General features: G+C 62.6%; 60 protein-coding genes (1 of these 60 running past the window's edge). 16 read left to right on the top strand and 44 right to left on the bottom strand.

The annotated features are described in order from the left end of the window. Positions 1–327, top strand: the 3' portion of a protein-coding gene (locus tag NCS58_RS16910) for a hypothetical protein (RefSeq protein ID WP_061115920.1). It extends 6 nt beyond the left edge of the window; only the last 327 of its 333 coding nucleotides appear in the window; its start codon lies off the left edge, out of view; its stop codon occupies positions 325–327. Between the two features lie 36 nt (positions 328–363). On the opposite strand, the gene NCS58_RS16905 is transcribed toward NCS58_RS16910, so the two are convergent. Further along, the gene (locus NCS58_RS16905) at positions 364–1,221 is read right to left on the bottom strand and encodes a formate/nitrite transporter family protein (RefSeq protein ID WP_061115921.1); all 858 of its coding nucleotides are present in this window, start codon (positions 1,219–1,221) and stop codon (positions 364–366) included. Positions 1,222–1,304: 83 nt separating this feature from the next. Next, a complete protein-coding gene (locus tag NCS58_RS16900; RefSeq protein ID WP_061116102.1) occupies positions 1,305–2,372 on the bottom strand; it encodes a HoxN/HupN/NixA family nickel/cobalt transporter in 1,068 nt (355 codons plus the stop codon). Between the two features lie 177 nt (positions 2,373–2,549). On the opposite strand from NCS58_RS16900, the gene NCS58_RS16895 reads away from it, so the two are divergent. The 8 genes from NCS58_RS16895 (at position 2,550) to NCS58_RS16860 (ending at position 8,300) form a co-directional block, all read left to right on the top strand. After that, complete coding sequence (locus NCS58_RS16895) at positions 2,550–3,557, top strand: fatty acid desaturase (RefSeq protein ID WP_061115922.1); 1,008 nt, start codon at positions 2,550–2,552, stop codon at positions 3,555–3,557. Between the two features lie 47 nt (positions 3,558–3,604). Further along, a complete protein-coding gene (locus NCS58_RS16890; RefSeq protein ID WP_061115923.1) occupies positions 3,605–4,417 on the top strand; it encodes a phosphate/phosphite/phosphonate ABC transporter substrate-binding protein in 813 nt (270 codons plus the stop codon). A 122-nt stretch (positions 4,418–4,539) separates the two neighbouring features. After that, positions 4,540–5,535, top strand: a complete 996-nt coding sequence (locus NCS58_RS16885) for an LLM class flavin-dependent oxidoreductase (RefSeq protein WP_061116103.1) — start codon at positions 4,540–4,542, stop codon at positions 5,533–5,535. A 240-nt stretch (positions 5,536–5,775) separates the two neighbouring features. Continuing rightward, positions 5,776–6,021, top strand: a complete 246-nt coding sequence (locus NCS58_RS16880; RefSeq protein ID WP_008353523.1) for a hypothetical protein — start codon at positions 5,776–5,778, stop codon at positions 6,019–6,021. A 365-nt stretch (positions 6,022–6,386) separates the two neighbouring features. Continuing rightward, complete coding sequence (locus NCS58_RS16875; protein ID WP_061115924.1) at positions 6,387–6,716, top strand: H-NS family nucleoid-associated regulatory protein; 330 nt, start codon at positions 6,387–6,389, stop codon at positions 6,714–6,716. A gap of 107 nt (positions 6,717–6,823) precedes the next feature. Beyond that, positions 6,824–6,997: a hypothetical protein gene (locus tag NCS58_RS16870; protein ID WP_250477400.1), complete on the top strand. Its 174-nt coding sequence runs from the start codon at positions 6,824–6,826 to the stop codon at positions 6,995–6,997. Positions 6,998–7,235: 238 nt separating this feature from the next. After that, a complete protein-coding gene (locus tag NCS58_RS16865) occupies positions 7,236–7,640 on the top strand; it encodes a helix-turn-helix domain-containing protein (RefSeq protein WP_061116104.1) in 405 nt (134 codons plus the stop codon). Positions 7,641–7,694: 54 nt separating this feature from the next. Then, entirely contained in the window at positions 7,695–8,300 is a 606-nt protein-coding gene (locus NCS58_RS16860) for a copper-binding protein (protein WP_061115925.1), read from the top strand. A 241-nt stretch (positions 8,301–8,541) separates the two neighbouring features. Here NCS58_RS16860 and rhaS read toward each other — a convergent pair whose 3' ends face one another. The 6 genes from rhaS to rhaM all read right to left on the bottom strand — a co-directional run bounded on the left by rhaS (position 8,542) and on the right by rhaM (position 14,422). Then, positions 8,542–9,555 carry a rhamnose ABC transporter substrate-binding protein gene (rhaS, locus tag NCS58_RS16855; RefSeq protein ID WP_061115926.1) on the bottom strand — a complete coding sequence of 338 codons (1,014 nt, stop codon included), beginning with the start codon at positions 9,553–9,555 and terminating at the stop codon, positions 8,542–8,544. A gap of 73 nt (positions 9,556–9,628) precedes the next feature. Continuing rightward, positions 9,629–10,633, bottom strand: a complete 1,005-nt coding sequence (locus NCS58_RS16850) for an ABC transporter permease (RefSeq protein WP_061115927.1) — start codon at positions 10,631–10,633, stop codon at positions 9,629–9,631. Continuing rightward, complete coding sequence (locus NCS58_RS16845) at positions 10,626–11,666, bottom strand: ABC transporter permease (protein WP_061116105.1); 1,041 nt, start codon at positions 11,664–11,666, stop codon at positions 10,626–10,628. The genes NCS58_RS16850 and NCS58_RS16845 overlap by 8 nt, the downstream gene beginning before the upstream one ends. Further along, complete coding sequence (locus NCS58_RS16840) at positions 11,666–13,174, bottom strand: sugar ABC transporter ATP-binding protein (RefSeq protein ID WP_061116106.1); 1,509 nt, start codon at positions 13,172–13,174, stop codon at positions 11,666–11,668. Before NCS58_RS16840 ends, NCS58_RS16845 begins: the two co-directional genes overlap by 1 nt. Before the next feature lie 17 nt (positions 13,175–13,191). Continuing rightward, positions 13,192–14,076, bottom strand: a complete 885-nt coding sequence (locus NCS58_RS16835) for an amidohydrolase (RefSeq protein WP_061115928.1) — start codon at positions 14,074–14,076, stop codon at positions 13,192–13,194. Positions 14,077–14,107: 31 nt separating this feature from the next. Next, positions 14,108–14,422, bottom strand: a complete 315-nt coding sequence (gene rhaM, locus NCS58_RS16830; RefSeq protein ID WP_061115929.1) for an L-rhamnose mutarotase — start codon at positions 14,420–14,422, stop codon at positions 14,108–14,110. A 163-nt stretch (positions 14,423–14,585) separates the two neighbouring features. On the opposite strand from rhaM, the gene NCS58_RS16825 reads away from it, so the two are divergent. Next, a complete protein-coding gene (locus NCS58_RS16825) occupies positions 14,586–15,542 on the top strand; it encodes a LysR family transcriptional regulator (protein WP_284502306.1) in 957 nt (318 codons plus the stop codon). On the opposite strand, the gene NCS58_RS16820 is transcribed toward NCS58_RS16825, so the two are convergent. The 5 genes from NCS58_RS16820 to NCS58_RS16800 form a co-directional block, all read right to left on the bottom strand. Continuing rightward, positions 15,536–16,318: an SDR family NAD(P)-dependent oxidoreductase gene (locus NCS58_RS16820; protein ID WP_061115930.1), complete on the bottom strand. Its 783-nt coding sequence runs from the start codon at positions 16,316–16,318 to the stop codon at positions 15,536–15,538. The genes NCS58_RS16825 and NCS58_RS16820 overlap by 7 nt on opposite strands. A 21-nt stretch (positions 16,319–16,339) precedes the next feature. Then, a complete protein-coding gene (gene rhmD / locus NCS58_RS16815) occupies positions 16,340–17,518 on the bottom strand; it encodes an L-rhamnonate dehydratase (protein ID WP_250477398.1) in 1,179 nt (392 codons plus the stop codon). Positions 17,519–17,548: 30 nt separating this feature from the next. Then, positions 17,549–18,871, bottom strand: coding sequence for an MFS transporter (locus NCS58_RS16810; RefSeq protein ID WP_061115932.1), 1,323 nt, complete (start codon positions 18,869–18,871; stop codon positions 17,549–17,551). A 22-nt stretch (positions 18,872–18,893) separates the two neighbouring features. Next, positions 18,894–19,655, bottom strand: a complete 762-nt coding sequence (locus NCS58_RS16805) for an SDR family NAD(P)-dependent oxidoreductase (protein ID WP_061115933.1) — start codon at positions 19,653–19,655, stop codon at positions 18,894–18,896. A gap of 116 nt (positions 19,656–19,771) precedes the next feature. Further along, positions 19,772–19,957, bottom strand: a complete 186-nt coding sequence (locus NCS58_RS16800) for a hypothetical protein (RefSeq protein WP_061115934.1) — start codon at positions 19,955–19,957, stop codon at positions 19,772–19,774. Positions 19,958–20,156: 199 nt separating this feature from the next. Between NCS58_RS16800 and NCS58_RS16795 the strand changes: the two genes are divergently transcribed. Continuing rightward, positions 20,157–20,426 carry a hypothetical protein gene (locus NCS58_RS16795; protein WP_061115935.1) on the top strand — a complete coding sequence of 90 codons (270 nt, stop codon included), beginning with the start codon at positions 20,157–20,159 and terminating at the stop codon, positions 20,424–20,426. Positions 20,427–20,598: 172 nt separating this feature from the next. Beyond that, positions 20,599–21,453 carry a helix-turn-helix domain-containing protein gene (locus NCS58_RS16790; protein ID WP_061115936.1) on the top strand — a complete coding sequence of 285 codons (855 nt, stop codon included), beginning with the start codon at positions 20,599–20,601 and terminating at the stop codon, positions 21,451–21,453. Between the two features lie 9 nt (positions 21,454–21,462). On the opposite strand, the gene NCS58_RS16785 is transcribed toward NCS58_RS16790, so the two are convergent. The 3 genes from NCS58_RS16785 to NCS58_RS16775 all read right to left on the bottom strand — a co-directional run bounded on the left by NCS58_RS16785 (position 21,463) and on the right by NCS58_RS16775 (position 25,692). Beyond that, complete coding sequence (locus NCS58_RS16785) at positions 21,463–23,301, bottom strand: ATP-binding protein (RefSeq protein ID WP_061115937.1); 1,839 nt, start codon at positions 23,299–23,301, stop codon at positions 21,463–21,465. Between the two features lie 3 nt (positions 23,302–23,304). After that, positions 23,305–24,942, bottom strand: coding sequence for an ATP-binding domain-containing protein (locus tag NCS58_RS16780; protein WP_061115938.1), 1,638 nt, complete (start codon positions 24,940–24,942; stop codon positions 23,305–23,307). Positions 24,943–25,020: 78 nt separating this feature from the next. Next, positions 25,021–25,692 (bottom strand): glutathione S-transferase family protein, encoded by a 672-nt coding sequence (locus NCS58_RS16775; protein WP_250538745.1) that lies wholly within the window; start codon positions 25,690–25,692, stop codon positions 25,021–25,023. 826 nt (positions 25,693–26,518) lie between these two features. On the opposite strand from NCS58_RS16775, the gene NCS58_RS16770 reads away from it, so the two are divergent. The 3 genes from NCS58_RS16770 (at position 26,519) to NCS58_RS16760 (ending at position 30,744) form a co-directional block, all read left to right on the top strand. After that, on the top strand, positions 26,519–28,495 hold the full coding sequence (locus NCS58_RS16770) for a glycosyltransferase family 4 protein (RefSeq protein ID WP_250538738.1): 1,977 nt from the start codon (positions 26,519–26,521) through the stop codon (positions 28,493–28,495). Continuing rightward, complete coding sequence (locus NCS58_RS16765) at positions 28,492–29,310, top strand: glycosyltransferase family A protein (protein WP_250538735.1); 819 nt, start codon at positions 28,492–28,494, stop codon at positions 29,308–29,310. The genes NCS58_RS16770 and NCS58_RS16765 overlap by 4 nt, the downstream gene beginning before the upstream one ends. A gap of 306 nt (positions 29,311–29,616) precedes the next feature. Further along, positions 29,617–30,744 carry an acyltransferase gene (locus NCS58_RS16760; protein WP_250538732.1) on the top strand — a complete coding sequence of 376 codons (1,128 nt, stop codon included), beginning with the start codon at positions 29,617–29,619 and terminating at the stop codon, positions 30,742–30,744. A 69-nt stretch (positions 30,745–30,813) separates the two neighbouring features. Here NCS58_RS16760 and NCS58_RS16755 read toward each other — a convergent pair whose 3' ends face one another. The 5 genes from NCS58_RS16755 to NCS58_RS16735 form a co-directional block, all read right to left on the bottom strand. Beyond that, positions 30,814–31,392, bottom strand: coding sequence for a lysis system i-spanin subunit Rz (locus NCS58_RS16755; protein ID WP_250538728.1), 579 nt, complete (start codon positions 31,390–31,392; stop codon positions 30,814–30,816). 1 nt (position 31,393) lies between these two features. Beyond that, positions 31,394–31,915 (bottom strand): glycoside hydrolase family protein, encoded by a 522-nt coding sequence (locus NCS58_RS16750; RefSeq protein WP_250538724.1) that lies wholly within the window; start codon positions 31,913–31,915, stop codon positions 31,394–31,396. Then, on the bottom strand, positions 31,887–32,174 hold the full coding sequence (locus tag NCS58_RS16745) for a hypothetical protein (RefSeq protein ID WP_250538723.1): 288 nt from the start codon (positions 32,172–32,174) through the stop codon (positions 31,887–31,889). The genes NCS58_RS16750 and NCS58_RS16745 overlap by 29 nt, the downstream gene beginning before the upstream one ends. 62 nt (positions 32,175–32,236) lie before the next feature. Beyond that, positions 32,237–32,794, bottom strand: a complete 558-nt coding sequence (locus NCS58_RS16740; RefSeq protein ID WP_250538721.1) for a hypothetical protein — start codon at positions 32,792–32,794, stop codon at positions 32,237–32,239. Beyond that, the gene (locus NCS58_RS16735; RefSeq protein ID WP_250538718.1) at positions 32,778–33,197 is read right to left on the bottom strand and encodes a hypothetical protein; all 420 of its coding nucleotides are present in this window, start codon (positions 33,195–33,197) and stop codon (positions 32,778–32,780) included. Before NCS58_RS16735 ends, NCS58_RS16740 begins: the two co-directional genes overlap by 17 nt. A 214-nt stretch (positions 33,198–33,411) precedes the next feature. On the opposite strand from NCS58_RS16735, the gene NCS58_RS16730 reads away from it, so the two are divergent. After that, positions 33,412–34,539 carry an acyltransferase gene (locus NCS58_RS16730; protein WP_250538712.1) on the top strand — a complete coding sequence of 376 codons (1,128 nt, stop codon included), beginning with the start codon at positions 33,412–33,414 and terminating at the stop codon, positions 34,537–34,539. Here the strand turns inward: NCS58_RS16730 and NCS58_RS16725 are convergent. From NCS58_RS16725 to NCS58_RS16615, 23 genes are all read right to left on the bottom strand, one after another. Next, positions 34,523–35,011, bottom strand: coding sequence for a tail fiber assembly protein (locus NCS58_RS16725; protein WP_250538708.1), 489 nt, complete (start codon positions 35,009–35,011; stop codon positions 34,523–34,525). The two genes, NCS58_RS16730 and NCS58_RS16725, sit on opposite strands and share 17 nt — an antisense overlap. A gap of 890 nt (positions 35,012–35,901) precedes the next feature. Continuing rightward, positions 35,902–36,498, bottom strand: a complete 597-nt coding sequence (locus NCS58_RS16720; protein ID WP_250538705.1) for a YmfQ family protein — start codon at positions 36,496–36,498, stop codon at positions 35,902–35,904. 7 nt (positions 36,499–36,505) lie between these two features. Beyond that, entirely contained in the window at positions 36,506–37,639 is a 1,134-nt protein-coding gene (locus tag NCS58_RS16715) for a baseplate J/gp47 family protein (RefSeq protein ID WP_250538704.1), read from the bottom strand. 31 nt (positions 37,640–37,670) lie between these two features. Beyond that, entirely contained in the window at positions 37,671–38,966 is a 1,296-nt protein-coding gene (locus tag NCS58_RS16710; protein WP_250538703.1) for a phage GP46 family protein, read from the bottom strand. A gap of 3 nt (positions 38,967–38,969) precedes the next feature. Beyond that, on the bottom strand, positions 38,970–39,533 hold the full coding sequence (locus NCS58_RS16705; protein ID WP_250538702.1) for a phage baseplate assembly protein V: 564 nt from the start codon (positions 39,531–39,533) through the stop codon (positions 38,970–38,972). 8 nt (positions 39,534–39,541) lie between these two features. Beyond that, a complete protein-coding gene (locus tag NCS58_RS16700) occupies positions 39,542–40,621 on the bottom strand; it encodes a phage baseplate assembly protein (protein ID WP_250538701.1) in 1,080 nt (359 codons plus the stop codon). Beyond that, entirely contained in the window at positions 40,621–42,228 is a 1,608-nt protein-coding gene (locus NCS58_RS16695) for a phage tail tip lysozyme (protein WP_250538700.1), read from the bottom strand. The genes NCS58_RS16700 and NCS58_RS16695 overlap by 1 nt, the downstream gene beginning before the upstream one ends. Before the next feature lie 3 nt (positions 42,229–42,231). Then, positions 42,232–43,632, bottom strand: a complete 1,401-nt coding sequence (locus NCS58_RS16690) for a DNA circularization N-terminal domain-containing protein (protein ID WP_250538699.1) — start codon at positions 43,630–43,632, stop codon at positions 42,232–42,234. 190 nt (positions 43,633–43,822) lie between these two features. Continuing rightward, on the bottom strand, positions 43,823–44,383 hold the full coding sequence (locus NCS58_RS16685; protein WP_250538698.1) for a phage tail assembly protein: 561 nt from the start codon (positions 44,381–44,383) through the stop codon (positions 43,823–43,825). A gap of 3 nt (positions 44,384–44,386) precedes the next feature. Next, positions 44,387–44,761, bottom strand: a complete 375-nt coding sequence (locus NCS58_RS16680) for a phage tail tube protein (protein ID WP_250489982.1) — start codon at positions 44,759–44,761, stop codon at positions 44,387–44,389. Positions 44,762–44,826: 65 nt separating this feature from the next. After that, positions 44,827–46,320: a phage tail sheath subtilisin-like domain-containing protein gene (locus tag NCS58_RS16675; protein ID WP_250538697.1), complete on the bottom strand. Its 1,494-nt coding sequence runs from the start codon at positions 46,318–46,320 to the stop codon at positions 44,827–44,829. Next, a complete protein-coding gene (locus NCS58_RS16670) occupies positions 46,317–46,505 on the bottom strand; it encodes a DUF2635 domain-containing protein (protein ID WP_061117460.1) in 189 nt (62 codons plus the stop codon). The genes NCS58_RS16675 and NCS58_RS16670 overlap by 4 nt, the downstream gene beginning before the upstream one ends. Positions 46,506–46,514: 9 nt before the next feature. Further along, positions 46,515–47,120 (bottom strand): hypothetical protein, encoded by a 606-nt coding sequence (locus NCS58_RS16665; protein WP_250538696.1) that lies wholly within the window; start codon positions 47,118–47,120, stop codon positions 46,515–46,517. Continuing rightward, complete coding sequence (locus NCS58_RS16660; RefSeq protein ID WP_250538695.1) at positions 47,113–47,451, bottom strand: hypothetical protein; 339 nt, start codon at positions 47,449–47,451, stop codon at positions 47,113–47,115. Before NCS58_RS16660 ends, NCS58_RS16665 begins: the two co-directional genes overlap by 8 nt. Positions 47,452–47,454: 3 nt before the next feature. Further along, positions 47,455–47,694: a hypothetical protein gene (locus NCS58_RS16655; protein WP_061163933.1), complete on the bottom strand. Its 240-nt coding sequence runs from the start codon at positions 47,692–47,694 to the stop codon at positions 47,455–47,457. 8 nt (positions 47,695–47,702) lie between these two features. Beyond that, on the bottom strand, positions 47,703–48,749 hold the full coding sequence (locus tag NCS58_RS16650) for a major capsid protein (RefSeq protein ID WP_250538694.1): 1,047 nt from the start codon (positions 48,747–48,749) through the stop codon (positions 47,703–47,705). A gap of 77 nt (positions 48,750–48,826) precedes the next feature. Then, positions 48,827–49,240, bottom strand: coding sequence for a head decoration protein (locus NCS58_RS16645; RefSeq protein ID WP_061163931.1), 414 nt, complete (start codon positions 49,238–49,240; stop codon positions 48,827–48,829). 27 nt (positions 49,241–49,267) lie between these two features. Beyond that, complete coding sequence (locus NCS58_RS16640) at positions 49,268–49,858, bottom strand: hypothetical protein (protein WP_250538693.1); 591 nt, start codon at positions 49,856–49,858, stop codon at positions 49,268–49,270. Positions 49,859–49,908: 50 nt separating this feature from the next. Further along, entirely contained in the window at positions 49,909–50,793 is an 885-nt protein-coding gene (locus NCS58_RS16635; RefSeq protein ID WP_250538692.1) for a S49 family peptidase, read from the bottom strand. After that, complete coding sequence (locus NCS58_RS16630; protein ID WP_250538855.1) at positions 50,790–52,307, bottom strand: phage portal protein; 1,518 nt, start codon at positions 52,305–52,307, stop codon at positions 50,790–50,792. Before NCS58_RS16630 ends, NCS58_RS16635 begins: the two co-directional genes overlap by 4 nt. A gap of 144 nt (positions 52,308–52,451) precedes the next feature. After that, complete coding sequence (locus NCS58_RS16625) at positions 52,452–52,700, bottom strand: gpW family protein (RefSeq protein WP_244807975.1); 249 nt, start codon at positions 52,698–52,700, stop codon at positions 52,452–52,454. A gap of 44 nt (positions 52,701–52,744) precedes the next feature. After that, positions 52,745–54,766, bottom strand: a complete 2,022-nt coding sequence (locus tag NCS58_RS16620; RefSeq protein ID WP_250538691.1) for a phage terminase large subunit family protein — start codon at positions 54,764–54,766, stop codon at positions 52,745–52,747. Next, positions 54,744–55,322: a hypothetical protein gene (locus NCS58_RS16615; protein ID WP_250538690.1), complete on the bottom strand. Its 579-nt coding sequence runs from the start codon at positions 55,320–55,322 to the stop codon at positions 54,744–54,746. Before NCS58_RS16615 ends, NCS58_RS16620 begins: the two co-directional genes overlap by 23 nt. Positions 55,323–55,420: the final 98 nt, after the last annotated feature.

Genomic DNA, 55,420 nt, shown 5'->3' with positions numbered 1-55,420 from the left:
ACAGTTCGTCACGACCACGCGCGCGCCTCGCGCCGGCCCGGTCCGCTGCTCGCGAATGCCGTCCTCGCCAGTCTCATGGCAGCGTTCAGCACGTACGGGGTCGCGCAGATCACGAACGGCGGCGGCGCCGGCAATCAGGACAATCGTCAGTCCGATTCGACATCGAGCGCCGCTCCGTCGGGCACCGCCATGCATGAATCGCAGAAACCGCAGTCGAAGGATGCCGCCAAGGGCCGCGCCGCGACCGCGGGCAAGGATCGCAAGTCCGAGGGCAGCGGCGGCTTCAATAACGGCCTGTACGGCACGGGCGCGGGCAGCAACAAGTAAGGGCGATCGTCTTCGATCGCGGCGTGCTCGCGGCACTCAGATTTCCGGCGCGATCGCCGCATGATTGATGATCGCGACGAGCGACACGCCGCCGATCACGTTGCCGATGAACGTCGGCACGAGAAACACGAAAAAGTAGTCGGGGATGCTGGCCGCGCCGATCATCACCGCGTACGCCGCTTCGACCGATCCCGCGATGACGTGCGTGAGCTTGCTCACCGCGACCGTGTACGTCACGAGCAGGATGGTCAGGAGACGCCCCGAGCGCGCGCTCGGCAGGAGCCAAACCATGAGCGCGATCAGCCAGCCGGAGAACACGCCGCGCACGACGGTCACGCCGAACTCGGCGGAAAGCGGCGTCATCGCGACCTTGGCGAGCGCATCGATCACTTCTGGCGCGAATACGCCGCGAATCTGCAGGATGGCGGCGAAGATCGCCGTGCCGACGAGGTTGAAGAAGAGCACGATCGCCCAGAGACGCAGCGTCTTGAACAAGGTCACGAGATCGCGCCGCGTGAGCACGGGCAGCACCGCCGTGAGCGTGCTTTCGGTAAAGAGCTGCTGACGTCCGAGGATGACGAAGACGAAGCCGATCGTATAGCCGAAGCTCGAGATGAGGCCGCGCCATGCCGTGTCCGGCAGCGCGCCTTCGAGGATCGACTGGACGAGAAAGGAGAAGCCCATCGAGAGGCCGGCGGCGAGCGCCGACCACATCAGCGCGGCGAACGTGCGCTCCATCGCGACTTCGCCTTCCTCGCGCACGATCTCATGGATGACGAGCGGATGCGGCGCCGAGTGTTCGGCGGCCTGTTCCTGTTCGGCGCTATCGAGGTGCGGCGAGTCCGCTCCAGCGGAATTCCCCTTGGCGGAGTCGCCGGCTTGCGGCTCGTTCATGTTCGTTCTCCCTGAACGCCGCTCGATACGGAGAGTGGATGAGCGGCTGAGGCATTGACGAAGCACGAACGATGCCCATGACGCTAGCGGGCGATGGTGCGGTCGATCGAGTCATAGCCGCGCCACTTGTAAATGAGCGCGGAAACCAGCCAGCACGCGGCGAAGATCGCAACGATTCCATAGCCGAGCATCCCGAAGTGCTCGGACAGCGACGCGCCCATGTCCCACAGTCCGCCCTTCAGTTGCAGCCGGTCCGCGATCAGCCCGAGCGCCTCGATGCCGCCGACGAGCAACGCGATCAGCACCGACACGAGCGTGACGGTGAGGTTGTAGTAGAGCTTGCGGATCGGTTTCGTGAACGCCCAGCCGTAGGCGCCCGTCATCAGGAGGCTGTCCGCGGTATCGATGAGCGACATGCCGGCCGTGAAGAGCACCGGAAACACGAGAATCGACCAGACCGGCATGCCGCGCGCGGCTTCGGCGGCCGCGATGCCCATTAGACCAATTTCGGTGGCCGTGTCGAAGCCGAGCCCGAACAGAAAGCCGAGCGGATACATGTGCCAGCTCTTGCCGATCAGCCTGAAGAGCGGCCGCGCGATGCGCGCGAGCGGTCCGCCGCCGACCGCGAGCATGTCGATGTCTTCGTCGCGGCAGGACTCGCCGCGCCGCACGCGTCTGAATGCGCGCCACACGCCGCGCAGCACGAAGAGGTTCATCGCAGCGATGGCGAACAGGAATAGCGACGACACCGACGTGCCGATGATCCCGCCGATCTCGCGAAACTCGGTGAAGCGGCCCTGCACGGCCATCGCGGTCGCGGCGATCAGCGCGGTGGCCGCGACGACGATCGTCGAATGTCCGAGCGAAAAAAAGAATCCGGCGAAGAGCGGCCGCTTGCCTTCCTGCATCAGCTTGCGGGTGACGTTGTCGATCGCGGCGATATGGTCGGCGTCGACCGCATGACGCAGCCCGAGCGAATACGCGAGCAGCGATGTGCCGAGCAACAGCGGATAGTGGCGGAACGCGGCGAGCGCCCAGAGCCACGCGAACACGTTGAAGGCGATCAGGCCGGCGATGAGACGCGCGGATTTGCGCGGCGATTTTCGATGCGTCGGATGCGACGCGGAAGCGGGCTCGAACGATTCGGTCATAGGCGCGCGCATGCGGTATTGAAGTAATCAAGGATACCGTGGGCGAATGCGTGGCCAAAAATCGGCCGCATCGACGAATGCTTATTGCGCCGATCGCGCAATCCTTAGCCGAATTCCTTGGTTGGGACGGGCAAGCGGCGCCGCTAGCATGGCCCTTCGTCTTTATCGAAGTCCGCCATGCCCCGCTATCTCGACGACGCCCAGCGCCAGGAACTCCAGAACCAACGCGAAAGCTGGCGCTGGCGCAGCGAATGGCCGACGTGGGCGGTGATCGTCGCGATCTACGGCGGCTGGTTCGGCGTCGCGCTCAACGCCCGCACGATCGGCCTCGTGCCGTCCATCGCGCTGCTCGCGGCGCTGTCGTGCTGGTATATGTCGCTGCAGCACGAGCTGATGCACGGGCATCCAACGCGCTGGCCGCTTCTCAACATGCTCTTCGGCATCGCCCCGCTCGCGGTGTGGTTTCCCTACGAGGTCTACCGGGAATCGCATCTGCGTCATCACGACGACGCGCATCTGACCGAACCCGGCCGCGACCCCGAAAGCTTTTACGTGACGCCGGCGCAATGGGCGAGCGCCGGCCCCGTCTTGCGCGCCGCCCTCGCCGCGCGCAACACCTTCGCGGGCCGCATGCTGATCGGACCGTGGTTCTCGATCGCGGCATCGTGGCGCGAGGCGGCGCAGGCCGTCGTCGAGCGGCGCTGGCGGATCGTCGCGAGCTGGGCGGCGCATCTCGCGTCGCTCGTGCTGCTCGCGAGCTGGCTCGAAACGCGATGCGGCATTCCGTGGCGCGCATTCGTGTTCGGCGTCGGCTATGCGTCGCTCGCGCTCGCTTCGGTGCGCTCGTTTCAGGAGCATCGTGCGGCGGAGAAGGAAAGCGAACGTACGGTCGTGAACGAAGCCGCGTGGCCGTGGCGTCTGCTCTTTCTCAACAACAACTATCACGCCGTCCATCACGACCTGCCCGGCGTGCCGTGGTTCGCGCTCGGCCAGGTGTATGCCCGCCGGCGCGACGGCTATCGCGCGAGCAACGGCGGGTTCGTCGTGCGGGGATACGGCGAATGGGCGATTCGCCATGCGTTCGCGCAGGCGGCCGAACCGGTGCATCCGTTCGCCGTTGCCGAGTCGCCGAGCGGCCGACGCCCGAGCGCGCGCAGCGGCGATACGGCCAGCCTCGCGAGCTGACGCGCCGCGCTGTACGATCCGTCATCGTCATTCGTTACCCGTTCCCGATGCACTGGCTCGCCGCCCTGCCGATGTACAACGTGACGCCCGCGCTCGCCGCGGACTGGCGCACGCTGCTCGCGCATGTGCGTGAGCATCTCGCGGACTGGCTGAGCGCGCGCGGCGATACGCTCGACATTGTCGATCCCGATAGGGATCTCACCGCCTTCTGGCTGCGCGGCGATGTGCTGTTCTCGCAGACCTGCGGCTATCCGCTCGTGCATGCGTTAGCCGATCGCGTGCGGCTCATCGGCGCGCCCGATTTCGATGTGCCCGGCTGCGAAAGCGGCACCTATCGCAGCGTGCTCGTCGCCGGCGGGCATGTCGGCGCGCAGACGATCGAACGTTGCCGCGGCCTGCGCGCCGCCTATAACGACGATGATTCCAACAGCGGCATGAATCTCTTCCGCCACGCAGTCGCCCCTTTCGCGCACGACGGACGGTTCTTCGCCTCGGTGACGAAGACCGGCGCGCATCTCGCCTCGCTGCGTGCGCTCGCCGAGGGGCGCGCGGATGTCGCCGCGATCGACTGCGTCACGTTCGCGTTCGCGCAGGCGCACCTGCCGGAACTGACGGACGGCGTGCGCGCGCTCGGCATGACGGCGAGCGCGGCCGCGCTGCCTTTCATCGCGTCGATGCGCGTGCCGCAGGACGCAATCGACACAATTTTGCAGGCACTCGCCGGCGCGCTCGATCACGATCCCGCGCTCGCCGCCCGGCTGAGGCTCAGAGGCGTCGTACGGCGCACACAGGCCGACTACGCGCCGATTCTCGACTACGAACGCGACGCCATCGGCCGCGGCTATCCGCGACTCGCCTGACCGAGCCGCGCCCGCCCGATCCGGCAGGATTCTCCCAGTTTCGGCACAATCAATTCTTTCAGCGCGTGGCATGCGCCGCGGTGCGGTCGCATCGCGATCCGCCGCGCTTTCGGAACGCCGCAATGATCCCCTTCTCGCTACTCGACCTTTCTCCGGTTCCGCTCGGCTCGACGCCGGCCGACGCCTTCGCCCATTCGCTGGATCTCGCCCGGCACGCCGAGCGCTGGGGCTATCTGCGCTACTGGCTCGCGGAGCACCACAACATGACGGGCATCGCCAGCGCGGCGACTGCTGTCGTGATCGGCCATATCGCGGCGGGCACGACGACGATTCGCGTCGGCTCGGGCGGCATCATGCTGCCGAATCACGCGCCGCTCGTGATTGCCGAGCAGTTCGGCACGCTCGCGTCGCTGTTTCCGGGGCGCATCGACCTCGGGCTCGGGCGCGCGCCCGGCACCGACCAGACCACCGCGCGTGCGCTGCGCCGCGATCTGCACGGCAGCGCCGAGTCGTTCCCGGATGATGTCGTCGAGTTGCAACGCTATTTCGCCGATCCGGTCGAAGGCCAGCGCGTGCGCGCCGTGCCCGGCGCCGGGCTGCATGTGCCGATCTGGCTGCTCGGCTCATCCCTCTTTTCGGCGCAGCTCGCGGCCGCGCTGGGGCTGCCGTTTGCGTTCGCGTCACATTTCGCACCGGATTATCTGCTGACCGCGCTGGAGGTTTATCGCAAGCAGTTCCGCCCGTCCGCGTCCCTGCAAAAGCCCTATGTGATGGTCGGCGTCAACGTCTTCGCCGCCGATACCGCCGAGGAAGCGCGCTTCCACTTCACGTCGCTGCAACAGCAATTCATCAATCTGCGTCGCGGCACGCCCGGCCAGTTGCCGCCACCGGTCGAATCGATCGCATGGAGCGACGCCGAGCGCGCGGGCGTCGAACACTCGCTGGCGTGCTCGGTAGTGGGCGCTCCGGCCGATGTGGAAGCCGGCCTGCGCTCGGTGATCGACCAGACGCAGGCGGACGAGCTGATCATCACCGCGCAGATTTTCGATCAACAGGCACGCCTGCGTTCCTTCGAGCTCGCGAGCCAGGCGCGGGACGCGATCGGCCAGGGCGCGTGAGCCCAAACGACGCCGCACAAAAAAAAGGGCCACAAGTTTCCCGCGCGCCTCACGCTGGACGCGCGCACTTTTGACAGGCAATAATGAGATACCGGAGGGTGGCGCTGGCCGCGCCGCCTTTCGCGTCCGCCTCATTCGCCAATCTGAATCCCAATGCAGCGCGCCCGAATTTCGTGCACGCCGGTGGATGGCGCGGTGAAACAACAACAATGACGTCGCAAGACGGGAGGAAGAATGTCAATGCCGAGAAGCGCCGCCACCGGCGCCATGACGCTCCTGACGGAATACGACGATGCCAGCGGACAGGAAGTGCGTTCGCTGCGCCTCGAACCCGCCGCGGACGGCAAAGCCGTACTGCTGATTGAAATCGACGAGCGCAAACCCGGCATTCACCGCGAAGTGCGTTATGAAATAACACCCGCGGAACTGATTGCCGCCATTCGCGCGCATGGTGCCGAATTACCGGGGGAACAACACAGTCGTTAAAACGTTTTAATAGTTGCCACAAGCAGCATACAATAGGGTTAAGCGAGGTTCGAACGCCATGCTTCATGGCGGTGCGGGCCTCGCCATCGGTTCGTGGCTCCCCGACGTGACTTTCCGCGCGCATATGTTTCGCGCGTCCGTCACGGCGATGCGCGGGGCGGGCCAACGTTCGCATTCGGGCAATGCCCGTATTAAAGGCCAGGTCACCGGGCGAATTAATAGACGTGCGGTAAATACACTAATTGACGCGAGCCAGGCACTGCGTCACGCTTCATAAAACACTTATATTCGAGTCATCGAGCCGCCCCGGTCCGCGCGGGGTTTCGGCTCGTCTTCTGAAAATCAAAAGCTGAATCAGGAAAGCCGTGGACGAAAGAAAGCGAGACAGCATCATTGCGTATTTGCGCAGCCGAATGGCTGAGTTCGGCATTACCGAGACCGCGTTGGCTGAAGCACTGGCCGAAGCGCCGGTGGTAACACCACCGCCCTCCTTCACCAAGACCAACGGGGCTCATGGCGCGTCCAAGGCAAAACGGCCGATGCCGCAATTGCCTTTGTTTCCGCACTCCGGGGATGGCGCCGCACCGATATTCCGAAACGCAAATGGCGATACGTGGGACGGCCTCGGCGATATGCCCGAGTGGCTCAAGCGCGCGGTTCACGCCGGCCAGGACATCGAGTTCTATCGCGTTTGACACGTCGTCGATCACCTGGATACGTCCGTTCCACGGCGCACGGCGCATGACGCACGTGCGGCGTATGAATGGCATGTCGTTCGTCTGAATGCCACCGAACACACGCGTTGAAACGGACGCGCGCGGCATTGCACGCCGCGTCGCGCCTTGCGTCGCCGATCGCGCATCCGCTGCTCATCGGCAGCGTTCATAGGCAATTCGCCGAAATTTATCAAGCCGAAAAAATTTTCGCCGATGGTTGCCCGTCGAGCCTGAAAACGTTTATTGGTACTTCTCTGTAAGTCGGCCCGGCTATGCGAGCCGCACATCGGCCGACGTCAAGCACGCCCGATCAAGTCCCGCCGTCTCCATTCGACAAGGGGGCAAGCATGAACGCATACGGACGCCGCAACGTTGCATCCATCGCTCGCGCGCATCGACGGGCACAAGGACGAGCATCAGGGCCGGCTCCGCTTCTCGCGGCCGTGCCTGACGTCACGAACGATCGCACGTAATCCGAACGATCGAGCGGCGCACGCCATGCTCTCCCGTCCCGACACACTGCCGAGCGTCGTGCGACGCATGACGGCGGGACGCATGCTGCTCGATGGCGCGTCGGTCGAGGCGGTGGCCGAGCAACTGCATCTTTCCGTGCAGACAGTGCGGCGCTACAAGGCCATCGTCACCGAGGGCGGTCTCGACGCGCTCGCGAAGATGGGCGTCGGCGGGCGCGCGTCGGTGCTCGATCGCGAGGCGCTCGACTGGATCGCCGCCGCGCTGCAAGGGTCGGCCAGAGAGCATGGCTTCGGGAGCGATACCTGGACCAATGCCCGTCTGCGCGAAGTGATCGAGCGGCGCTATGGCGTGCGCTACTCGCGCGTCTATATCTGGCAGATCGCCACCAATCTCGGGCTGGGGCACTTGTTGTCGAAGTCGCGCCGATGAGGGCGTCGTTTGTGACAGTGAATGAAGCGCTATCTGAAAACAAGGAGGCAACCCATGATTCGTTCGTCAACTCAATGGCCGCATCGCTCCGTCACGCTTCTCGCGACCTGTGCGGCTCTCGCCTTCACGGCGATCGGCAATGCATCGGCTCAGGATGCGGCGTCGGCGCCGACCGCGCGCGGTGCGGCAGCAATCGCGCAAGTGCAGGCACGCGTGGTCGGCATCGATCCCGTGACTAACAGCGTGTCGCTGCAGGGTCCGGCCGGCCGTGTCGTGGAAGTGGCGGTGAATCCCGAGATCGGCAATGTCAAGAAGCTTCAGTTGGGCGATATCGTCAACATCGAATATCGCAGCGCACTGCTCGTGCGCGCGACGAAGATGAAGTCCGACGGGATACGTCAGCGCATCGACACTGAAGCGGCGATCCCGGCGTCGGGCGGCGTGATGGCGCAGGCGCGCATCGTCGAGGTGATCGGGACGATCGAGCGGGTCGATGCGAAGAACCGGCGCGTGACCTTGCGCGGGCCGAGCCGGACGGTGACGCTCGAAGTCGCGCCGGACGTGTCGCTTGCGGGGCTGAAGGCAGGCGATACGGTCCACGCGCAGTTCGAATCGGCGACGGCGGTGCAGGTGCTGAGAGCCGGGCAGGCGATCAAATGACTGTGTGCGGTTGTCCCCGGTTTTCGAAGCGGGGCAAATTCGAGGCGCGGGGTTGATGCACCACATCGCAAATCTATCCACAGTTTTTGTGGAGAGCCCTGTGGATAGCCCTGGGAGCATCGACCCAACTCGCTGATCGAAAAGGCATTTGCGGCACGCATCGACAACACGGCACCCGCTGAAAAACGAAACGCCCCGAAGGGCGTTTCGTTTCTCTCAGGTCCGCAGCGACCCCGCGTCCTCAAAAATTGAAGTTATCGATATTCGCCGCATCGAACGTAGTCGGCGGCCCGAGGATCACTTCGCCGCTCTTGCCCACCGTCCGCTTGCCGAGCTTGCCGGCATCGAACGAATCGCCTTCCTTGCCGGTGATCGTCCCCGATGCGAGATTCGCCGCCGCGAATGCCGCGAGATAACCCAACTGGCCCGGATCCCACAACTGGAACGCCTTGACCGTGCCGTTCTTCACGAACGCGCGCATCTGATTGGGCGTGCCGAGCCCCGTCACGACGACCTTGCCCTTTGCCGGCGAACTCGAGATATAGCGCGCCGCCGCCGCGATCCCCACCGATGTCGGCGCGACGATGCCCTTCAGATTCGGATACGCCTGCAACAAGCCCTGCGTTTCGACGAACGACTTCTGATCGTCGTCGTTACCATAGGCGATCTTCACGAGCTTCATCTTCGAATATTCGGGCTTCTTGAGCTCCTCCTGCATCCATTTGATCCAGGTGTTCTGATTCGTGGCGTTCGGCGTCGCCGAGAGAATCGCGAACTCGCCCTCGCCGCCGATCAGCTTCGACAGCAACTGAATCTGCCCGCGCCCGATCGCTTCCGAATCGGCCTGATTCACGAAGACCTGCCGGCCATCGGGCGCAGTATCGGAATCGAACGTCACGACCTTGATGCCCTGCGACATCGCTTTCTTCAGATACGGCACGACCGCGTTCGCATCGTTTGCCGCGATCACGATCGCATTTTGCCGCTGCGTGATGAGCGTGTTGATATAGCTCACCTGCGATGAAGCGCCCGCATCCGACGGCCCGACCACCTTGCCCTCGCCCTTCATCTCCTTGATCGCGGCCATGCCGCCGTCGTCGGCGATCACTTCGTACGGATTGTTGATCTGCTTCGGCAAAAAGGCGATCTTCAAACCGCTCTTGATATCGGCGGCGCTCGCCGTCAGCGCGACGGTCGCGGCCAGCAAGGCCGCCGCCAGCGCCGGGCCGCGCGGGAATCGAATGGGCTTTTTCATGTCGTAAAGTCTCCTGTCATTGCGCATGACTGCGCTGGTTTGCAACGGATACCCGCAACGGACATCACACTGATCAAAGCGCCTGCGCCATCAGACGCTTTTCGCGCGCGGCCCGCCAGCGCGCGACGAGATTCGGTATCAACACCGACGAGAGCAACAGCGCGCCCGTCACGATCGTCAGCGTTTCGCTCGATACATCCGCGAGCGTCAGCGCATTGCGCAACACGCCGATGATCACGAGCGACAGCAGCACGCCGATCATCGAGCCGCGTCCGCCGAAAATGCTCACGCCGCCGAACAGCACCGCCGCGATCACGGAAAGCTCGAAGCCCTCGCCGTTGTCGCCGCGGGCGCTCGTGAAGCGCAACGTATAGACGATGCCCGCGAGCGCCGCCATCGCGCCCGACATCATGAAGAGCCTGAGCTTCGTCTTCGCGACATCGATACCCGAGAACTGCGCGGCCGTCGGATTCGCGCCGATCGCAAATAGGCTCCGGCCGAAAGGTGTCGCCTGCAGCACTACCGTGAAGACGACTGCGCCCGCGATAACCAGGACAAACGGCATCGGCAGAAAGGTATTGCCGACCGTGTCGATACCGAACGCCGTGTACGACGCGGGAAAATCCGCGATGGCCTGATCGCCGAGCAGCACGTATGCGAGACCGCGAAACAATGCGAGCGTGCCGATCGTCACAGCGAGCGACGGCAGACCGAAGCGCACGATCACGAGGCCGTTGAACAAGCCCGCGAGCGTGCCGAACATCAGCACGAGGACGATGACGAGCGGCATCGGCAAACCCATGTGCCATAGCACGCCCATGAGCGCGCTGGATGCGCCCAGCACCGACGCCACCGACAGATCGATTTCCGCCGCAACGATGATGAGCGTCATCGGCAGCGCGATCAGCGCGATCTCGGTGAAGTCCGCGAGCATGTTCGAGATATTCGCCCCGGACAAAAAGAGCGGCGACAGCACACGCCCCGCGACGAGCGAAACGACGAGCACGATCGCGAGCATCGCTTCCCATTGCAGGTGGCGGCGGCGCGTCGTGGACAGCGCGGAATCGGGTTTAGCCATGATCGCGTTTCCTCATCATGCGGCGCGCGACCGAGCGCGCGAGCAATGTATCGAGCGCGATCGCCGCAACGATCAGCGCGCCTTGAATCGCCTGCTGCCAGAACGGCGACACGCGCAACACCACCAGTGCGATATTGATGACGCCGAGCACGAGCGCGCCGAGCGTGGCGCCCGCGATCGTCCCGACGCCGCCCGTGATCGCGACGCTGCCCACCACGGCCGCCGCGACCACCTGCAGCTCGATGCCCTTCGCCGTGCTGGCATCGACGGTGCCGAAGCGCGCGAGCCACAGCACGCCAGCGAGACCGGCAATGGCGCCGGAGAGCAGGAAGCCGATCATCACGCGCCGGTCCACGCGTATGCCCGCGAGCCGCGCGGCTTCGGGGTTCGAGCCGATCGCATAGTGCTCGCGCCCGCCGCGATATTGCTTCAGATACACCGACAACGCGATCAGCACGACCAGCGCGATCAGCACGAGATTCGGCACGCCGAAGAGCGCGCCTGTCGCGATGGACGCGAACGCATCGGGCAGGCTCGTCGCGTTGATCTGGCCGCCGTGGACCCACGCGTAATCCGCGCCGCGCACGATATAGAGCGTGGAAAGCGTCGCGACGAGCGATGGCACGCGTCCGAACGTGACGAGCGCGCCGTTGACCGCGCCGATCGCAAGCCCGATGCCGATGCCCGCGAGCATCGCGACGATCACCGGCATGTGCGGGAACACCACGAAGAGGCTGCCGACCGCATAGGCCGACACGCCGACCACCGACGCAACGGACAGATCGATATGCCGCATCAGCATCACGATCGTCATGCCTGCCGTAAGCAAGCCGATGATCGACACGTTGAGCAGCACGTCGCGCAGATTCTGCAGATTGAGGAAGTCGGGCTTGACCGCGGCCGTCGCGCCGATCAATACGAGCAGCACGATGAAGAGCGTCAATTCGCGGCTCTTTGCGATCGAGACCGCGAGGCTTTCGCGCTTCGTGTCGGACGGCGGCATCGCGGGTAGCGTCGGAGAGTGTCGTGTCATCATGCTGCGCGTCCCAGAGAGTCCGGCGTGGCGCCAAGCGCTGCGCTCATCACGCGTTCTTCGTTCGCATCGGCGCGAGCAATATCCGCGCTGATGCGGCCTTCGTGCATCACGAGCACGCGATCGGCCATGCCGAGCACTTCAGGCAGTTCGCTCGATATCATCAGCACGGCCATGCCCTCCTTCACGAGTTCCGCGAGCGTGCGATACACCTCCGCCTTCGCGCCCACGTCGATGCCGCGCGTCGGCTCGTCGATGATCAGCACCTTCGGGATCGTCGCGAGCCATTTGCCGAGCACGACTTTCTGCTGATTGCCGCCCGACAGCGTGCCGACGGGCGCTTCGAGATCGCTCGCCTTGAGACGAAGCCGCTTGCCCCAGTCCGCCGCGAGCGTCGATTCGCTCTTCGCCGTGATGAGTCCGTGACGCATCAGACGTCCGAGCACGGTAAGCGATGCGTTGCGCGCGATGCTCAGTTCCAGCGCGAGCCCTTGTGCGCGACGATCCTCCGGGACGAGCGCGAGTCCCGCGCGCACGGCCGTCGCCGGATGTCCCAGCGCGAGCTTTTTGCCCGCGATCTTCACTTCGCCGCCATCGACCGGATCGATGCCGAAGATCGCACGCGCGACTTCGCTGCGTCCCGCGCCGACGAGTCCCGCCAGCGCGACGATCTCGCCCGCGCGCACGTCGAAGGACACGTTCTTGAACACGCCTTCCCGCGTGAGATTGCGCACCGAGAGACGCACGTCGCCGGGCGCGACATCGGCTTTCGGATAGAACGTGTCGAGATCGCGGCCGACCATCCTGCTCACGATCGCATCGATGCTCATGTCCTGCGTGAGCGCGTCATGCACCTTCATGCCGTCGCGCATGATCGTCATGCGTTGCGTCAGCGCGAACACTTCATCGAGACGATGCGTGATGAAAAGAATCGCCACGTCGCGCTCGCGCAATGCGCGCACGATCGCGAAAAGCCGTTCCACTTCGGGCAGCGAGAGCGCGGCGGTCGGCTCGTCCATGATGAGCACGTTCGCGTCGAGCGACAAAGCCTTCGCGATCTCGACGACCTGCTGGTCCGCGATCGACAACCCGCGCACGAGGCGTTGCGCGCGCAGATTCACGCCGAGCGACGACAGCAGCGCATCGACTTCGCGATGCATCTCGTCGTAGCGAATGCGCCCGAAGCGATCGCGCGGCTGCCTGCCCATGTAAATGTTCTCGGCGATCGAGAGGTCCGCGAAAAGCGTCGGCTCCTGATAGATCACGGCGATGCCCGCATCGCGCGCCTCGGCCGGACTGGCGAAGCGGCGCGCGACGCCTTCGACGAGCAACTCGCCCGCATCGGGCTGATAGACGCCCGCGAGCAGCTTCACGAGCGTCGATTTTCCCGCGCCGTTCTCGCCGAGCAACGCGTGCACTTCGCCGGGAAAGAGTTGCAGGCTGCCGTCGCCGAGCGCGCGCACCCGGCCGAACGACTTGCTCGCATGTCTCAGTTCAAGACGTGGCATCGTCATGTGTTCACCTCTCAGATGCGATAAATGCGTTGCGCGTTGCCAACGAAGAGCGCCTGCTTTTCGCTGTCGCTCGCATCGCCGACGATGCGCGCATACGCGTTCCACAACGCCGTATACGTGCCGAACAACCGGTCCACCGGAAAGTTCGAGGCGAACATCGCGCGGTCACTGCCGAACGTGTCGATGGTTTCGTGCACGTAAGGACGCAGGCTCTCGATGGTCCAGTCATGATCGAACATCGCGAAGCCGCTCAGCTTCACCGCGACGTTCGGGCACGCAGCCAGCATGCGCATCCCTTCGCGCCACGCGCGATACCCCGGCGTCGAGTCGCGGTCCACGAACATGCCCGCATGATTGACGATGAATTGCGTGTCCGCATGCTCGCGCGCGAGTTGCGCGGCCTCTTCCATCTGCGATGGATAAAGCTGCAGGTCGAACGACATGCCGAAGCGCCTCAGCAACGCGAAGTGCCTGCGCCACTGCGGCTCGCGCATGTAATGACGCCCGACGTAGTCGTACAGCTTGTTGCGATGCACGTTGAGAATCTGGCGGATGCCGCGCGTATTGGCGAATGCCGCATGTGCTTCGAGCACTTGCTCGGCGTTCTCCGCCGACAAATCCGCGCCTGCGACGATGCCATTCGGCATGCCGTCCTTGTCCGCTACCGATTGCAGCCAGCGCGTTTCCTCGACGGGATCGGCGGGATCGTGATTCGCATCGACGTGCACGAGCTTCAACACCTCGATGTCTTCCGCGTCGCGCAGCAGATCCGCCAGCAGATAGTCGTGCTGCAGATCGCGCGCATCGCCGACGAACGACGTCTGCGGATTCGCGAGCCAGGGGTAATGATGCGTGGACAGATCCCACAGGTGAATATGCGGATCGACGACCTGCATGGTTGCGCTCCTCGCGAAAGCGGCGAAGGTTTCAGGGAAGATGAAAGACGGGCACGAGCGGCACCGTCACGGGAGCGTTGTCCGCGTGCGTCTCCATCAACTCGGCCATGGTGTCCCACCACTTGCGCATGATGGGCAGCGTCGGCAATGCGTTCGTCGTATGCGTATCCGTGCGCTGATGAATGGCGAAGAGATGCCCGGTCGATTCGTCGAGAAAGATCCGGTAATCGCGGATGCCCGCCTCGCGCAGCGCATCGGCCAGTTCCGGCCAGATCTCGCGATGGCGCTTCTCGTATTCCTCGCGCATGCCCGGCTTCAAGGTCATGCGAAATGCCACTGTCTCCATGGCGGCCCGCCTTCTTTTGATTGGTGAATCCCTGTGGTCGAGACTCGTTGTGCTGCGACTATAATTCGCCGACCGATAACACGACAATCCGATTGCAGGATTGGCCGATCGCAAAAACGTATCGCTGCGCCGCATCTTCGCGCGGCTCAAAGCGGGCTGTCGAATGATTCAGAACGTGTCCCAAAGTGTGTCGCCGAATGCGCTGGTCAATCGGCTGAAGTTCAAGCATCTCGCGCTGCTGGTCGCGCTCGACGACGCGCGCAATCTGCATCAGGCCGCCGAGACGATCAACGTCGCGCAGCCGAGCGCCAGCCGCATGCTTGCGGATATCGAGGAAGCATTCGGGTTTCTGCTCTTCGAGCGCAATGCGCGCGGCATGCAGCCGACGCCGCTCGGCACCGCCGCGCTCGCCTATGCGCGCCGCTCGCTGGCGGACCTGACCCGCTTCGCCGACGATCTCGACGCCAAGCGCCGTGGCGGTCACGGTCAGCTCACGGTCGGCGCGATCATGGGCGCCGCGCCCGATGTGCTCGCGATGGCCGTCACCGAACTGAAGTCGGAGCGGCCGCTTCTGAACGTGCGCATCCTCGGTGAGACGAGCGATCAGGTCGTGCAATTGCTGCATCGCCGCGAAGTGGATCTCGCGCTCGGCCGTCTGACGACGCCTTTGCAGCACAACGATTTCGACTTCGAACCGCTCGCGCGCGAGGCGATGCGCCTCGTCGTGCGCGCGGGGCATCCGCTTGCCGGGAAGACCGGACTCGTACTCGCCGCACTCGTCGGCTGGCCGTGGATTTTGCAGCCGATCACGAGTCCCGCGCGCGGCCTCTTCGAAGACGAACTCGCGCGCGCCGGGCTGTCGACGCCGGCCGACATCGTCGAATGCGCGTCCATCTTCGCCACGCTGCAATTGCTGCAAAACAGCGAAGCCGTCGCGATGCTGCCGGAATCCGTCGTGCGGGATTATTTGCGGGCGCAATTGCTGATCGAGTTGCCGATCGAGATCGGCAAGAGCCTGTCTGGGTTCGGGCTGCTGCGACGCAAGTTCGAGACCTTGAGCGAGCCCGCCGAGTACTTCATCGCGCTGTTGCGCAAGTATTCGGCGGTGTCGCCTCACTGAAGATTGACGAACAGACCGCCATCCACGAGGAGGGACGCGCCAGTCACATAGCGCGCGCGGTCTGAGGCGAGGAAGACGACGCATTGCGCGACATCGTCGGGTTCGCCGAGGCGGCCTAACGGAATGCGCTTTTCCATATACGCGCGTTTGTCCCTATCCGAAAGGTCATCGGCGTTCAGGTCCGTCGCGATGGTGCCCGGCATCACCGAGTTGCAGCGGATGCCATACGGCCCGAGCGCGATCGCGCAGGATTGCATCAGCGAGTGAACACCCGCCTTGGTCGGTGTGTAGTGCGTCTGCATGCCGCCGCCGACGAGCGCGCTGATCGAACTCGTCGCAACGATGGCGCCGCCCGTGCCCTGCGTCTTCATCTGGTTCGCCGCGGCCTGGGTCACGTAGAACGCGCCGTTCAGGTTCACCGCGACGGTGGATTCGTAGACAGAAGCGGGCATGTCGAGAAACGCGTGGAACGGACAGATGCCGGCGTTGCTCGACAGCACGTCGACATGGCCGAAGGCATCGACCGTGCGGGCGATCAACTCGATGCCCGTATCCCGCTCGGCGACGTTGCCTTCGACGGCGATCGCGCGCCGCCCCAACGCCTCGATCTCGCGGACGATCGACTCCACCGCCGATGCCTTGCCGTAAGACCTGTCGTTGTCGCCCCAGTAGTTGATCGCGACATCGGCGCCTTCGCGCGCGCTCGCGAGCGCGATCGCCCGGCCGATGCCGCGAGACCCGCCCGTCACCACGACGACCTTGTTTTCCAGCAGCATGAGAGGCCTCTTTCAGTGTGGTCAGTGCGTATAGGGTCTTTCGAGCTTGCATTCCGGATTCAGCCGCACGCCGAAGCCCGGCGTCTCCGGCACCTTCATGCGGCCGTTCACCGGCACGGGTTCGTCGAGCAGCAAGGGTGTGAACATCGGCACGACCTGATCGGCTTTGGGCGCCATCATCAGGAACTCGGCGAACGGCGAGTTATGCCGCGTCACGACGAAGTGATAGCTGTACACCGACGAACCGTGGGGCACGACGAGCACGTTGTGCGCATCCGCAAGCGCCGAAATCTTGATGAGCTCGGTGATGCCGCCGCACCAGCCGACATCCGGCTGAACCAGATCCGCGCAGCCCATCTCGAACAGCATGCGAAAGCCCCAGCGCGTCGCTTCGTGCTCGCCGGTCGTGACCATCATGCCGCGCGGCACCGAACGGCGCAGTTCGGCATAGCCCCAGTAGTCGTCGGGCGGCAGCGCTTCCTCGATCCACTTCAGGCCGTGCTCGCGCGCCGCATTCGCGAGACGCTTCGCGTAGTTGAGGTCGAGGCTCATCCAGCAATCGAACATGAGCCAGAAATCGTCGCCGACTTTCGCGCGCATGTCCGCGAGCTTCGCGATATTTTTCGCGAGCCCTTCCTCGCCTTCCGCCGGGCCGTGCTGCAAGGGCATCTTGCCGCCGATGAAGCCCATCTGCCTGGCGAGATCGGGGCGCGCGCCGGTCGCGTAGAACTGCAGCTCGTCGCGCACCGGACCGCCGAGCAATTGAAACACCGGCTCCTTGCGCACTTTCGCGAGCAGATCCCACAGCGCGAGATCGACGCCCGAGATCGCGTTGAGCACGATGCCCTTGCGGCCGTAGTAGAGCGTCGCGTTGTACATCTGATCCCACATCTTTTCGATGTCGGTTACGCGCTGCCCTTCGAGAAAGCGCGCCAGATGCTTCTCGACGATGAACGCGCCGATTTCGCCGCCCGTCGTCACCGCAAAGCCGACGGTGCCGTCGCTCGCCTCGATCTCGACGACGAGCGAGCCCAGCACGTTCAGCCCGAACGACTGACGGCTCTTGCGGTACTCGGGATAGCGGGCCATCGGCGTGGCGATGTGATCGTCGATCCAGTGATCGGCGCCCTGGTCGTGATAATCGGCACCGCCGCCGCGAACGGTGAAGGCGCGCACTTGGGCGATCGTGGGCATGGACATGATGAGGCTCCGTACGTGTGGTTTCGTGGTTCAGGACGCGTTCGCGGCGTCGGCGATGTGCGCGTGTTCGATGCGCCCCGGCACGCGCACCAGCGCGACGATGATGAGCGCCGCGAGCACGCTCGCGCCCGCGAGCACCATGAGGCCGGCGCTCGTCGAATGGAACGCGGCTTCGGCGGCGGTGCGGGCCATCGGTGCGAAGAAGCCGCCGAGTCCGCCGAGCGAATTGATGAGTGCGATACCGGCCGCGGCGGCCGCGCCCGTGAGATAGCGCGTCGGAAAGGTCCAGAAGAGCGGCTGTGCGGCGATGAAGCCGCTCGCCGCGCAGCACAGCGCGATGATCGAGACGACGGGCGAGGACGCAACGCCCGACACGCCGATCGCAATGCCCGACATCGCAAGCAGCGCCACCGCGCACGGACGATGCCTTCCGGTGCGATCGGCGTAGCGCGGCACGATCCACGTGACGATCACGGCGGCGATCCACGGCAGCGCCGTCACGAGCCCGACGCGAAAGCCCACCTTGGTGCCCAGCAGCGCCGACACCTGTTGCGGCAAATAGAAGACGACGCCATATACCGCAGCCTGAATCAGGAAATACACACAGCACAGCACGAGCACGCGCGGATCGACGAGCGACGCGAGCACGCTGCGCGGACCGTGCGACGAGGCGATGCGCGCATCTTCGTCGAGGCGGCCGACGAGCAGCGCGCGCTGGTCCTGGGTGAGCCATCGGGCTTGCGCGGGATCGTCGTCGAGATACCAGAACGCGCATACGCCGACGATCGACGCAAGCAGCCCTTCGACGAGAAAGAGCCATTGCCAGCCCTTGAAACCGAACGCACCGTGCAGATCGAGCAGCAGGCCCGACAGCGGCGCGCCGAAGATGAACGCGAGCGGCGCGCCGAAATAAAACACGCCGAGCGCACGCGCCCGCGACGATTGCGCAAACCAGCGCGTCAGGTAATAGACGATGCCCGGAAAGAAGCCCGCCTCCGCCACGCCGAGCAGAAAGCGCAAGGCGTAGAACGTGGTGGCGTCATGCGCGAAGGCCATCGCAGCCGAGACGAGGCCCCACGTCACCATGATGCGGCACATCCACAGCTTCGCGCCGACGCGATGCAACAGCAGATTGCTCGGCACCTCGAACATCGCGTAGCCGACGAAGAACACGCCCGCGCCGAACGCGAACGCGGCATTCGTCAAACCGGTGTCCTGCTGCAGCGCCTTTTGCGCGAAGCCGATGTTCGCGCGGTCCAGAAACGCGAGCACGTACATGAGGAGCAGAAACGGCAAGAGCCTGCGCATCACGCGGGACGTGACGGCGCCTTCCGCTTGGGCGGAGTGATTCATCGCGATTCTCCCGAAGACGCAATCAGTACGTCGCGCGTCCGCCCGACAGGTCGAACACCGCGCCGGTGCTGAACGCGCAGTCCTCGGAGGAGAGCCAAAGAATCAGCGACGCGGCTTCCTGCGGCAACAGGAAGCGGTTCATCGGGATCTTGGAGAGCATGTAGTCGATGTGCTGCTGCGACATCGAATCGAAAATTTCGGTTTTGGCCGCGGCGGGCGTCACGGCGTTCACGAGGATGTTCTTCCCCGCCAGCTCCTTGCCGAGCGATTTCGTAAGGCCGATCAGCCCGGCCTTCGACGCGCTGTAGTGCGACGCATTCGGATTGCCTTCCTTACCGGCGATCGACGCGATATTGACGATGCGCCCGTAGCCCGCTTTCAGCATGTGCGGCACGACGGCGCGACAGGTCAGATACGGGCCGATCAGATTGACGTCGATCACGCGGCGCCACACGTCGGGCGCGAGTTCCCAGGTCGTGCCGTTGCCGCCGGTGATGCCCGCATTGTTCACGAGCACGTCGATCCTGCCGTGCATGGCCAGCGTCTTGTTCGCGGCGGCGTCGACGGACGATTCGTCGGTCAGTTCGACGACGGCGTCGCTGACCTTGCGCTCCTTGTACTTCGCCGAGAGTTCCGCGCTCGTGCGCGCGAGGCGCTCGCCGTCGACGTCCCACAGCGACACATCGGCGCCCGATTCGAGCGCCCGCTCCGCCACCGCGAGGCCAATGCCCCGCGCCCCGCCGGTGATGATCACGACGCGGTCGGCCAGGTCGATACGGTTCATGGTTCGTCTCCTTTCGTTGTTGTCGCTATGGTTGTCATGCCGTCGAGGCACTATAGTCCCGCGCCAATAGCGCAACAATTCGAAAGGGCGATCGTTCGATAACAAAAGCGGATCGCTTACCGCCGCAGCACGCCGGATGTCGTGTCGCGTTGCGAGCGGACGGTCTGCGCCGGGGGCACATGGCCGCGCGAAACAGGAAGCGAGTCTTTGAAATGTCTGTCCGCAAAAAGAGCGAATGCAAAAAGCGCCGCGACGCCAACCGGACAAATCAGAAAAGCAGCAATCAACACAATTAGCTCCATTCAACGATTCTTCGCAGTGTATCGCCGGCAAAGCCGCTAATTGTCGCGAAAATCGGCAATACTCCGTTCAACAATCGCGAACTTTCATGCAGGATTTCGCCGATGGACACCGTTCGCACGCAGCGCGGGCAACACCGGGAACGATCGTTGCTAAAGCCCTCGACCGTCCAATCGTGACGCTCATTCAACTCAAAAAAGTATGTTCACACCGAAAGCCTGCACTGCAACCTGCGTACTCGACGGAACGCCCGTCACACTCACCTACTTTCCCGACAGCACCCTTCTGCGCATCACCGATGTCAACGGCCACTGCGTGCGCGAAACGCGGTGGCCCGCGCCGTGGCGCACCTTGCTCGCGACGCTGCGTGAATTCAGCGGACGGGACGCCCGAAATCAGCTTTCGACGCTGCTCGACGAGATCCCCGTCGCGCCCAAACCGGCGCACGAACGCGCATCGGCGCTGGCGTAACGGAAGGACCGTTCGCGGCCCGGTGCGAGCGGGCCCGCGGCGAGCCTTCTGCCGACGCATTTTGAGTGCACGGACCCATGCCATTTACAATATCGAATCACTGCGCATGGTCCGTCCGTTCCGCGCCGAACACGCCCCGTAGATTCCCACTCTCACGTATCCGACTGGCTGTATGGTCACTGAAACGTCTTCTTCGGAATCCCTCGCCGTCGCGGAGCGCGTGCGCGAGCTGATGGGCCGTCATGGCATCGGAAAGCGGCAGCAGACTGCCGAGCTGTGCCGCATTCTCGACCTGAGCTTTTCGCAGGGCCATCGCAAGCTGCGCGGCAACAGTCCGTGGACGCTCGCGCAGATTCGCCGCGTCGCCGATGCGTTCGACGAGCCCGCGCTCAAGCTCTTCGATTCGATCAATACGCGCCCCGACGAAACCGAGGGCACCGCGCACGACGCCGTCTTCAAGCTCGGTTCGGTGGAGATTCCTTGCATGGCGTGGGTCGGCAGTGCGCTGGAAGCAGGCAGCCGTCCGGATTTCATCGCGCAAAAGCTCAACAATCGCTGGATCGTCTCGAAGCATGAAGGCGTGCTGCTTCAGGAAGCCTGCGACGTTCACAAAATCGAGATCCAGCCGCGCCGGCCGGACACCGACAAGCCCATCATCGCCGTGGTGGACGACGACCACGCTTCCGCCGACAACCTGCACGACTATCTCGAAGCCACCGGCTTCACGGCGATGGCCTTCTACGGCCTCGACGCCTTCCTCGAAGCACTGCAGACGCAGGTGTTCGATGCCGTGGTAATGGACTGGCTGTTCGGCATGCATACGTCGGCGGACGCGATCCGCGCGGTGCGCGCGTCGGACAACCCGGACGCGCCGGTCTTCGTGCTCACGGGCGAGCTCACAACGGGCAAGGCGAGCGAATCGGAGATCAGCCAGGTCATCCGCGACTACAACGTGACGTGTTTCGAGAAGCCCGCGCGCCTTGGCATTCTCGTCGCGGACCTTTCCAAGCGCCTGATGCGCAGCTAGCGGCGAACCCTACGCGACGCGCCTGCGCACGGTCACCGCGCGGTGCACCGCGCCCTTCAGCACCTCATAGCGCACGGGCTTGAGCAAGTAGTCGAAGAACAGCACCGCCGCGCTCGGGTCCACCAGTTCCGGCGCGTAGGCGCTCACCGCGATGATCGGCACGCTCGCTCCCGGCGCACTGCGCGCGCGGTATTCGTTGGCGAACGAGTAGCCGTCCTTGCCGGGCATATGCAAGTCCGCGAGGATCACGTCGGCGTCGTTCTCGCGCAGCCACGCGAGCGCGCTATCCACATCGGGCAAGGCGACTGCGGAATAACCCAGGTGCGTGAGCATCTCGAGCAGCGAGTCGCGGATCGACTCGTGGTCGTCGATCACGAGCACACGCGATTTGCGCAACTCGGGCGCGTCGGCTTCCGGCTCGCCTCCGGGCAGCCGGTCCGCCGACACCGCCGGCAGGCTCACGCGAAACGCGGCGCCCTGTCCCACTTCGCTCGACACCTCGATCCTCCCGCCGAGCAGGTCGACGAGTCCGCGCACCACCGCGAGACCCATTCCGGCGCCGTCGAAACGCCGCGTGCTCGATGAATCGAGCTGCGTGAACTCCTGAAAAATAAGCGGCAACTGCTCGCGCGATATGCCGGGGCCCGTGTCGATCACCGAAATGTCGAGGCGCTCCTCCGTGCGCGCAAAATGCACGTCGATGGACCCGACTTCGGTGTATTTGATCGCGTTGGTCACGAGATTCGTCACGATCTGCCGCACGCGATGCGGGTCGGATTCGATTGGCCGGCGCTCGCCCGCGTAGTCGCCGCGCAATTCCAGCCCTTTCGCGGTCGCGGCGGGCGTGTTCGCATCGACGATCGAATCGAGCAGTTCCACCGGATCGAAGACCGTCATGCGCAATTCGAGCTTGCCTGCGCCGAGACGCGCGTAGTCGGTCAGATCGCGCATCTGCGCTTCGAGTTGGCGCGCCCCTGTTTCCAGGCGCTGCATGATTCTGCGGTCGGCATCGCCGCGCGCATTGAGCCCGAGCAATTCGACCGAAGATACGATCGCGTGCAGCGGCGTGCGCAACTCGTGGCTGATCATGCCGAGGAACGTGTCCTTGGCGACGCCGGCCTCGCGCGCCGCGCGGGTCGCCTGATGCTCGGCCGCGAGCGCCGCGCGCTGCTGCTCGATGAGACGCGTGCGCCGATACCCGTTCATCAGCAGCAACGCCGTCGCCGCCGCCGACAGCAGACCCAAGAGGATGCCGCCGTAGATGAGATAGCGGCGCTTCGCCTCGAAGTCGCGCACGATCGCCTCGCGCTCGGCCACGTCCATGAGCCGCCGTCCGCTCGCCAGTTCCGCGACGGCCGGCGCGTTCTGACGCAGCACGCCGATCACGCGCAAGGTGTGCTGACGCTCGGCCTGTAGCCCTTCGACGTCCAGTTGGATCGAATCGAGCGCGGTCTGCAATTGCCGCTGGATTTCGCGCTGCCGGTTCAGCAGCGCTTCGTGTCCATCCGACAGTCCCGCCGATTCCGACACCTGTTTGAGCCGCGCGCGCAGCAGCCGATAGCTCGCGCGCACGGCGTTCGCATCCTCGTCGATGCCGTTGCGGTACAGCAATACATGATTCTCGAAGCGCTCATAGGCGAGCTGGAACTGCGCGGCGTCCCAGTACACGTCGTAGGGCACAACGAGCCTGTGCGTCTCGCGCGCGAGCAGGCCCGAATAGAGCATGTAGCCGACCGCGCCGATCGGCGGCGCGACCGCGAGCGCGATCAGCGCCGCATACCAGAGACGGCGGAACCACGGACGCGCGGCGGGCGCGCCCAGGGACGGTTCTGTGCCGGGAACGGCCATGCGCTACTGCAGCGCGTCGATGGCCCGGGCCGCGCGTTCGGATGCGACCACGATCAGCTTCATCGTCGCGCGTGTCGCTCCGACGAAGATCTTGCGCGCGGCCTGCTCGTCGAGCGCCTCGAAATCGACTTCCGTGAGGATCACGCACGGCGCGGATTGCCCCTTGAAGCGATAGATCGATTCCAGCAGCACATCGCCCTCGCGATACTCCGGGTTGCCGAACAGGTCATACGTGCCGGTGAACGCGCGCAGCCGGTGCGGGCCGAGCTGATCGACGGCGGTGAGCGCCGAGCCCTCGCGGCCCCGAAACGACAGCACCGCGATGTCCTGCTTGCGAAAGCCGAGCGAGAGCGCATGCGTGATCGCCCGCTTGGTCGCCTCGATGATTTCCTCGGGATGCCCGTCCTCGTAGGTCGATACGCTCACGTCCGAGCCGTCGAAGGGACTGCCCGCGTCGAGCCGCACATCCGGCCCGACGATCTTGCGGATGAAGCCGAGCAGGTCGCGCGGACTGCGGTAGTTGGTGGTCTCGCGCAGGATGGTCCAGCCCGGCAGCGGCACCGGCTCGCGCAGATAGAGGTTCTGCATCGGATCTTCGAGCCACCACCACGCGCCGTCCGGATTGAGCAGGCGCTCGAGCGCTTCGACCCAGGCCGCCTGAAAGTCCTGGCCTTCATCGACGATCAGGACGTCCGTCTTCCACTGTTCAGGCACCGGCACGGCGGCGAAGCGTTCTTCGAGCGTCGCGAAAACGTTCGGCTGGCTGAAATCGGGCGGGCTGCCGGCGTCACGGGCGACGGCCGCGCTCAACTGATGGTAGTTCGCAATCTTCGCCTCTTTCGGCGCAATGGCGCGGATATGATCGGCGAGCGGCCGGTTGAAGCATACGTAGAGCACGCTCTTGCCTTGCGCGAGCGCGTCGCGCATCACGCGCACGGCGAGCTGCGTCTTGCCCGCGCCGGCGGTCGCGATCACGCGCAGGCGAAATGGTTCGAATTCCAGCCGGCGCGCCCAGGTCGCGAGCCCGCCCGACAGCCGCGTGACGAGCGTGTTTGCCGCGCCGACGAGCGCATTGGTGTCGGGCGTGAGCGAGAGTTCATCGGCGAGAAAATGATGGATGCGCGCCGCCGATTCGAAGCGGGGCTCATCGGGCGGCAGAATGTCCAGCACGACGCGCGCAAGCTGCGACTTGCGGCTCGCATCGACGATGCGCGCGGGCGCGACGCCCGCAATCGCCGCGTTCTTCACGGTGTAGTCGGGGCAATACAGCAATTCCTCGATCCGGTACGTGCCCGCGCCGAACGCCGCGGTGAAGCGCCGGTGCAGGTTCTCCAGCGTGCGCGCGAGCTGAATGGCGACGTTGCGTTCCTTCTGCAGATAGACCTTCACGAGACCCTGCCCGGTTTCGCGCAGAAAGCCCGCCTTCTGTTCGATCATCAATACACGCCCCGACGGCGCAACGACGACGAAATCCGCTTCGCCAAACACGGAGAAGCCTTCGTTGACGCGCGTCCAGTGAACGCCGTGATACACCGTGTAGTCGTCGGGCAATTTTTCGAGCAGCGCGAGCGTTTCGAGCTCGCGCGCCGCCGCGCCGGTCGCTTCGAGATTCTTCCAGTCATCGGGAACGATACGGGCCATGCGTCGCCTTTGGGCTGAGTGGTTGCGTGCGACTCATTGTACGCAACGCCTCTCGCATGCCGGCAGTCGGCCGAACGGCTAACTGGCGTAATCGTATCGGCCGCCTCGCGCGAGCGCGCGCTGGTATGCCGGCCGCGCGTGGATGCGTTCGAGAAACGCGCGGATATGCGGCATCGACTTCGCGCCGGCACGGGCACTGCCGGCTTCGAGCGGGAAGCTCATCTGCACGTCGGCGGCGGTGAATGTCTCGCCCGCGAACCACGGCGACTTCGCGAGCTGGGCGTCGATATAGCCGAAGTGCAAGCGCAGTTGCGGATCGATGAAACTGCTTTGCATCGTCTGCGCGATGCGCCGCGCGATCGGCTTCGCGAAAAACGGCATCTTCGCGCTCTCCAGCCGCCGCGCGACGAGTTTGAGCAAGAGCGGCGGCATTGCCGAGCCTTCCGCGTAATGCATCCAGTAGTTGTAGCGCACGCGTTCGGGCGACGTGCCGGGCGGCGGCGAGAAACGGCCCTTGCCGTAGCGGTCGACGAGATATTCGATGATCGCCCCCGATTCGGCGAGCGTCATGCCGTCGACGGTCACGACCGGCGATTTGCCGAGCGGATGCACCGCGCGCAATTCGGGCGGCGCGAGCATCGTCCGCGGGTCGCGCTGATAGCGCTTCAGTTCATATTCGACGCCGAGTTCTTCCAGCATCCACAGCACGCGCTGCGAGCGGGAATTGTTGAGATGATGGACGGTCAGCATGACGAGAGGCTGTTTTCAGCCCGGAAAGCCTTGCACAGCAGGAGTGTCGCACGTCATGAAAATCCGGCTCCTAATATTTCTAGACGGCCTTTCCTAATATTCTGGGTCGCGCTGAGCGCATCTCGACATATACTGTTCATCCATACAGTGTCGAGCGTGCAACAATGCGCGGCGGAAAACGAGACAGAATGACGACGATGTGGTGCCCGGTCTGCGCGAGGCGGCTCGCGCGCGACGGATTTCAGCCTGCGGTCGGCGATAGGCCTGATCGGTGGATGTGCCGAGACTGCGATTGCATCGTCAACGACTACGACGACGAATACGAGCAACCGCAATGGATCGCGGCTGCAGAAGATCAGGTCCCGGCTTGCGATGGGTAAGAACGGAAGCATTCTGCTGGGCGAGCTCGCCGCCCGCGTGAGCCACATCGACATCGCGTGCTCTCGATGCGACCGCAAAGGCCGGTATCGAGTCGCCAAGCTAGTTGCGCGGCTCGGAGAGGACTTCCCGATGACAGACCTCGGCGCCGAACTGGCAGATTGTCCTCGGCGGAGCGCCACCGCTCATCACGAGCGGTGCGACGTGTATTTCCCGCGGCTACCGCCGATCATGTCCACCGGTGAGCAACGATAGGCGTGTAAGTTCACGATAGGCTGCGCGGATACGAAGGTCGCCGTCTCCTTCTCCAAGATTACAAAGCGAAAAAAATACCGACTTTTTCGTGTTCCATTTCACCGACGGTAACAATGAAAAATATTAAGTAATTTGTTACACTGCGCGCGGTCTGGTGCACCGGTGCACCAAGTTGAGCTGTAGCGAGAAAAACATGGGTGTTTCAACATTTGTTCCAAAGCGCAAAATTAAGCGACTTTTTTCGGGATTACTGGGGACGGGCGCAACGACGACGCGGTTGAAGCGGTCTTTCGTCGCCTCGCCTCAAGAAGAGGCCTTTGTCGCTTTCGTTGCTTCCACGCTGGATGAGGCGGAATACCGACGCACAAATCCGGACGTCGCGACCGCAGGAGCAGACCCGATATACCACTGGTTGAAGCATGGAGTCTGGGAAGGACGCAAACTGGCTTCCCACCTCTATGTTCAGGTTTTCGATCGGCCTGGTGACACTTTAACCGCGTCCCCTCACCGACGGTCCTTTGTTTGGAAGAACAAGACCATCGTTGTCACCGAGACGCGGCACTTATCCAGCGCGCGTGCCGGCGCTCGCTTTACCGCATCAACGGCCCGATTGGCGACGAACGCTCACGATCTCGATTTTCTTGATTTCGTCGATAAGCATTTCGATCGAGAAAATTACCTCAGAACATATCCGGACATTGAAAGATCCGGCGAGGACCCTACAGAGCATTGGCTCGACCACGGGGTTCTCGAAGGCAGAGTGTTTTCGCCTTACGTCGGCGTCATGATCGGCGATGCGGCGACACGTGTCCTTGATGATTTCTGGAAAAAGTTTGTATGGCGCGGTGTCACCGTGGCTTTCAGGGCGAAATGCCTCGGACCATCCGCTGTCAAGCAAATCATGCAACAAGCTCAGTTCGACAGTGCTGTATTGGCGCCGGGAGCGCTTTGCATCGCATCGATACGCGAATTCGACGCGCCGGACATCATGGCCCGCGCCGGGGTGTCACCCAGTAGTGTCTATCAAGCGGTCGGGGCTCGCCCTGACGTCGTGGTGTGCACACCGTTCCTCCTCGCCGGCGGTGCGGAGAAGTACGTTGCAGATCTCGTCGGAGTACTCTCGAAGCAGTTCGGCAAGCGCGTGCTCGTGCTTGTAACGGATCAGACTCAAGAGGAGTCTGACGGCTGGGAGGAGCTCGAGATTCTCGCACCTCTCCTGGATGTGCAGGTGCTCCATTGGCCAGAAATCAGCGGGCCAGGCCATGGGAACGTGAACGTGTTCGCACGCTTCCTAAACAGCATTCGGCCTGAGACGCTGATCGTCAACAACTCGCGAGTCGGCCTAGACGCTGTTGCCCGGTACGGCAGAGGAATGTCGGCCAACACCAAGATCTTCTGCACTTTCTTCAGTCATGGCCTCAACGGCTTGGGTGCTCCGTACGGTGCTCGCTATCCATATCGAACGATGGCGTTCTCGACTGCGCTGACGGACAACAAACCAATGGCCAAGCTTCTTGTCGACATGTGGGGACCTCTGTCCGATCACGGTGTGATCGCGCTTTCCGCGCAGATCGTTCCGGCCGAAGAAGACGTTTTTCGCAGACGACTCGATGGACGCCTGAAGCGGTATGCTCACTCCTTTCGTACTCGAAAATGGGCTTGGATTTCGAGGGTCGAACCGTTCAAGGGAACGACAATCCTCGGCGAGTTGGCATCCCGACGCCCCGACGACAAATTCCATATCTTCGGCCCGATTCAGGATCCCCTCGAGGAACAAGGGCTGCGCCTGCCGAACGTCAAGTATCAAGGGGTCATCGCCGATATGAACAGCGTCGACCTTTCCGCTTATGACGGTTTCGTTTTCACGAGCCGTTTTGAGGGCATGCCGAACGTTGTATTGGAGATCAGTCAACATGCGCTGCCAATGGTGTTGGCGGACGTGGGCGGCTTGAAAGACACCTTCTCTGAAGATGCAGTATTTTTCGTGCCGCATGGAGTGACGGACTCCGAGACCGCATCGCGCTTCTCCGAGAGCCTAGAGGAGCTGTCTTCAACTGCTCCCGCAGAAGTTGCGAAGATGATTTTGCTAGCTCGCGAGCAAGCACTTTCTAAACACTCGCCTGACGCATATGCCGCCGCGGTAAAACGGATTTTCGGAGATGTGCAGTGATCGATATAACTGTCAGCGTTGTGTTTCACCGCGAGGGTGCCTACGCTCTACCGGCTTTGTCCAGTATGAGAACGCTCGTCGAGCGGGCGCGCGACGATGGATTACGCGTCGAGGCCCGCGCCATCATGGACAAGCCAGATGACGCCACGCACAAGCTTGTACATCAGGCAGGTGCTTGGCTCGATGACATTGAGCAGGTTGCCTGCGGTGATCTTGGCCTATCTCGGAATGCTGGGGTCAAATCTGCCTCCGGTCAATTCCTTGCCTTCCTCGATGGCGACGACCTGTGGGGCGACGAATGGTTGATTCGCGCCCATCGGGCAGCGACCGAAGTCGGCGCGCCGGAATCAGCAATATGGCATCCGGAATCCCTGTATTACTTCTACGCGAGCGATTACGACCGCCACTCAGTCACAGAAAATCAAAACCCGGCGTCCCAGTCATTCCACTTCTTCCATCGGGCAAGTACTGACCCGGGCTTTGACAGGAACTCGCTACTGTTAGAGAACCTCTGGTCCGCGAATGTCTTTGCATCCAAGGCAACGCATCTGAAGTATCCCTATAAGGCCATCGACAAGAACACGGGCTTTGGGATCGAGGACTGGTCGTGGAACGTCGAAACTGTCTGGGACGGCGTACCGCACTTGGTGGTAAGCGATACCGTCCACCTCATCCGAGTGAAGGACAGTGGGTCGCTTGGGCAGCAGAATGCCGTCGAGGGACTTCTGCCGCACTTTCCGCCAGGCATCTCACCCAATTTTCATTACCCTACCAAACTCAACAAGAAAGGCATCGAAAGTGTCCGCACGAGATAACGAACAATCACTCAACATGCGTAGCGGAGAACCAACTCTCTTTGAGTTGAAGGCTTTCCTCTACCGTCTTCTTGAGATCGATGATTTGGGTCTGTTCTGTTCAGATGATGTGAAGGACGAAGCCCGAAGGCTTCTTGGTCTTCCGCTCGCCAAATCGCCGCTAAGAACAAGCACGTAGCATAGATTCCGCGTCGGTTGGCCCGTCATATTCAACCGGATCGGATTCCGACATTAAACTGGAACAGTCGCCGGGTCTGGATTTCAGTAACTTCTCGGAAGGTGCTTCGCATAGGCACCTAAACCAAAATGTCTTCGCGCCAACATATCGAAGCTTTTGATGGTCTACGTGCACTCGCCGTAGGTTGCGTGGTCGTCACTCACTATGCGAACGCCGATTCTGTCCTCCGCAAGATCGGTGTTGATTGGGCCATCATCGGCGTGCACTTATTCTTCGTCCTTAGTGGTTTTCTTATCACAAAGTCGTTGAAAGAGAAATATTTTGTCGCGAACTCGTTTGGGAGCGGTTTCGGGGCGTTTTTGTTGGCCCGATGCTTTCGAATCGTGCCGCTCGCATACGCTGTTATTGCAATCGTGGGGATACTCTCGGTCGAACCTCTTCCGCCTGGCTTCTATCGGGACAATCTGCTATTCATTTCAAATTTTTACACGGTTAGAACCGGCCTATGGTTTCCGTATCTTGGACACTACTGGTCGCTAGCTGTCGAGATGCAGTTCTACCTAATCTTTCCAGCTTTCGTATGGGTATTTAGACGTAACCTTATACGTGCGCTCGTCGTCGCGTTGTCTTTTACTCTGCTGCTGCAAGTAGCCGTTGGGCACTACGGAAAATTTGTCGATCCACGATTCTTACTGTCTACCCGCGCAGATGCCTTTCTCTGGGGATCTGTGGTTTTTTGCCTGAGCGATACTAAATGGTTCATGAGATACATCCGCATCATGATTGCAACGGGTGGCATTCTCTTCATAGGTCAGTCTGTGGGCATTGCATGGTTCGCGCTAAAGCCCGCGGTGGCTCAAATGACCGTTGGAAACATCTTTTTTTCAGGCATTCTCGGTGCAGCGATGCTTCCCGGAAGTTGGTTTGTACGAGTTCTCCAAAATCGATTCTTCCGGCACCTCGGCAAGGTCAGCTTCGGTATATACGTCTGGCACCCGGTCATGTGGCTTTTGTGGGCGAACGCACGTGAATTCGATGGCGGCCTGCCGTACAAGATGCTCGACGTCATGCCGCTTTGGATGCTGCTAACTTTAGCTACGGTCATCTGCGCGGAACTGAGTTGGCTGATTTTAGAAACGCCAGCTAATAGACTTGGTCATAGGCTAGCGAGCAAAGCGCTACGCGCGCGACCAGCCCTCACTTCACCAACATCAATTATCGTTACGTCGATCAACAGCCCAACGAAAGACGCCTGAACCATTCTGCGCCATCGCATTTGCCGCTAATTTGAACGCCGCGCTGAGCCTCAATTCGATGACATGCCGTCATTCCTTCGCTGTGGTCGTGAAGCTGCAAGTGCCCGCGATCACTCCTTGCTGCTGGAGGATGCAGACGTAGTGCTGGAGGTATTCGGCTTTTGCGCGGGCGTCGCCGTCGGCATCATCGACGATCCCGAAAAGAGCTGATCCAAACGCAGGTGATAGCTCGGCTGTGCCACCGGCACCATCGCCCACGCCGCCGGCGCTTGTGCCTGGATCCGCGGCGTTGCCACCGCCTGCGGGGGTGTAGGTGGTGACTGCGACGCGCAGCCGGCGAGCGCCATCAGCGATAGCAGCGCGATTCTTCGCGTTGTCGGCATCATGGGAGGCCTTCTCCTTATTGAGTTGCGTGTCGAGCGCCGCGATCAGCGTCGCCGCGTCGTTCTGTTTGGCGATCGCCGCGCGCGCCGCGCTGGCGGCCGCGTCGGATACCGCCTGAAGCTTCTGCGCGCTGATCTCGTTGTCGTGCGCGCGAGCGGTCTGCTCGGCTGCGATCCTCGTGGCGTCGACGGTGTGAACTGCAACGCCGCCGAGCGCTATGCCAAGAGTGCCCGCGATGATTCCTGTGATGAGGTATGGAGACATGTCAGTTCCCTCGGCAGGCTTGCGCCTCGAGCTGGCGACGCGTCACGATTCCGCCGCAACGATGCGATGCGATCGCGCAATCCTTCCCGGCGACGAAGCGCCACTTGATGAACTCGCCGCATGCGCCAGGGAAATCGCGTGCGATGTAGCGCTTGCGCAGCGTCGATCCCTTGTAATTCGGCACGCCGATGTTGTAGGCGAGATCCACGACGGCAACCTTCTGCCCGTCGGTCAGCGAGTCGAAGCCCGGCGTGATGTCGCGCACGGCGGACGCATAGTCCGCGAGGCTGTCGCCGAGCATCGACTTGCACTCGGGCAGCGTGTACGCGCGCATTTCCACATTCGTCTCGCCGAAGCAGACGGTCTGGATGTTGTTCGCGAGCCGATCGTTGTATGGCTTGAGCGACACGCCCTCTTGAGAAGCTGTGAGCGCGACGAGCGCCGCGGCAGCGGCCGCGCCAACGGTCGCGGCCAGTGTCTTCTTGCCCGGCCGCTTACTCGGCTGCTGCGCTTGCGTTGCCATCGGCCGCCTCAGTCGAAGTCTTTTTCGGAGCCGTTGTCGTATAGCGCGCGGCGATGATTGCGAGGCAGGCGACCGTGATCGCGATTGCGAGCCGCCAACTGTCAGGCAGGAGCGACTTCACCTCGTCTGGCATACCGGTCCATGCCGCTTCGATGAATGGAGAGGCCGCGGAGATCGCGCCGAGCCCGGCCGCGATGATCGTCGACGAGTACGTGTGCACCTTGGCCGCGTCATCGACCAGGCGAAGCTTGAGGTTCATAGGGCCTCTGAAAAGAAAAACCCGGCGCGCGGCCGGGTTCGGATGTGAAAGCGTGTGTTGGCTTATCGCCGACTTCCCGCCCAAGGCTGCGCAGGCAGAGAAGGATGCGTGGCCGTCTCTAACTTCTTGTCGACTGCCTTCGCGGTGTTTGCCGCTTCGTCAGCCTTCGTCGCCGCGACTGCAACCTTTTGCTCAACGGCTTCTGTCTTCTGAGCTGCTACCGTCGCGGCTGCAGCGGCTTGACGAGTCTGTTTGATCAGAGCAGCCTGCCGCGCATCCGTCAGCTTCGCGCGGTCGCCCAGAAAGCGCAGGGTGTACTGCGCGACATCGTGCGTATCGGTGATTAGCGACCGGAGATCCGACATGGCCTGGATGTTCTGCTGGTTCTGCTGCTGCAGTTGCTGCACCTTGCTCTCGTATTCGGCGACGCATGCGTTTCGCGTCTCAGCGCGCACCTCAGGGAACCGTTTGATGTAAGCCGCGCGCTCCTTCGTCCAATTCGCACGCTCCACCGACATCCCCCACTGCCCGATAAAGAAGCCGACCGCTGCGACGCCCGCCAAGCCGCCAAGAAGACATGCGCCCATCACCCACCACCGCCAGTCACGAACGCGAGACATCTGACTCCCTCCGGTTCTCGATCGCCCTTTCAAGGCGTTCGATTCTGGTTTTCAGTTCAAGCACCTCCGCCTCCGCGCGCTGCGCGCGGCGGTCTGCAGCATCGGCGCGCTGTTCCGCAGAGCGCATCAATTCTTCAGCACGGTCCGCCCGTTGCACCGCGAGCAGCTCGCGCGCCTCTGCACGCCCGGCTCGCTCTTCGGCCAACGTCGCGAGTCGCTCAAAACGAGCGATCGCCTCAACCTGCGCAGCGGAGTCGGCCTTGACGATATTGGCCTCGCCTTCGCTCTCGGCTTGCCGTCTGCGATCGATCTGTCGCCACATGCGGCCGCCGACCCAGAACGTGCCCACGCTCCCGAGAGCAGTCACAATCGACTTGACGCCCTCGTTCCAGAACTCCGACATCTGGCTTTCCCTCGTACATTGGCCGGGCACCCGGGCATAAAAAAGCCACCCGCGAGAGTGGCCAGCGATAATTTGATGCGCGCAAACTGAAATTTGTGGAATGGTAAAATCGCGCGCGGCCCTAGTGTGAGGCCCCACCGACCCGATCTTCTGCTCGTGCCGGGATGTGATTAGGCAGAACGACTTAAACTACAACGCCGCCGGAAATGCCCGAATGAGCCCTCAACTATTACCGCTGACATCGTTGCGATTTTTCGCAGCGATCGCAGTTGTTTTGCAGCACATGCACTTGATGAAGGGCGGCGGATCCACAGCGGTTGAGTTCTTCTTTATTCTTTCCGGCTTTATCCTGACGTATGGATACTCGAATACTTTCGCAAACCTAAACGGACGGGACATCGAGCGTTTCTTTGTCTTACGTGTCGCACGCCTTTACCCAATCTATCTACTGACCGCAGCGCTCGCTGCCATACTGTGGATCGGAAGCGAATGGCCTTATGGTGCGGCACACGTTACAGCTTCTGTCCTCGCGATGCAGTCCTATGCTCCCATAGGGGAGAAGGTATTTGCTCTGAACGGGCCATCATGGTCGGTCGCAGACGAACTGTTCTTCTATGCTGCGTTCCCGTTCATCGTATTTGCAATCCACCGACTGCGGATTTCGCGATCCAGCGTGGCCCTGATCGCGTGCTGGTTGGCAGTGTCTGCACTTCGCCTCGCGATATCGGTGCCGTTCATAGGAAAAACGCAGGCCTATTCTTTTGGCTGGTGGTTGCTATATATCAGCCCTTATGTACGGGTCCTTGGATTCGTTCAAGGTGTGTTGCTGGCGAAACTGTTCCTATGGTTCGAACTGCAAAAGGCAGAGAGTTCGCCCAATAAAGTTTTATGGACATCTCTTGAAATTGTGTCTCTTCTTTTGCTTGTTGTCTCCAACAAGATCATCGCTCCTCTCCCCACCGCGATTCAGGACGGGGGTGTATTTGCACCTTCAATGGGCTTAATCATCATCGTCTTTGCTCATCAGCGGGGTGCTTTGTCGAAGGTGCTGTCAGCCAAGCCTCTGCTTCACCTAGGCGAAATTAGCTTCTCGATTTATATGATTCACGCGGTCGTCCTCGATTGGGCCGACCGCTTCATGAATCATACGTTTTACGGCTATTCCCCCCACGTGTGGCAGATCATGGCGCAAGCTGGTCTGACTCTCATCATCATCGCCTTCAGCGACATGCTGTATCGCTATGTGGAAACACCGTGCAGGGCATGGGCGAAGCGGATCGTGGGGCGAAGGACAATAGAACACCCGTCGCCGCGATCCCGCAACGTTAGGCCGGAGTCGTAGGCCAAGCTACATTTTGTGCTGTCAGGTCGAGTCGATTCACAGCAACTCGATATTGCTTCCATTGCCTAAGAAGTGCCGTCTCTGCGTCGGTCGCCACCTCAAGATCGACTGCATCCTGCAGCGGAGCGATCACGAGCGCGGCATTCGCTAGCAATGCGTCGCGCACTGTTGTGTTCGTGGCGAGGATCTCAGCGGGTGTCGGAACGGGCGGCACATACGGCGAAAACGAGCTACCGTCGTAGAGCCAACCGGCCGCAGGCGGCGGAGTGAGATCAGTGATGTCCACGCAGCTCGCGCAAAACTCGGGCGTGAACCGAGCCTCGAGCGGAATCTCGCTGCCGGCACGCGTCGCTATCGTCAGCCAAAGGTCGGGATCGATCTGCCCTTGGAGCGCCGGATCGGGTGCCTCATATGTTTCCGGTGGAATAACCTCCTGAACACGCCCATCGATCACTTGTGCGTATGTCTTCATTATGCGAATTCCTCGACGATAACAATTCCTTGAGCACCGTCTCCGCCTTTTAGGGAAGACGAGACGCCACTTGTCCCGGTACCGCCACCACCACCGCCGAAACCAGCCGCAGTCGACCCAGCCGATCCGTTTGCCACCGCTCCAGCACCGCCGCTTAGCGTGGAGTTCCCACCCTGGCTACCGTTGAAGCCCGAAGTGCTGATGGCGAACGCCGTCCCGGCTGGGCCGCCGGCGACATTGAGATAGCCGCCGCTGCCCGGACTAGCTCCGCTCGTGCTGATAGATGAGAACGGTGGCGCAGAAGGTCCCCCGATCGCACCGCCGGCTCCTCCGTTGGTGGATACTAGGGCGCCGAACGAGCTCGCTCCGCCATTAGATCCAGCAGCACCGGTTCCGCCAGTGCCTTTAGCGCCCACGGTTACAGTGACGCCGCTGAAGCCGCTCGTGAAATATCCTTCACCATAGGAGCCCGCCCCTCCTCCCGCGCCTATCGATACCTGACCCGATGTCGTCGCGGGTGCGCCACCACCACCTCCGCCTGCCGCTTGCACACGCACCCTGACAGCGTTGGTACCAACCCCAGGGGTGAACGTCGACGTGCCCGGCGTTGAAAAAACAGTGACGCGCAGCAATCGCCCAGATCCGACCATCGCCTTAATCGCATCGCGAACCTGCGTGTAGATGGTCTTGCTTGGCGTAAGCCCACCGGCAACGACCACCGCTCGAAGTTCCTCCTGAATCATGTTCAACCACGATCCGCGGACGTTCGTCGCGGGCGTGCCAGACGTCGGATTTCCCTCGGTGAAATACCCCTCCGTACCGGCAGATTCCGGCGTAGGAAGCGAATTCGCTGCCGTCGGGTCGTCGATTCGATACATGTGATTGGCCTCTTATGCGTATGCAAAAATTGGAACGGTGTGGGCAGGCATTAACGCGCGGAATTCACATTCAAGGACTTTGTTGCCCCACGATGACAGTGGATCGCCAGCGGCCATTGCGCCCGCGACAGCGCGCACGACCGTGTTGATCGGCGCTGTGATCTTCCAGGCGAAATTCCAGTCGTATCCCCAGCACGGCTGGCCGGCTCGCAGCATGCCCGCGCGCGCCTGCGTGTACTGCGTGATCGTCACGGTGTAGCCGAGGCTCGCCGCGAAACCGATCAGATATGGAGTTGAGGCGCCGCCGAGGTTGCTCAGCCGCGCGACAACCTGCGCGCGCCGCGCCGGAACCGTTGGCGCGACGCCCGCGCAGGGATCCGGAAGACCAAGCGTCGCCTCCCAGTCCGGCAGAAGTTCATAGGTCGTCGCGGGGAACGAGTCGACCAAGAGATAGTTTGCGCGGGCGGTCTGGCGCTCGTACGACGGCGCGAGCCCCGAAAGGACCTTCGCTTGGACACTATCCGGATCACGCGGCCATACGCGGCCGCGCGGCAACAACGCCTGCATCGCGACGAGAAAATCCGCCGACTTGAAGTTCGGTGCAAGCATGGACGCCTCAAACGTAGTTCACGCCGGCGAGCACCGGCAACTGACCGAAGCCGCTTGTGAGGTTCCCTGGATACGTCGTTGTCGTCACACCAACGACGCCCTGTACAAGCGTGATGACGAAGCCGCTCGTACCGGACACAGAGGCGATCGCGGATTCGATGTCCGATCGATTGATGGTGCCCGCACGAGGATCGCCATTCCGAAACAGGACGTCGGAGATTGCTGCGGAGATCGCCGCGCGGGTCGCGGTCGACGTGCCCGTCAGCCCCGACAGAGTGAACGTCAGGTTGTTAGCAACGGGCGCGCACGAATAAACGAGCGCGGTGACCGGCTGTTCGTTGACGATGGTGTCGGCGACAACAAGTTGATCACCGGTTGCCACTGTGCCACGCGGCGTGCCGCCCGGGCCCTTGTCGTACTGCGAGCAGCCGTTCGTTCCCTGCGGAAAGCCGTTGTGAGAAGCTTCGGCCGAGTCCCACATCGTGTAGATCACAACAGTTCCGGCGCCGAAACCGTTCGGCGCGCACCATGCACGCGAGACGCCGGGCACGGCGAGCGCCCATCCGACATAGTCGTTCAGGTCGCCACCTTGCGGCGTGTTCTGGTACGCGGCGAGCATTCGGGTGCGAAGATCGTCGTTATCCTCGACGTCTGAGCCGGATGCGACTGTGCCCGTGATCGTTCCCGACGACTGCAATCCCGACACCGCGACGCCGAGCGCTACGGTCGTGCCCGCATCTGCGTTTCCCGCCGACCCCGCCGATGTCGCAACGATCGTCACCGATAGGGCGCCCGATCCGTCCACCGTCGCAGTTGCGGCAGTCGTATATGTCGCGCCATCGCCGCGGACGACTTGCGTCCCAACATTGAGCACTGTTCCCGTTACGCCGGAAAACATCGCTGTCAGTTGCGCAGGCGTCGCAGCCTTTCGATACACCTTTTTGAGCGCGGCCCAACCTTCGAGATACTCGTCTTCGGCCGTGAACGGGACCGCCTGCTTCGCGATCCAGTCCAAATACGCCATCTGGAGATTCGACATACCAGCTTGAATCTTCCCGACGACCTTCAGGACCGTGAATCGCAGTAGCGCATCGGCACCCTGCAGGGCCGAATTGATGTCGGCCGCCACCTCGTTGATCAAGGTGGAAAGCGTTTTTCGTTGGAATGGCATATCAGGTGAGCTGTTGCCATGCCCATGCGTACGTCAGAGAGACGCTAGGCCCGGCCGGTTGATAGAGCGTAATCTGCGCGCCGAGAAACGTGGCGCGCGTCCATTCCGTCTGAACATCCATACTCGCAACGACGCCGTCATCGACGAGCCATTGCAACGCCTCGACGATGTAATCGCGCGCGTTGTTGAGCACTTCTTGCGTCTGCTTTGACCGATCGAGCAGCCAGAGCCGCGAGCCGATTGGGCTGTCCTCGTCGAGGTCGCCCCACCAGCCGCGCGGGTCTCCGGTGCCGTCCGGGATGACGTCGTCGGCGTTCGCGACACGGTCGGTAAAGAGGCTCAGCAGGACAGCGGTCTGCAGGTCGTTCCCCGTTTCGAGATAGCCGCCACTGACCACATTCGAGACATATGCGCCGGACCACGAAAGCATCGCCCCAGCAAGCGGCGCCACAGCGAGAGCCAGCGCGCCACTTGATGTCAGCGTGTAATCCGTGACCGTGGCGGCAGCGGTCGTCGGACACGGGATGTAGCTCGTCGGCCCGGGCGCTGACGCTGACACGAGTTCGCTCTGAACGGCATCGACATACAGGCCACTCGCGCCGTCTCCGGTATAGCTGGACGTGCCGCCATTGGCGAGAATGCATTGCACAGTGGCCGCGCCGCTCGATGTCGCTTGCACTGCGCACCACACCCGAAACCAGCCCGCCGAGAGCGCCACAACTCCTGACGCGAACGGCGATCCGGAAAACGTTGTGGTCGTCTGCGCGTTCAAGTCGGCGATGATTGACGTCGAAGCGAAGCCGCCGCTCGCCGATGTCCCTAGCCTGAGCTGCGTGCGCTCGCCAGCGTGCACAAACGCCGACACACAGGCGATGTCGCCGATGTTGAATGTGCCTGTCGACGTGCGCTGTATGAAGTGCGTCGTCGTTGCGCTCGCATCCTCAACGAGCTTATAGGCGAGCGAACCACGCAGCGTTTGCAACCCTGGTTGCGTGAGCGATGCGCGTGTAATCGTCCAACTAGCCGATAGATTCTCGGATTGTCCCAGCCCGTTCGTGCGCGGCGTCGCATACAGCAGTTGATTGCCCTGCCAGTCGTTGCGGAAGATCTGCGCTGACAGGATCGCGCTGATCGCTCCGGCCGTTGTCATCAAACCGAACTGCGTCGTCATGCCGTCGCCATAGCCGAATGGAACAGGGCCCGCGACATTGACCTGCAGACCTGCGACCGCGAACGGCTCGAACGACCAGTCGCCGCGACTGTTCGCGGCGTCCCAGACGATGCTGATGTCGGACATCTATTACTCCGGCTGTGTCGGCGGCTGCGTATTGATCGTGCTGCCTCCCGTCTGCACGTTGACGATCTGGTGCGTATGCAAGTTGGCAACTGCTCGCATGCCCGCGACCGTCCGCGTATTCGTTTCGTAGTTGTCGATGATGTCGCCCTTGCATTTGAGCAACGGCGTATCAGCGTCGATCTCTGGCGTGTTCGTGATCGTCACAGGCTTTCCGCCACCGTCGAGCACCATGCCCGCCTGCGATAGATAGACCTTCTGTCCCGTGTTGTCGTGCATCACGACCTCGCCGCTCGCCAGCGCCGTCACGCGATACTTCGCGTTCGACGTGGCGATGACGATGCCGTTCGTGCGCTCACCATTTCCGAAAACGATCAGCGCCTCGGAGCCGAGCGGCGGATTCGATGACAGCCCGTACTCTACGTAGCGCGGAATGTCACCGACCGTCTCAAGCGCGTTGATCCTCGCCTGCAGGTACTGGACCGTTCGCGTGTCGTCGACGAACGAGATCACCGCGCGGCTCACGAACAGACGAATCCGCCGCGCCAGCGAGTTCAGTGCGTCATGCATCGAAATCCCTATTCCGGAGCGATGTCCGGATCAATGCGTTGCAGTACGAGCGGCTCGGGTAGAAATGCCTGCCGCGGCGCGAGCAACAACTCGGTATGTGTTCCGTGCTCGTCAAGAATGAACGTCGTCTCAGTTATAAGCAGCAGAGTCTTCTCTGGAATCTTCAGCAATGGCATCGTCACCGGCACCTGGTAATTCAAGTACCACGGCGAGCCGCTTGCATCGAGCCAACTGTCGACCAGCACTCGAACCTGACGGGACATACCGTAAGCGCGTGCGACTTGCCAATCCACACGACGCTGAAGATATGTTCGATCTGACGCGGGCTGCTCTGACACGATGTACTTCGTGCGCCACCGCTTCACGCCGCGATCGAACGCTGTGTATTCCGGCAACAGATTCACGCCGATGTCCGTCGCATTGTTGTAGTTGGTCAACACGCCGGATACGCTTGAAAATCTGCCTAGCGAACTCTTCACAGACACAGCAGATTCGACGTTTTTGCCGAGCTCAAGTCCCGTCGAGCCTAAGTCATCGCCTGCCATCGCAAGACACAGCGATCCGTCTTCGAGCTCGAACGCGAGAACGCCGTTATACCGGCAGCATCGTTCTATCACTTCCCACGGCGTCTCTGTGATGGATATAAGCTGAAATGGAATCGTCGGCAGGTCGTCGATCACCGCCTGGAGACTCGCCGTGACCACGACCTCAATCTCAAACTTCTTGACAAGGTCGCGACAGACGGCATCAATACGGCTGTTCGCCAAAATGCTGTAGACCGGCGCGCTGCAGTCGATCAAATCCTGGCACCGTCCACGCCCCGTCGCGCGAACCATATGCTCGTGCGGCGTGATGATGTATTCGACTGTATCGACATACCCCGTCAGCAACAGATTGTCTGCATCGATCGCGATCTGAATTGGCGCACCACCGATCAGCGATGTTTCGTCGACCTCGGCCGGAAACCGCTCCGTCATTTCCAGCACGAATGATCCCGTGCAACTTTCAATCGAGCGCGTCACGCGCGCAGCCGTCCATCCGGTGATCGAGATTTTCGACTCCGGCAGCGTCACAACGAGCGAATTCATCAGTACGTCGCTCCGAGTGCGAATTGACTAGTTGAGCCGGTCGAGCCGCGCTCCACCGTCGATTTCACGTTCGGCGTGCCCGAGACTTCAGCGCGAGAGCCCTTCGGCAGGTTGCCAAGTTCTACCTTCACGCGAAGCTCGCCGTCCGAACGCGCCGGCGCCGCGTCTTGCTGCGCCGCATCCGTCCCTTGTCCACCTGAATAGAGGCCGGCGATGCGATTTGCGGTCGCAGCACGTGCTGCGGCTTCTGCAGCTGCCGCGGCAGGCCGCTCGTACAGCCGCGAAACGACATCGGCCGCCTGACCGGGCGTACGAGCCATTTCCAACTCTGCACCCGCGCGCTGCTCACCGCCCCGCCGAAGTTCATAATCGACGAACCCGAGTTGTTGCTCGAGCGTCGAATTGCCGATCCAGTTCCCCGCCCACTGCTGAAACGCGGCTTGGCGATCGGGATGCCACTGCGCGATGCCGTACGCCTTGCCGTTATCGCCGCTTGCCGCCGGATCGATGCCGCTCTCGTGCTGCAGGTTCGAGACGATCCCGATTGCCTGCGCACGCGTCCAACCGCGCGACTCGAAGAACGAGACGGCGGCCGGAACGTTGGCATTCGGCTCGGCGCCAACCTGGGCGTTCGTGAGCGCGCCGTTCCCTCGCAAAAAGTTGCCGAACTTCTCAAGCCCATCGATTGCGCGGTCGCCGAGATTCGCTGCGGGCGGGGCATCCGGCGACGAAGCGGGAACATAGCTGCTGCTGTTCCAGCGCGTCGGCACATAGTCCTGCCCGTTCACGCGCGCGATGACGCGCTCGACGCCCTCCAGAAAGCTCGTCAGCGCCGGAGCGAGGCCACCGAGTATCGTCTGCTTCGTCTTGTCGAACTGCGCGTCGAGTCTCGACATCGCCTCGGCGTAGTCGTTCGCGTGACGAATATCGTCCTCGCTGGGTGCGAGCGCAACGCCGCGCGCGTAGCGGTCACGCACACCGCCGGCGCCCTTGTTGAGCAGATCTTCCAAGCCACCGGCGTCGAGCGCTTCAAAGAGGCGATGACGCGCGAGCGGACCGTTCCGGCTGTTCACGCTTTCGCCGGCCGCAGCGATCTGCTCGAGCAGACGCTCGGAACTGAACTGGCCGCGATCGTCAAGCCCGTTGATGCCGTACGCCTGATAGATCATCCGCTTCTGCGGATCGCGACCTTGCGTCGACTCGTAGTACCCGCGCGTCACGCCCTCGACCGAAGACGTCGCCTGCTCGGCACTCAGGCCGACCGACTTTGCAGCATTCTGGATGCCGAACAGTTGCTTGGCATCGATACCGAGGGTCAGCGATTTGTTGCTGACGCTGCGCACGGTGTTTGCCCATGCCGATTCGATCGAAAGGATCTTCGACGTGACGAGCGCGGCTGCGCCAACAACGCCAGCGAGCAATGCGCCGCTGAGCGCGCTTGCGCGCGTCGCTCCGGTCACGAAGCTTTGCACTGCCGTCATGCGCTGCGAAGAGCGCGTCGTGCGCATCATCGCCTGATCGATGGCACGAAGGTTCCGGTTCGCCGAAGCGAAACCCGCCCCCGTCCTGTCGAGCGCGGAGATAACGATCGTCAGGTTGTTTGCCATGAATCAGGTAGCCAGTGCCTTGAAGCTTGTAGGAAAGAACGCGGGATGCACCGGATCTGCTTGCGCGACCAGCTCATCCGCTCGCGACGCGTCGCGATAGATGCGATTCGCGAGCGTCAGAGACGGCAACGGCGTCGCGAACGCGAAGGTCCGCATGGCCGGCAGACTCGCGCCGCGCTGATTCAGATCTGACACAACAGCTTGGCGCAGGGATCGGAGAGCCTCATACGTCTCATCGTCGCCTTGATCGCCCGATACAGTCATCTCAGCGTCGATTAGATCGAGCACTTGACTGCGCACGCGTGCCGCATCGTCACTCGACGTTGGCTCGTAATTCGATGCTGCCACTGCAATCGAAGCGATGGTCGAGCGCCGGAAGAGATCGGAGCACGCTGATTGCAGCGTCGCCATTGCAGTGCCGATTGTCGATGCCGTTGTCGCGCCGCTCGGCTCGTAGCCCGCCAACGACGTCAGCAAGCGCATCGAATCAGCGGGATCCGGCGTCGCCGCCAGCATCGCACTCGTAACGCCCTGCACCGCGGCAGTGAAGTCGTCGATCGTCGACGCGTCCAGATTTCTCGCCGCCGAGTCGAGCGCCGCGGACGCTGTGTCGAGATTCGCGCGCGCAAGAGTTGCCGCTTGTGTGAGGCTTTCGACGGTCGCGCCACTCGTATCGACGGACGAGCTCGGAAACTTGCTGAACGTCGGCACCGTGGCGCTGCCGGCAAATCGGCCAAAGTCACCCGGCAGGTTTGTCAGAAGCCGGAACAGGTTCCGCGCGTCGCCAACGAAATTCTTCGCAGCCGTGTACCAGCCGACGGCCGTGCTCACCGCCGACCCAAGCACCGCCGCGCCGTACGCGATGGCGGTCAGCGCCGTCCGTGCGAAATTGAGAGCGGCCGCGACATTCAGGCCACTCGCCGCACTCTCGACAAGGCTGCCGCCAGCCACTGAGGTCGCTGGGAAGACACGAGGCCCACCCTCAATAAATTCGAACTCGAACTCAAAGTACCGGCCCTTCTCCCACCGCTCGATCCAGCGGCTATCCATCAGGCTGACGTCGCGCCGACCATATGTCGGGTGCACGAGCGAGCCTGCGCCTTCCTTCTCGCAGGCTGCGATCAGCAGGTCGCGTTGCGCGATGACGTCGTCGCCAACGACGAACCCGAAGACGCGGAATCGGCGCGTGCCGCGCCCGAGATCCTCGACCCACGGCGTGTCGCGCAGCGGATATTCATGCAACTCGTTTCGGCGACCGAAGCCGCCTTCGCCACCAAGCGATACGAACGGCACGCCGCGGAATGACGCGGGCCGCAACTGATCGAAGTACGATCCCGCCGAGCCGCCAAGTCGCGCGGCCAGAGAACTCGCCAGATTGGAGATGCCCGAGGTGGTGCCGAGCACTGCGCCTGCGCCGCCTCCAATGTTCATGCCTTTGCTCCAATCTGTTGTTTCATTCGCTTAGCCTGGTCGAGCCAGCGCAAAGTCTCGGAAACCGTCATGCTTTCGACGTCCCTCGGCCCCCACCGCATGAAATGCGTCAACTCCGCGAGGACGTCATCCCAGCCTTCCGGAACAGCCGTCACGGCGGCAATCAGTCGTCCGAGTCCGCTGTCCGCCGAAGCTGAAAACCGTTGAAGTACGCGCACGCGGCCATGAAGTCGCGCGCGGTCAGCGCGCGCACTGCGTTCTTCGGCACCTTGGACACGATGCTGATCAGCGCGATACTCGACGCGAACGTGCCGCCGGCGGCCGAAGCTTTGCGCTTCTGCTGATTCGTCGGCTCGCACAACTCGAGCGAAGCGACATTTAGCGGGCTGTCGTCGGCCGTGAGCTTCACCGGCGATTGAAGAACGAGCTCGAATTCGTCGGCGCTCGCCTTCATGCCGCTGATCGCTTCCTTGCCGAAAGAACCGATGAAGTCGGCCGCCTCGTCGATCTGGCTCGTGTACATCTGGTCGATCACGTCGACCGGTACGCCGCTGAGCAGCGCGATCAAAGCGATCTGGAGCCCGTACACGCCGGCCGCGTTTTCCGCCTTCTCGTATTCGCCTGCGGTCGGCTCCCGCAGCGTGATCGAGTCGACTGTCTTGGCCTGATCGCCCTTGCCGTAGCTCAGCGCCTTGCGCAACTGGATGGTTTTTGTGTCGCTCATCGATTACTGCTCCGTGACCGAACCTTGCAGGCCTTCCCACTTGACCGTGAACTTCGCTTCGGTCGTGTCGACTTCCTGCGCTTCGACAGTCCACATGGTCCGGCCGATGATCGTCTTGCCGTTCGCAAGCTCGAGGACGACCGTATTGCTGCGCATCGCGTTGATCGCAGCAAGACTGACGCCGCCTGAATCACGAATCGATGCGGAAATTGACGGCGGTTTCGGCTTCTCGCTGAAGCCATGCACCGTGTCTTGGCCGGACAGCGACTCGCGCGTCACAGTGCCGACGTCATACCGCAACTCGCCTTCGAGCTGGTAGTTGACGCCGTCGATCGTGATATACGCGGTGCCGGCGATGAAATTCGTGTTGTTCGCCATCGTTGGCTTCTCCACAAAAGAAAAAGCCGCCCTGTCTTGGGCGGCTCACAGCGTTGGCGAACTGCTTACGTCTGGCTGGTAGACAACCGGAACTGCGCGAGCAGCGCGAAGATCCGCAACTGATTGATCAGCGTGCCCGGCCAGAGGACGTCGACACGATTCGGGTTCTGCGCGTTTTGCTCGACGATGATCGACTGAGCGAACTTATCGCTTCCCTGCACGAAGCCTTCGTACTCCATGGCCTGGTATTCGGCGATCTGGTCAGCCTTGATGATGTTCGGCGTCACGATACCGGCGCCCGGTCCGAATCGCGTGCCGTTCGCCGCCAGCTTCACGCGCGCATACTTCGACGTCACCAGCGTGCGCAGGCGACGCAGCACGTACGCGAGGAGGAACATCGTCTCGACTTCGAGATAGCTGTTGTCCGGCTGCCCGAACGCGTTCGTCTGGTAGCTCGTGATCAGGTTCTCGATCGCGACCGTGCCGTCGTCACTAACAGTGAAGGTTGCGATGCCGTCATAAAGCAGCGTGTTGCGCTGGCTCAGGTTGAAGCGCGATTGCAGCGGCGGCGCAAGCACGCCCGTCAGCGCGACGGTCTGCATCGGCACGCCCGGATCGGCGCGTACGCTAACCGCGGTCACCGCCGCGATTGCTGCAGCCCATTGCCATGCCGGCGTCGGCGAGTCGTTGAAGCCCATGATCGACTCGTGCTGGTTATTGCGCGAGGTGCCGAAAGTGGTGAGACCGGCCCACGTGCTGCGGTATGCGACAAACACGTGGCCGTACACCTGCTGCTGCCAGCTCCAACGGCCGGTCGAGTCGTTCAGGAACGCCTTCAGCGCGTCGAGCGACGTCGTATCGGTGAACGCGCACGCGATGAAGTCGAACGGCATATCCTGAAGATTGCCGATCGCTGTCGTGAGCGTCGGGTTCGTCGTACCGCCCGCCATCGCCGTGATCGTCGCAGCGAGACCGGTCGGGAGCGCCTCGCCAGCCGTCGTGCCGATGTAATTGAAGCGGACGTCGATGTCGTTACCGACCAGGCCCTTGTTGTCGGCCGTCAGCGTCACGGTGCTCGTCGATACGGCTGCTGTAACGGGCATCGACGGAATCAGATTGATCGCCGCAGCGACAGCGGTCGCAATCTGCGCGGTCGTCTGGCCTGCCGTTACCGGAACGGTGACAAGCTGACCGGCGATATACAGCGAGATCGTGCCATTCGCCGTCGGCGCCGAAGTGAACGCGATCGTACCGGACGCCGCCACCGCGCCCGCCGCGTCCTGCACAGGCAGGTACCAGAGCTCGCCGAACTGATCGTTCTGGCGATAGGCGGCCGTCATCAGTGCGAGCACGCTGTTCGCGCCAGCCTGGACGTTCGCGTCGCCCGTGCCCGACGAGATGAGCGGCACGTTCGGCGTCGCGATGCCGGCCGACGTCATCGGGCCGATGAGCAGCGCGCGCTGGTTCGCAACTGCGGAGTTCGCGTGCGAGTTGTCGATCTCGGCGAAGAACAGCGGCGTGCGGATGTTCTGCGGGATCTGCTTGAACGGAATGGTCATTCTGCGTCACTCCCCGACTGCTTCGGTGCGGGCAGGGCCGCGTTGTCCGCGAGAACGACGTCGCCGTCATTGAGCACGCGGGTCCAGAAGATGTCGCCGTCCGGCACTTCGATGCCTTCGTCCGGCAGCAACTGCTTCGTAACCGGATGCCGCACTTTGAGGCCCGGTGCAGGTTTGACGATCATTCGTCGCTCCTATTGAGGAAATTGAACGTTGACCTCGCCTTCCGCGCGCCCGTCCGGGCCCTGCGTGCGCGGGGCCGGCGTGACAGCGTCGGGGAATGGCGGGTTCGGATAAGTGCCGTTCGGATCGGCGACGTTCGTGAGGTCGGCCGTCAGGTCAATCTCGAGCAACTGCGTGTTGATGTCTGGATAGAACGTCTCGACGAACTCGATGCCCAGAAGGATCGAAAGGCCGCCCACGTGCGTCGAGCCATCAGCGGTCACTTCCGTTTCCGTGTCGCAGAAAGGGAAGTCCTGCGCGAGGCGACGCAACGGAATGCTCTTGAAGACCGCCTCTTCGATCTCCGCGCCGAGCGTCTCGAGCGCGATGAGCGCTGCAGGACCGGACGCAGCCGACACCTCTGCCTTGATCTCGAATGCCGCGACCGTCGTGAACGCCGTCGGGCCATTTCGGCCGTTGGACTGCTTCCGCTCCTTCGCCGGCCGCAACTTGATGGCGGGCAGCTTGGGCGTCGCGACATTCCAGTCACCAGGCGAATACACAGTCACGCCCTGAATCGTCTGCAAGATCGAGAGCAGAACGCCGCGCAATTGCGCGCGGCCGGTTTGATCAGGCATCGGTCTGTCCTGGAACGTTGAGCATGAGGCGTCCGCCGCCGTGGCCGTCGAGATGAACCTCACGTACCTGCCACTGCTCGCCCGTCTTGTTGATCATCAGCGTGTCGTACTGCTGCGGCTCAACGGGGAACTGCGAGACCTGAATCCCCACCGTAGGCTGCTGCGTGACGACGGTCGACCCGTTGACCGGATCGACTCCGAAGAACGCCTTGTCGTAAGCGCCAGTGATCTGGAACGAACCCCCATCGACCGGCATATAGGTGATCGCCGTCCCGAACTGCGCCATCAGAGGACCGAGGATCTTGCCGTCGACGATGCCATCCCAGTCCATCGGTCACTCCGACTCGTTGATCGACACCTGGCCGCCGGTGATCTGCGCGCCTTCGAGCTTCACTTCCTCGACCTTTTCGGGAACGAGAAAGCCGAGATCACGCAAGCGCTTCACCTCCGACTCCGGCAGTCGAACTTTCTGACCGGCCGTCTTGATGACCGGCTCTTCGTTCGGCTTCAGCTGGTCGTGGATCGTGCGATTGCGCGCGACGACGGCTTCAACCATCTTTTCGTTGGTAGCCATCAGTCACCTCACGCGACGGTCGCGGCCAGCGCGGCGTTGACGCGGCTCGGGATGATGATCGGGGCCGATTGCATCATCAGGAACCGCTGGGCCGGATCGTCCTTCAACCACGTCTTCGGCGCGAACGGCAGCGAAGCATAGTTGAACGCCGGGTCGATGATCTGACCGAACGCGCGGGTGCCGTCGAGATCCGGGCCCGTCATGATGAGGGAGCCGTCCGGAAGCATCGGTTGCTCGACGTTGTTGTCATCGACGTACCAGTCGTTGTACAGCCAGAGGTTGTACTGCCCCCACACGCCCTTCGAAACGGCACCGCGTTGAATCTGTGCGCCTACGTTCACGACGTTGCCGTTCTGCCCCAACGCCGGATAGTAGATCGCGCCCTTCAGCGTCGGGTCGAGCTTGAAACCATTCCACGCTTTCGGGGTGAAGACGATGTCGGTTGCGACTGCGCCCGACGACTTCAGGATCTGCTGCTGCCACGTCTCGATGTTGCCGGTCGGATTTGCCGTACCGGCGGTGATGTTCGCGGCCGTCCACTGCGCGCCGCCAGTGAGCGCGATCGTCAGCGAACCATCGCGACCGAAGTCGATGACGGTCGTCGGGAAGCCTTCACCGGATACCGTGAGCGTACCCGTGATCAGCACCTGCGCCGCCATCCATTCCATGCGGCGTGTGAGCATATCGATCTGGTCGTTGAGTTCGAACTCGAGGTTCATCTGCTCGCGGACCTCGGGCGAAAGCTCGCCGCCGATGCGCTCGCCAATCATCCGACGGACCGGCTTGCGTAGATCCGGCGCGCGCTTGTCCTTGATGTAGGGCGGTTTGAACGTGTTCGTCTGGTAGCGACGGCTCTCTACGAGCTTGCCTTCGACCAGCGGCGAGCAGAACGGCGACATGCGACGCTTGCCAACGTCGACATCGATCGACACGAATTCGCTGTCTGCCGGGATCATGTTCGGGAAGAAGCGGTCAAGCAGCCAGCTCTGCGCCATCTTCAGGTTCTGCACAACCCCGACCAGGGTGTTGGTGTCGTAAATCAAGTTTCCGGGCATTGCTCTCTCCGAGTGTGTGGCCCAAATGAAAAAGCCCCGCGCTGTGGCGGGGCCTTCACATCAGTTCGATTGAGGGTTTAGCTCGGGTCAGCAGCCGTGACCGAGGACTTGAGGTGGATGCCGAGCGGGCGCAGCGCGTCTTGTGCTGCCGTCGACGTGATGCCGGTGCCGAGCGTCACCGCGTTGACGTTGAACTCGCCTTCGAGATACACGCCCGCAACGACGTCACCGGCGCTGCCATCGGCGTAATCAGCGAGAATCGCCGTCGGCGTCTGGCTACCATCGGACGACGCCGACAGCGCGACGGTGAACTTGCCGCTCGCCGTGATCTTGCCGAGCACCGTGCCGCGCACGAACGGGCCGCCGGTGATCGTGACGTTGCGGGTGACCAGCTGCTTCGGACCGGCGATCAGTTGATCGGGAACGAACGTCTGTGCGGATGCCGACGGGACTTGGGGGTTCTCCCCGACCGTGGTAGGAGTCAATGCCATCTGGGTTTCTCCGGGTGTGGGGAGGATTTAAAGCTCGCCGCGACGGAGTTTGCCCGCCGCGATGATGCGTTCGGCCATCGTCGGCTCTGCCGCTGCAGGTGCCGAATCGCCGGGGTTGCGCGGACGGGCGTGTGCCATACGCTCGTCGAGGGAGGGCTTGCGCGCCGACGGAGACGCAGCTGCTTGCTCAGCTTGGCCAAACGACAGCGCGTTGATCGCCTCGCTCGCCGACATGCTGGTGTCGAACGCAAACGCGCATGCTTGCTTGACCATGCCTCGCTTCATGCCTTCGGCCACGATGGCTGCACAGCGCACGCGCTCGCGTTGGCGGGCGCCCTTTGCACGACCGGCGCGCTTGCCTTCTTCCTTGTCTTCCTTGTCGTCGGCTTCAGCGTCGTCGTCCGTTTCTTCAGCGCGCTTCGCTTCCTTGTCCTTCTCTTCTTGCTCGGCCTTGCGCGCCTCTTCGTCCTTTTTGTCCTGCTCTTCCATGCGCTTGGCGTACTCGTCATCCGACTCGTCCTCGCGCTGCTTGCGATCCTCGTCTTCTTCCGCGCGGGCGGCCGCGCTCGGCGACGCCGCGGACGCGCTCGGCAGCCCGAGGAAATGGGCGAACGGCATCGCGCTCGCGATCTTCGAGAGCTTCATATAGCTTCCCTTCAGTAAGAAATTTAAGACCGGATCGACTGGATCAGGGCTCGAAACGCGGCATCAGGAGCCGCCACTTCATCCGCCAATCCAAGGGCGACACCCTTGTCACCCATGAATGTGGCGGCTTGCGTATCGCGCACCGTGGCGGCCGCGATATTCCGGTTGCGGGCAACTGTCTCAACGAACAGTTCGCCCATCGTGTTGATGTCCGCCTGAAAGCGCGCCAGCGCATCGGGCGCAAGCGGGATCTCGGAATGGCCGTCGGCTTTGTAATCCCCGTAGGTGATGAATGTCACCTTCATGCCAGCCTTCGACAGCGCTTCAGACAGATCCACATGCGCGCAGATGACGCCGATGCTTCCGACGCCGCCCGTGCGCGGCACAATGATGCGATCCGCGGCGCTCGCGATTGCATACGCAGCGCTATAGGCCGACTCGTTGAGAATCGACCAGATCGGTTTAACGCCGCGCGCGCCGTGAATCATGTCGACCAAATCGAAGCATCCGGCCACCTCTCCGCCGGGTGAGTCGATGTCGAGCGCAATCGCACTGACGTCGGGATCGTCGAGCGCCATCAGCAAGTTTTGGCGAATCCCGTCGTATCCCGACATGCCGCTGTACGGACGCAAGGAACCGAGCTTCTGAACCAGCGTGCCCTGAACCTCGATGACCGCAACGCCGCCGACGTTGTCGTAGCCGGCGCGCGGCGTGCGCCCCGGTTCCGCGAAGCCATACTCGTCATCTTCCATCGCCATCGGAACGATGCCGGTCCCGTCCAGCCTCACCATGCCGCCAATGCCAAGCCGATCCGCGAGCGCCGCCACCACGATCTCCGCCTTGCGCGGATGAATGGCGACGGGCGTGTTGAACATCCGCGTCGCCAGTCGTGGGAGAACGTTGTTCATTGAGCCTTGGGTTCCTGTGTGGCCTCGTCCGCCGTCGCGTCGTCTTTCAGCGTCGAAGGAAGAGGAATGCCGCGATCCTTGAAATACTGGATCTCGATCGCGCGCTGATCGATGTTGTCGCGCCAATCGTTGCCCGACAGTTGCGCCGATTCGTCTTCGAGCGTCGATAGACCCGACTCGATGCCGAGCGCCGCCCCCTGGCGTTCTTTCAGCGGATCAACATATCCGCGTCCCGGACCGATCCACCACGCACGCGTATAGGCCGCGCGCGCCATCGCGAACTCGGGTGCTTCCGCCGGAAGCGGAAGCTCGCCGATGTCCATCATTTCCTCGACCATCGCACACAGAATGGGCTGGCCGAATCCGCGACCGAAGTCGCTGCGACGGCGATCGAACGTCTTCCACGCTTCAAGCGCCGCAGCGCGATACGACGAGTAGTTGACGTCCGCCCAGTTCTGCGTGATTTGCTGCGCAGACATGCCGGTGCCCGCCGCGACGTTGCGCAGCATGGCGTTCTCGAACTCGGCGAAGTTGCCCGCCGGCCGTGTAGCGGACACGGTGTTGATCTGTTCGCCGGGAAACAGGATCGGCAACCGCGCGCCGCCGAGACGGAGATCCGTCTTGTCGTGAAAATCCGCGCGCGCGTCCTGATACCCGTTGTATGCCTCGGCGTCTTCGCCGTCGCCAAGCGCCTCCGTCACGAGCTGCTTATCGAAAGGGCTCGTGACGTAAGCGCCAAAGATCGCATTGATGATCGCCGCGTCGAGTTCGGTGCCGTCGTACTTGATCAACATCTTCAACCTCTGCAGCACAGGCGTCAGGATGCCCGCGCCGCCGCGATGCTGCGACGCGCGGTCGAAGTCGTAGTCGTGGACAACGATCGGCCGTCCCCAATCTGTTTCGGCTGCGATCCGCTCCCACGTCACCTGCTTTCCGCCGCTGAACCAGTCGCCTTGATGCGCCTTACGGATGTGGTACGCAACCGGCGCTCCGTATTCGTCCACCTCAACGCCGCCGCGCATCGTCTGGCGGTCGAAATTTTGTTGCGGGTTCGACAGACGGTCAGGGTCGATCAGTTGCAGCACGGTCGCGTAGCGCGCGCCGCGCGGCAGGCGCTCGGGCATCCACTGGAGGATGGCGAGCGCGTCTCCGTCGACGATCTTGTGGCGGAACGCCAGGCGCATCATCTGCGGAATCGTCAGCTTGCGCTGCGCGTCGCAGAAGTGCGCAGGATCTTCCGACCATGTGCGCCAACCCGCTTCGAGCGCGCGCCCAAACTCATCTGCCCAGACGTGATCGAACTTCTTATTGCCGGTCATCGCTGCGAGCGCGCGGTAATCCGGCTTCGAGATCGGCCGGAAGTCCGCTCCGATGACGTTGTCGAGGGTGCGCGTGACAGCCGCCGACGCCCACCCGTCGTTGCGCACCAGGTCGCGCACGCGGGAAACGATGCGGTCGCGATACGGGTTGAGCTCGCCATCGGGAGACCAGAGCACCGGGTTCCAGTCCCGCATGTGCTGACTGGACATGTCCGCCGCGTCGAATGCGCTGGTGCTGCCGTACCCGCTATAACTGCCGTTCAGCGCGAGCGCACGGCTCTTGCGCTCCGGCAGCGGCTTGCCGTCCGGACCAAGTAGCTGTACGTTCGATTCCATGCGTTATCGCCGTGTGAAGGTCATTCGGTTTGCTCTGCGAGGCGAGGCGACGATGCCGAGCTGCGCCTGCATCAACTGGATCGCCGCAGCGAGTTCCGCGAGATTCGCGCGGGTGTACGTCACTGACCTAGTGCCGTCGCCCTGCGTGTACGAGTAAGACTCGCCTTGCGCACCAGTGGACAACTGGAGGTAGATCTGCTGCGCATTGGCGAGTGATTGCCGCAGCGCCGTCTGATCCATGCCAGCAAGCAAGCTGCGGCTCGGGTCGAAGCATCGCAAAGTGGTTCTCCTATGCTTCAGCCGGCGAGCCGCCGAATCCGAGAGCGTTTTTCAGGCTGCGCCTGTTTAATGATCGGTCCATCCGGGCGCACCGGCCGCGCCGCGCTCACGACATCGAGCTCGACCTCCTGCCGCGTCTCGGGAGCAGGCGGCACAAGATCACTGGGATCCGCCTGCACCGCTTCGACGCGCCGGTTCAACTTCAGGCCCATGTGCATGAGCCCGCACAGCGCCGCGTAGCCATACACCCGAATGTCGAGTGCTTCGTTCGCGCGCCCGGGCGGCAACTCCCACACGCGAAACTTCTGCCCGTTGGCGAACTTGGTCACCGAGCGTTCCGAGATGAGCTGCGCGAAGTAATTGATGTCGCGGTCCGTCGGGAAGTGCATGTACCCGGCCGGGTATGTCAGCACGCCGTCGTTGTCTTCGGGATCGCGCCGCAGCCGCTCGCGAATCACGTCCTTCGCTGCGTTCACGCCGATGATGACCGGCCGGAACGTTGATTTCGTTCGGGACGAAGGACGCTTCGTCGGCCAGACAGGTGACCGCGCGCCACCGCGAGCCGACTCGCCCTTAATCGCCCAGATGCGGCGCCCGAGTCGCGCCTTCGCGAACTCGTAAACCTTCTGCGTATGGTGACCACCAGAGTCGATACACGCCGCGGAGACTGCGAAACCGCGACCGTCCGCGCGCCGCCAGACCCGTTTCAGATATTCGTCGACGCGCTTCCACAGCTCCGCGCCCTCAGGATCGCCCTCGATGACCGCGTGATCAATAGACCAGCTTTCCTCGTTGTGCCCCCAGCCGATCGTTTCGAGCTCGACGCGGTCGTCCTGCACGTCGCCGCCGACCGTGATTAGACCGACGCCGTCAGGCACCTCCGCATCCCAGACTTCCGTTCGAGCGGCCAGCCGCGTCTCGCTCAGCGCGCGGTCGCCGCGATCTTCATACGGCTCGCCGAGCACGAGGTTGATGAACGTCTGCCGCGCGAGCGGGTCGTCCTTCACTCGAAGCCATTCGGCAACGAGGTTCGACCAGCACGCGTTCGGGAAGAGGCTATATCCGGCCCAAATATGAAAGCCGGCATGCCCCTTGAATGGCTTCGTCGCACGCCACTCGCCGTTCGTCACCATGTCGGCCTTGTCGGCCTCGTGGATGAGGCAGCCGTTGTGCCGGCAGACGTAGTAGACGCTTTCCGGAATGCCGTTACCGTGCTCGTCCTTGTCCCATTTCATGCCGTACGGCGTTTCGGGACTGCCCCATTCGAGCACCTGCCGCTCGCCGCAATGCGGACACGCGACGAAAAAGTAGCGCTGATCGCTCTCGTTGAAGCTCTTCTCGATCCGGCTATAGCCTTTCACAGTCGGCGTCGAGCCGAGGACGATCTTGCGATTCCAGAAGGTCTCAGACCGCTTCGTGCCGAGCGCAATCTGATCGCCTTCGTTGCCCGCGCCGTCGACCGGATAGGCGTCAACCTCGTCGAACATCACGACGCGCGACGTGATCCGCCGGAAGCCCGCCGGGCTGTTCGCCCCAACGAGCGTCAGGCTCGATCCGTTTCGGAAGGTCTTCGCGAGAATCGTCTGATCGCTGTTCTTCGCCTTCTGATCGCCCGCGATCGCCGCGAGCACCGGCGTGTCGCGCAGCATCGGCGCGATTTCCGTCTTCGAATAGCTCTCCGCATCCTCGACACGGGGCTGCACGACGAGAATCGGCGAAGGGTCCTGGTGGATGAAGAAGCCGACAGCGTGATCCATCAGTTTCGTGTAGCCGACGCGAGCCGACTTCATGACGCTGATCTTCTCGACGCTGGGGTCGGTTACTGCATCCAGCATGCCCCTCTGATAACCGAACGCCCGGAAGCGGCCGGTTTGCGCACTCGTCTCACGTGACAGAACCGCATATCGCTCGGCCCATTCGCTAAGCGTAAGCTTCGGCGGCGGCGTCAGATTCTGGCGAAGCGCCGCCGCGAGCCCCGCGCGCAACGCCGCATAGCCGCGCGCGTACCGCCTGGTGCTATTTAGGGTTGCCTGCTCCATCGCGAGTGAGTTCTTCGAGTGCTTCTGTGATGACCTCCTGCAACATGTCCTGCAACTCGGCAGGCGTCTTGCATCGATGGAGACGCGGAGCCTGTTCCGCGGGAATTGACAGCAGGCGGGTTCGGACCTTGGCGTATTCTGTGCCGACGGCTTTCGCAACTTCGGCGACGTCGATCACCAGACCGGAATCGCGATCGTATTCGAGCTGAGCCTTCAGCCCGAGATAGTTCTCTTTAAACGTCCGCGCATCGTCGAAATCGAGCAGTTCGACATTGCCCGAAAGGATCCGGTCCGCGGCGTCGGATGCGTCTTCGCGCGCGCCAAGTGTTACCTCGCTCGCCGCTTGGGTAACAGTCTTGCGTTTGTTACCTTGCGGCGCTTGGGTAACAGTTTGGGTAACAGCCGGCGTGCCGTCACGACGGTACTTTTTTAGCAGCGCGTTCGACGCGTCGACGTCGACCTCATCGCCCGCAAACACAAGCCAGCCGCGCTCCTTCCACTTCGTGACCGTCTTCCGACTGACGCCGTGGAGAACCGCAAACTCGCTCTGTTTCATCGCTCGAATCTGTTACCTGTTACCCAAATTTGAAAAGTTTGTGGCTATAGAAAGATCGCGCGCGCGCAGTGCCCGCGAAGCAGAAGGGCGGAGAGGGA

This window comes from Caballeronia sp. INML3B, from assembly GCF_023631305.1.
Taxonomy (GTDB): Bacteria; Pseudomonadota; Gammaproteobacteria; order Burkholderiales; family Burkholderiaceae; genus Caballeronia; species Caballeronia turbans.
This window is presented reverse-complemented; position numbering and strand designations above follow the sequence as displayed.

Excerpts from the sequence above, each read along its gene's own strand:
- NCS58_RS16905 (WP_061115921.1), bottom strand. The coding sequence starts at position 1,221 with ATGAACGAGCCGCAAGCCGGCGACTCCGCCAAGGGGAATTCCGCTGGA.
- NCS58_RS16900 (WP_061116102.1), bottom strand. The coding sequence starts at position 2,372 with ATGACCGAATCGTTCGAGCCCGCTTCCGCGTCGCATCCGACGCATCGA.
- NCS58_RS16895 (WP_061115922.1), top strand. The coding sequence starts at position 2,550 with ATGCCCCGCTATCTCGACGACGCCCAGCGCCAGGAACTCCAGAACCAA.
- NCS58_RS16890 (WP_061115923.1), top strand. The coding sequence starts at position 3,605 with ATGCACTGGCTCGCCGCCCTGCCGATGTACAACGTGACGCCCGCGCTC.
- NCS58_RS16885 (WP_061116103.1), top strand. The coding sequence starts at position 4,540 with ATGATCCCCTTCTCGCTACTCGACCTTTCTCCGGTTCCGCTCGGCTCG.
- NCS58_RS16880 (WP_008353523.1), top strand. The coding sequence starts at position 5,776 with ATGCCGAGAAGCGCCGCCACCGGCGCCATGACGCTCCTGACGGAATAC.
- NCS58_RS16865 (WP_061116104.1), top strand. The coding sequence starts at position 7,236 with ATGCTCTCCCGTCCCGACACACTGCCGAGCGTCGTGCGACGCATGACG.
- NCS58_RS16860 (WP_061115925.1), top strand. The coding sequence starts at position 7,695 with ATGATTCGTTCGTCAACTCAATGGCCGCATCGCTCCGTCACGCTTCTC.
- rhaS (WP_061115926.1), bottom strand. The coding sequence starts at position 9,555 with ATGAAAAAGCCCATTCGATTCCCGCGCGGCCCGGCGCTGGCGGCGGCC.
- NCS58_RS16850 (WP_061115927.1), bottom strand. The coding sequence starts at position 10,633 with ATGGCTAAACCCGATTCCGCGCTGTCCACGACGCGCCGCCGCCACCTG.
- NCS58_RS16845 (WP_061116105.1), bottom strand. The coding sequence starts at position 11,666 with ATGACACGACACTCTCCGACGCTACCCGCGATGCCGCCGTCCGACACG.
- NCS58_RS16840 (WP_061116106.1), bottom strand. The coding sequence starts at position 13,174 with ATGCCACGTCTTGAACTGAGACATGCGAGCAAGTCGTTCGGCCGGGTG.
- NCS58_RS16835 (WP_061115928.1), bottom strand. The coding sequence starts at position 14,076 with ATGCAGGTCGTCGATCCGCATATTCACCTGTGGGATCTGTCCACGCAT.
- rhaM (WP_061115929.1), bottom strand. The coding sequence starts at position 14,422 with ATGGAGACAGTGGCATTTCGCATGACCTTGAAGCCGGGCATGCGCGAG.
- NCS58_RS16825 (WP_284502306.1), top strand. The coding sequence starts at position 14,586 with ATGATTCAGAACGTGTCCCAAAGTGTGTCGCCGAATGCGCTGGTCAAT.
- NCS58_RS16820 (WP_061115930.1), bottom strand. The coding sequence starts at position 16,318 with ATGCTGCTGGAAAACAAGGTCGTCGTGGTGACGGGCGGGTCTCGCGGC.
- rhmD (WP_250477398.1), bottom strand. The coding sequence starts at position 17,518 with ATGTCCATGCCCACGATCGCCCAAGTGCGCGCCTTCACCGTTCGCGGC.
- NCS58_RS16810 (WP_061115932.1), bottom strand. The coding sequence starts at position 18,871 with ATGAATCACTCCGCCCAAGCGGAAGGCGCCGTCACGTCCCGCGTGATG.
- NCS58_RS16805 (WP_061115933.1), bottom strand. The coding sequence starts at position 19,655 with ATGAACCGTATCGACCTGGCCGACCGCGTCGTGATCATCACCGGCGGG.
- NCS58_RS16800 (WP_061115934.1), bottom strand. The coding sequence starts at position 19,957 with ATGGAGCTAATTGTGTTGATTGCTGCTTTTCTGATTTGTCCGGTTGGC.
- NCS58_RS16795 (WP_061115935.1), top strand. The coding sequence starts at position 20,157 with ATGTTCACACCGAAAGCCTGCACTGCAACCTGCGTACTCGACGGAACG.
- NCS58_RS16790 (WP_061115936.1), top strand. The coding sequence starts at position 20,599 with ATGGTCACTGAAACGTCTTCTTCGGAATCCCTCGCCGTCGCGGAGCGC.
- NCS58_RS16785 (WP_061115937.1), bottom strand. The coding sequence starts at position 23,301 with ATGGCCGTTCCCGGCACAGAACCGTCCCTGGGCGCGCCCGCCGCGCGT.
- NCS58_RS16780 (WP_061115938.1), bottom strand. The coding sequence starts at position 24,942 with ATGGCCCGTATCGTTCCCGATGACTGGAAGAATCTCGAAGCGACCGGC.
- NCS58_RS16775 (WP_250538745.1), bottom strand. The coding sequence starts at position 25,692 with ATGCTGACCGTCCATCATCTCAACAATTCCCGCTCGCAGCGCGTGCTG.
- NCS58_RS16770 (WP_250538738.1), top strand. The coding sequence starts at position 26,519 with ATGGGTGTTTCAACATTTGTTCCAAAGCGCAAAATTAAGCGACTTTTT.
- NCS58_RS16760 (WP_250538732.1), top strand. The coding sequence starts at position 29,617 with ATGTCTTCGCGCCAACATATCGAAGCTTTTGATGGTCTACGTGCACTC.
- NCS58_RS16755 (WP_250538728.1), bottom strand. The coding sequence starts at position 31,392 with ATGTCTCCATACCTCATCACAGGAATCATCGCGGGCACTCTTGGCATA.
- NCS58_RS16750 (WP_250538724.1), bottom strand. The coding sequence starts at position 31,915 with ATGGCAACGCAAGCGCAGCAGCCGAGTAAGCGGCCGGGCAAGAAGACA.
- NCS58_RS16745 (WP_250538723.1), bottom strand. The coding sequence starts at position 32,174 with ATGAACCTCAAGCTTCGCCTGGTCGATGACGCGGCCAAGGTGCACACG.
- NCS58_RS16740 (WP_250538721.1), bottom strand. The coding sequence starts at position 32,794 with ATGTCTCGCGTTCGTGACTGGCGGTGGTGGGTGATGGGCGCATGTCTT.
- NCS58_RS16735 (WP_250538718.1), bottom strand. The coding sequence starts at position 33,197 with ATGTCGGAGTTCTGGAACGAGGGCGTCAAGTCGATTGTGACTGCTCTC.
- NCS58_RS16730 (WP_250538712.1), top strand. The coding sequence starts at position 33,412 with ATGAGCCCTCAACTATTACCGCTGACATCGTTGCGATTTTTCGCAGCG.
- NCS58_RS16725 (WP_250538708.1), bottom strand. The coding sequence starts at position 35,011 with ATGAAGACATACGCACAAGTGATCGATGGGCGTGTTCAGGAGGTTATT.
- NCS58_RS16720 (WP_250538705.1), bottom strand. The coding sequence starts at position 36,498 with ATGCTTGCACCGAACTTCAAGTCGGCGGATTTTCTCGTCGCGATGCAG.
- NCS58_RS16710 (WP_250538703.1), bottom strand. The coding sequence starts at position 38,966 with ATGTCCGACATCAGCATCGTCTGGGACGCCGCGAACAGTCGCGGCGAC.
- NCS58_RS16705 (WP_250538702.1), bottom strand. The coding sequence starts at position 39,533 with ATGCATGACGCACTGAACTCGCTGGCGCGGCGGATTCGTCTGTTCGTG.
- NCS58_RS16700 (WP_250538701.1), bottom strand. The coding sequence starts at position 40,621 with ATGAATTCGCTCGTTGTGACGCTGCCGGAGTCGAAAATCTCGATCACC.
- NCS58_RS16695 (WP_250538700.1), bottom strand. The coding sequence starts at position 42,228 with ATGGCAAACAACCTGACGATCGTTATCTCCGCGCTCGACAGGACGGGG.
- NCS58_RS16685 (WP_250538698.1), bottom strand. The coding sequence starts at position 44,383 with ATGAGCGACACAAAAACCATCCAGTTGCGCAAGGCGCTGAGCTACGGC.
- NCS58_RS16680 (WP_250489982.1), bottom strand. The coding sequence starts at position 44,761 with ATGGCGAACAACACGAATTTCATCGCCGGCACCGCGTATATCACGATC.
- NCS58_RS16675 (WP_250538697.1), bottom strand. The coding sequence starts at position 46,320 with ATGACCATTCCGTTCAAGCAGATCCCGCAGAACATCCGCACGCCGCTG.
- NCS58_RS16670 (WP_061117460.1), bottom strand. The coding sequence starts at position 46,505 with ATGATCGTCAAACCTGCACCGGGCCTCAAAGTGCGGCATCCGGTTACG.
- NCS58_RS16665 (WP_250538696.1), bottom strand. The coding sequence starts at position 47,120 with ATGCCTGATCAAACCGGCCGCGCGCAATTGCGCGGCGTTCTGCTCTCG.
- NCS58_RS16660 (WP_250538695.1), bottom strand. The coding sequence starts at position 47,451 with ATGGACTGGGATGGCATCGTCGACGGCAAGATCCTCGGTCCTCTGATG.
- NCS58_RS16655 (WP_061163933.1), bottom strand. The coding sequence starts at position 47,694 with ATGGCTACCAACGAAAAGATGGTTGAAGCCGTCGTCGCGCGCAATCGC.
- NCS58_RS16650 (WP_250538694.1), bottom strand. The coding sequence starts at position 48,749 with ATGCCCGGAAACTTGATTTACGACACCAACACCCTGGTCGGGGTTGTG.
- NCS58_RS16645 (WP_061163931.1), bottom strand. The coding sequence starts at position 49,240 with ATGGCATTGACTCCTACCACGGTCGGGGAGAACCCCCAAGTCCCGTCG.
- NCS58_RS16640 (WP_250538693.1), bottom strand. The coding sequence starts at position 49,858 with ATGCCGTTCGCCCATTTCCTCGGGCTGCCGAGCGCGTCCGCGGCGTCG.
- NCS58_RS16635 (WP_250538692.1), bottom strand. The coding sequence starts at position 50,793 with ATGAACAACGTTCTCCCACGACTGGCGACGCGGATGTTCAACACGCCC.
- NCS58_RS16630 (WP_250538855.1), bottom strand. The coding sequence starts at position 52,307 with ATGCGGGACTGGAACCCGGTGCTCTGGTCTCCCGATGGCGAGCTCAAC.
- NCS58_RS16620 (WP_250538691.1), bottom strand. The coding sequence starts at position 54,766 with ATGGAGCAGGCAACCCTAAATAGCACCAGGCGGTACGCGCGCGGCTAT.
- NCS58_RS16615 (WP_250538690.1), bottom strand. The coding sequence starts at position 55,322 with ATGAAACAGAGCGAGTTTGCGGTTCTCCACGGCGTCAGTCGGAAGACG.